Below are 56,348 nucleotides of genomic sequence, written 5' to 3' on the forward strand. Positions count from 1 at the left end.
TCCGCGACTTCCTGATCGACGCCGTCACCCGCACCGGCGGCCACCTCGGGCCCAACCTCGGGGTGGTGGAGCTGACCATCGCGCTGCACCGGGTCTTCGACTCACCGTACGACCGGATCGTCTTCGACACCGGCCACCAGAGCTACGTCCACAAACTGCTCACCGGCCGCCAGGACTTCAGCCGGCTGCGGATGCGCGGCGGGCTCTCCGGGTACCCCTCGCGGGGCGAGTCCGAGCACGACCTCGTCGAGAACTCGCACGCCTCCACCGCGCTCTCCTACGCCGACGGCCTGGCCAAGGCGGCCCGACTGCTCGGCCAGCACGACCGGCACACCGTCGCGGTGATCGGCGACGGCGCGCTCACCGGCGGACTCGCCTGGGAGGCGCTCAACAACATCGCCGAGGCGCGCGACCGGCCGCTGGTCATCGTCGTCAACGACAACGAGCGCTCCTACGCCAGGACCATCGGCGGCCTCGCCAACCACCTGGCCACCCTGCGCACCACCCAGGGCTACGAGCGCTTCCTCGCCCTCGGCAAGGAGGCCCTCCAGCGCACCCCGCTGGTCGGCCAGCCGATCTTCGACGCGCTGCACGGCGCCAAGAAGGGGTTCAAGGACGCCTTCGCCCCGCAGGGCATGTTCGAGGACCTCGGCCTCAAGTACCTCGGGCCGATCGACGGCCACGATCCGGGCGCGGTCGAACAGGCGCTGCGCCAGGCCCGCAACTTCGGCGGTCCGGTCATCGTGCACTGCCTGACCGTCAAGGGGCGCGGCTACCGGCCGGCCGAGCAGGACGAGGCCGACCGCTTCCACGCCGTCAACCCGATCGATCCGTACACCTGCCTGCCGGTCTCGCCCAGCGGCGGCGTCTCCTGGACCTCGGTGTTCGGGGACGAGCTGGTCGCCCTCGGGGCCGAACGCCCGGACCTGGTGGCGATCACCGCGGCCATGCTCCAACCGGTGGGCCTGGCCCCGTTCGCCAAGGCCTACCCGGAACGGACCTTCGACGTCGGGATCGCCGAGCAGCACGCCGTCACCAGCGCCGCGGGGCTGGCCACCGGCGGGCTGCACCCGGTGGTCGCGGTGTACGCGACCTTCCTCAACCGGGCCTTCGACCAGGTGCTGATGGACGTCGCCCTGCACCGGCTGGGCGTCACCTTCGTGCTCGACCGCGCCGGGGTGACCGGGCCGGACGGCGCCTCGCACAACGGCATGTGGGACCTGTCGATCCTCCAGGTCGTCCCAGGGCTGCGGCTCGCCGCACCGCGCGACGCCGAACAGCTGCGCGCCCAGCTGCGCGAGGCCGTCGAGGTGGGGGACGCCCCGACCGTGGTGCGCTTCCCGAAGGGCAACGTCGGACCCGCGGTGCCGGCCGTCGACCGGATCGGCGGGGTGGACGTGCTGCTGCGCACCGGGCCGGCGCCGGAGATCCTGCTGGTCGCGGTCGGCACCACCGCCCCCGCCTGCCTGGACGCGGCCCGGCTGCTGCTCGCCGAGGGCTTCACCGCGACCGTGGTCGACCCGCGCTGGGTCAAGCCGGTCGACCCGGCGCTGCCCGAACTGGCCGCCGCCCACCGGCTGGTGGTCACCGTCGAGGACAACGGCCGTACCGGAGGCGTCGGTTCGGCCGTCGCCCAGGCGCTGCGCGACGCCGACGTGGAGGTGCCGGTGCGGGTGCTCGGCCTTCCCCAGGAGTTCCTCGGCCACGCCTCGCGCGGGGAGATCCTGGAGGAGGCCGGGCTGACCGGGACCGGCGTGGCCGCCCAGAGCGCCGTCTTCGCCAAGAACCTGCTACCGACCCGAGGAGCGAACCCGCGCCATGCCGGCTGAACCAGACCGCCCCGCCTTCGACCTCGCCGCACTGATCGCCGAACGCGGCGGTGAGCGCTACGAGTTGCACGGCCGCTACCTCAACCCGCAGCTGCCGAGGATGCTGCACACCATCGGCTTCGACAAGTACTACGAGCGAGCCCGGGGCCAGTACTTCTACGACGCCGAGGGCAACGAGTACCTCGACATGCTGGCCGGCTTCGGCATCTTCGCGCTCGGCCGCCACCACCCGGTGGTGCGCTCGGCGATCCAGCAGGTGATGGACCTCGACCTGCCGGACCTGGTCCGCTTCGACTGCTCGCCGCTGCCCGGGCTGCTGGCCGAGCGGCTGCTGTCCCACGCGCCGGGACTGGACCGGGTGTTCTTCGGCAACAGCGGCACCGAGGCGGTGGAGACCGCGCTGAAGTTCGCCCGGTACGCCACCGGACGCCGAAGGATCCTCTACGCCGACCACGCCTTCCACGGGCTGACCACCGGCTCGCTCTCGGTCAACGGCGAGAGCGGGTTCCGCAAGGGCTTCGACCCGCTGCTGCCGGACACCGCCATCCCGCTCGGCGATCTCGGCGCTCTGGCCAAGGAGTTGAAGCGCGGCGACGTCGCGGGGCTGATCGTCGAGCCGATCCAGGGCAAGGGCGTCCAGGCGCCGCCGCCCGGCTGGCTGCGGGCCGCCCAGGCACTGCTGCACGAGCACCGGGCGCTGCTGATCTGCGACGAGGTGCAGACCGGCGTCGGCCGCACCGGCGAGTTCTTCGCCTACCAGCACGAGGACGGCGTGCTGCCCGACCTGGTCTGCGCGGCCAAGGCGCTGTCCGGCGGCTACGTGCCGGTCGGGGCGACGCTCGGCAAGAGCTGGATCTTCGAGAAGGTGTACTCCTCGATGGACCGGGTGCTGGTGCACTCGGCCAGCTTCGGGTCCAACGCCCAGGCCATGGCGGCCGGGCTGGCGACCCTGGAGGTGATGCGCGACGAGCAGGTGGTGGAGAACGCCCGCAAGGTGGGCGACCACTTCCGCGAACGGCTGGCCGCCCTGGTCGACAGGTACGAGCTGCTCGCCGAGGTGCGCGGGCGCGGGCTGATGATCGGGATCGAGTTCGGCCGGCCCAGGTCGCTCAAGCTGCGTACGGGCTGGACCGCGCTCCAGGCGGCGCGCAAGGGATTGTTCGCGCAGATGGTGGTCGTGCCGCTGCTGCAGCGGCACCGCATCCTGACGCAGGTGTCCGGGGACCACCTGGAAGTGATCAAGCTGATCCCGCCGCTGATCATCACCGAGCGCGATGTGGACCGGTTCGTGGACGCCTTCACCGACATCATGGACGAGGCCCACCGGGGGAGCGGACTGATGTGGGACTTCGGGCGGACGCTGGTCAAGCAGGCGGTCGGCGGCCGCTGAGGCCGGGGCCGGGGACGGCGCGGAGTGGGAAGTCGGCCGGGCCGACTTCCCACTCCGTGGGAGACACCGCGTCAGAGCTCGGTCCGGCGGCGCCGGACGACCACCACGAGATCGACGGCGGCGAACAGGGTGAGCAGGCCGCAGGCCACGGCGAAGCCGGTGAGGGTGCCCCGGCCGGGTGCGCCGTGGACGGGGGAGACGGCCGCCCAGACGGCGAAGCCCGCCGTCGCCAGCGCGAACAGCGGTGTGAAGGTGAGCGACAGCAGGTAGCGGAGCTTGAGGGCGCTGCGGGCGGTGGCCGGCTCGGTGCCGCTGCGCCACCGCCGCGGCGTGGTGGTGGGCATGCCGTTCACCTCCGGACCGCGCGGGTCGGGCTACGATTCCAGGGTACGTCCGAGGATGCGAGCCGGGGAGGGCACGATGTCGGGATCGGACGAGGCGGGGGCGGGTTCGGGCCCGGGTTCGGGTGCGGCGGGCCAGGACGGCGAGGGGTACGCGGGGCTGCGGATCGAGCGGGCCCGGGAGCTGGCCCGGCGGCACGGCTGGGCGACGGTCCGGGTGCTGGAGCCGGGGGACCTGATGACCATGGAGTACCGGCAGGGGCGGCTCAACCTCGCGGTGCGCGACGGGGTGGTCGAGCGCAGCTGGGAGGGGTAGGTCCGGCGCCCCGGTGCGGCTCGGGGGTGATGGGGCGGGGCTCGTCGGGGTCGGGCCGGCGGACATGGGCCGGTGGGGTTCGGGCTCGTTGCGGCGGGGGGTCAGTAGGGCAGGTGCCGGCGGGCGAAGCGCCGGTGGAGTCGCTGTTCGGCGGTGGCGACCAGGGGTTCCAGTAGCGGCAGGGAGAGCAGGACGAGCAGTCCGGCGGCCCAGCCGGCCAGGACGTCGGTGACCCAGTGGGTGCCCAGGTAGACCGTGGTCAGGCCGATCGAGCAGGCGGTCGCGGCGGCGATCAGCGCACCGGTGCGGCGCCAGCGGACCGCGAGATAGGCGAGCACGCCCCAGGTGACCACCGCGTTGGCGGTGTGGCCGGAGGGGAAGATGGTGCCGCCGGAGAAGAGCTCGGGTGAGCCGACGTACTGGGCGTAGTGCGGACCGAGCCGGCCGGTGACGATCTTGACCGCGCCGACGGTGACGTTGAGCAACAGCAGCGCGATGCCCATGACCAGCAGCGGACGCACCCGGCCGAGGCGGTGGGCTCGCCAGCCGAGCCAGAGGAAGGCGGCGATCGCGGAGGGGCCGCGCTGGCCGGCGACCACCCAGGTGTCGAGCAGCGGCTCCAGTCGGGGCCACCGCTCGTAGGGGCGCAGCAGCCGGACGGACCAGTCGAGGTCGACCAGCGCGGTGTTGAGCAGGACCCCGGCCAGTACGAGCAGGTAGCCGGCGAGGGTGACGGCGAGCAGGGCGGCCTGTCGTCGGCCCCTCGGCGGCCAGCCCGGCTCGCGGGCGGCGCCGACGATCGGGGCGGGGGTGTGCCCGGTGGCGGCGGCGCGTTCCCGGCGGCCGGTGTCGGGGGTGCGGCGCTCCGGCCCCTGGCGCGGAAAGGGAGCGGGGGTACTTCTGGATTGCACGGGGTGACCTTACCCAGCCGGACAGGGCTATTCCGGTGGTAATTGTCATTTTCCCGTGAAATCGACAATTGGGTCGATGAGGGGCGGTCCGTGGGGTGATTTCGGCGATTCCAGGATCGAAAACCAGTGTGGTCGTCGAATGATTCTGCAAATTGCCCGGTCAAGGCAAACGGAGTGGGAGACCGGTGCTCCCGGCTTCCCACTCCGTGGTAACCCTGTGTAGGTTCCGTGCTCAGTCGAGGGGGCCGCCCGCGACGTAGATCACCTGGCCGGAGACGAAGCCGGCGCCCTCGCTCGCGAGGAAGGAGATGGTGTGGGCGACGTCCTCAGGCACGCCGACCCGCTGGACCGGGATCTGCGAGGCCGCGGCCCGCTTGAAGTCTTCGAAGTCCATGCCGACCCGGGCGGCGGTGGCCGCTGTCATGTCCGTCGCGATGAAGCCGGGGGCGACCGCGTTGGCCGTGATGCCGAACTTGCCCAGCTCGATGGCCAAAGTCTTGGTGAAGCCCTGGAGCCCGGCCTTGGCGGTCGAGTAGTTGGCCTGGCCGCGGTTGCCCTGGGCCGAGGACGAGGACAGGTTGACGATGCGGCCGAAACCGGCGTCGACCATGTGCTTCTGCACCGCGCGGGTCATCAGGAAGGCGCCGCGGAGGTGAACGTTCATGACCGTGTCCCAGTCGGACTCGGACATCTTGAAGAGCAGGTTGTCGCGGAGCACGCCCGCGTTGTTCACCAGGACGACCGGTGCGCCGAGCTCGGCGGCCACCCGGTCGACGGCGGCCTGGACCTGCTCGGCGTCCGAGACGTCGGCGCCGACGGCCAGTGCCGTGCCGCCGGCGGCGGTGATCCGGTCGACCGTCTCCTTGCCGGCGGCCTCGTCCAGGTCCAGGACGGCGACCGCGTAGCCGTCGGCGGCCAGCCGGACGGCGGTGGCGGCGCCCAGGCCGCGGGCGGCACCGGTGACGACGGCGACCCTGGGGGCGGTGCTCTGCTCGGTCATGCGCGCTCTCGTCTCTCTCTGGGTTGCCTCCCGGGGAGAGCCCCCGGCGAGGGTGGCCACACCCTACCGGCGGGTAAGGGGGGCGGCCAGAGTGGTGAGACACCAGGTGACGGTGGGTAAGGACCGGCCGGTCGGCTTTCTGCTGAGAACGCGTTACTGCAAGGGCTTCGCAGCGCGTAAATATGCCAATGTTGCCGAACCTGCGTCTACTATCCGCCCCTGCCTGCCAGCAAGGGCCCGCCGTTTGTATAGTGTCCGCCAGCAGCCACCGGCTGCACGGCTGGAGCGCCCTCCCTCATAGCTGGACGCCCACTCGCCGTTACTGCCCCACCCGGGTGTCCCACACACACCGGGTGTGACATCGGGACGGATACATGGTGCTGGGGGAGATCCCGACAACCCGCGTGTCTGCGCGACTGCAGCAGTCGCCCGGACACCTCATTCGCGTGGCACAGCAGGTCCACACCCGCTTGTGGTCCGAACACGTCGGAGCCGATCTCACGGCTCCGCAGTTCGCCGTGCTGCTGGTCCTGGCCCTTGAACCGGGTGCGGACCAGCGGACGGTCGGTGAGCGGGCCTCGCTCGACAAGGCCACGATGGCGGAGATGGTCGCGCGGCTGGTCCGCCGCGGCCTGGTGCTGCGCAGGCGCGACCCGGCCGACGGCCGGCGCAAGCTGCTGGCGCTCTCGCAGAGCGGTGCCCAGGCGGTGCGCGAGGCCACCGGCGGCGTGGTCCGCGTGCAGCGCGTCCTGTTCGAGCCGCTCTCGGCGGAGGAACAGGTCGAGATAGTCCGGGTGATGGCCAAGATAGCCAGGCTGGAGCCCGCGGCGGTCGCCGTCATCGCCGACGCGCGGCCGATACTGGACGCCCAGCGGGCGATCGGCTACCTGATCAGGGTGAGCCAGCAGGTGCACACCAAGCTCTGGTCGGAGCACGTGGGCGCCGAGCTGACGGCTCCGCAGTACGCGGTGCTGGACGCGCTGGAGCTGGAACCGGGCGCCGACCAGCGCACGGTCGGCGAGCTGGCCTCGCTGGACAAGGCCACGATGGCCGAGATGGTCAGCCGACTGGTGCGCCGCGGTCTGGTGCAGCGCCGGCGCGACCCCTCGGACGGACGGCGCAACCTGCTCTCGCTCTCACCGGCGGGACAGGACCTGCTGCACCGCTCGGCCGCCGGGGTGGCCGAGGTCCAGCGGCTGCTGCTGGCTCCGCTGGAGGAGAGCGAGCACGAGGCCGGACTCGCCCTCATCGCGAAGGCGGCCAGACTCTAGGTCAAATCTTCGCCGCAGTAGCCAAAACGATTCGCCAAAACGCTGAGGGCCCATGGCCATGGGCTTTGGCGGATCGGCATGCCGAAGGCCGCCCGCTCCCCTGGGGTGCGGGCGGTCTTCGTGTGTCCTGCCGTCAGGCGGTTCGGGGGCTCGGGGGCCGGGCCCCCGAACCGGGCCTCAGTTCCAGTCGAACTCCTGCGGGTCCGGGCCGATCCGCTTGCCGGTGGCCACGGCGGCGATCGCCGTGAGGTCTTCGGTGTCCAGCTCGAAGCCGACGACGTCCAGGTTCTCGCGGATCCGGGACGGGGTGACCGACTTCGGGATCGCGATCACGCCGCTCTGGAGGTGCCAGCGCAGCACCACCTGGGCGACCGTGCGGCCGTGCTTCTCCGCGATCTCCAGCAGCGCGGGCTCGGCGAGCAGCTCCTTGCCCTGGCCCAGCGGGCTCCACGCCTCGGTGGCGATGCCGTGCTCGGCGTGGAAGGCGCGCAGCTCCGTCTGCGGGAAGTACGGGTGCAGCTCGACCTGGTTCAGGACCGGGGCGACGGAGGCCCCGTCCAGCAGGCGGGTCAGCTGCTCGGTGCCGAAGTTGGAGACGCCGATCGACTTGACCCGGCCCTCCTCCTTCAGCTGCTCGAAGGCCTTCCAGATGTTCAGGTAGCTGTCGCCGTGCATCGGGCGCGGCCAGTGGATCAGGTACAGGTCGAGGTAGTCGAGGCCGAGCTTGGCCAGCGAGGCGTCGAACTCGCGCCGCACCGCGTCGCGGCCCTGCTCGCCGGACCAGTCGCGGGTGCCCGAGTTCCACAGCTTGGTGGTGACGTAGAGGTCCGCGCGGGCCACGCCGCCGGCCAGCGCCTCGGCGATCGCCGCACCGGTGCCGGTCTCGTTCTCGTAGATGGCCGCGGTGTCGATGGAGCGGTAGCCCGCCTCGATCGCGGCGCGGACGGCCGGGGTGGCCTCGGCGTCCGGGACCTGCCACACGCCGAAGCCGAGCTGCGGGATCTGCGCGCCGTCGTTGAGCGTGACGGTGGGGATGGTGCTCACGGGAAGGGGTGCCCTCCTGATTGTCCTGTGGTTCCAGTGGGGGCAACTGGTGTCCCGGTGTGATTGTTCCCGCCGAACGGGCGAATCCCGGGTGAAGCTTTGCGGGGGTTTGCCCGGGGTGGCCGGCCGGCCGGGGGGCGGGACGGAGACCGCCCTGGTGAGGGACGTGCGGCGGGATGTGCGGGCAGCGTGGGGGGCCGGTGCGCAGGAGGCGTGCGGAGCCGGCGTGCGGAGGGCGTACGGGGGCGCGCGGATCCGGCGGGCCGGTCGGGCGGCGGGCCGCGGCGAAAAACCTGTTGCGTGGATCACGTGGAGCTTGGCAGGCTCGCGGCCATGACCTCCTGACTCCCGGGCCCTTCGTGCCCATCCCATCCCCGTCCGGTATCTCCCCCCCGGACGCGTCACCGAAGCCGCGCCGCCGCCGTGCTGACGCGCCGCGCGGCTTCCGCCCGTCGGCTCGGGCCGTCCCGCCGTCCTGCGCGTTCGGCTTCCGCCCGTGCTGTGCGCACCTCGTCGAGGCGCTCCGCGCGCCCTGCTCCCCGTCCTCCCGTAGCTCCCCCGTACCCCTGTGTGCCCGCGCTACCGCGCCCGCGCACCGCCCGTATCGGAGTGTCATGCTGCTCACCCCCCTGCCGCTGGCCGATCCCGGCCGTCCCGATCTCTCCTCACCCCTCGCCTTCCTGCGCTGGCTGCAGCGCAGCCAGCGGCGCGGGCAGCTGCTCGCCACCGTCTGGACGCTGATCGAGATGGGGTGCCAGGCCACCCTTCCGGTACCGCTCGGCTTCGGCGTGCAGGCCGCCGTGGACGGCGACGCCGGCGGGATCTGGCGGGCCGGCGGACTCCTGGTCCTGCTGGGCGCGGGGGCCGCGCTCGGCACCGTGCTGGCGCACCGGCAGGCAGTCTGGAACTGGATCCACGCGGCCACCCACGTACGGCAGTTGGTGGCCCGGCAGGCCTCGCACCTCGGGGCCGGGCTGTCCCGCCGGATCGCCACCGGCGAGGTCGTCGCGGTCGGCAGCGGGGACGTCGAACGGATCGGCTGGTACGTCGAACTGGTCGCCCGGGTCCGGTCCGCGGTGACGGTCTGGCTGGCCGTCAGCACGGCGGTGCTGCTGGTCGATCCGGTGCTCGGGACCGGGGTGCTGCTCGGCGTCCCGGTGCTGGCGGCCTCGGTCTGGCCGCTGATCGGGCCGTTCGAGCGGCGCTACGAGCAGCAGCGCACCCTCGGTGGCAAGGCCACCGAGCTGGCGGCCGACACGGTCGCGGGGCTGCGGGTGCTGCGTGGCATCGGCGGCGAGGAACTGTTCCTGGAGCGGTACCGCGCGGCCTCCCAGAAGGTCCGGGCGGCGGCCGTCCGTTCGGCCCGGATCTGGTCGTTGATGCAGGCGCAGCAGGTGCTGCTGCCCGGCCTGTTCGTGGTCGGGGTCACCTGGTACGGCGCCCGGCTGGTGGCCTCCGGCGAGCTCGCCGTCGGCACCCTGATCGCGGTGTACGGCGCGACGGCCTTCCTGGCCGCTCCGCTGCGCATCCTGGGCGAGGCGGCGCACGCCTGGAGCGTGGCCCGGGTCTCCGCCGGGCGGGCCGTGCGGGTGCTCTCGCTCACCCGGACCGCGGGCCCGGCCGAGGCCTCGCTGACCAGGCCGGACAAGGCGGACCTGCACGACCCGGCGAGCGGGCTGACGGCGCGGGCCGGCGAGCTGACCGCGGTGGTCTGCGGGGACCCGGACTTCGCCGGAGCGCTGGCCGAACGGCTCGGCGGCCACGTCCCGCTGGCCGAGGGCGAACGGGCGCAGGCCTCGGTGCGGCTCGGCGGCACGGAGCTGGACGCGGTGCCGTTGGCCGAGGCCAGGGCGGCGGTGCTGGTCCACGACAAGGAGCCGGTGCTGCTCTCCGGCACGCTGGCCGAGCTGTTCGACATCCCCTCCTCGGGGCGGGTCCCGGCCGCCGAGGCGCTGGCGGCGGCCCGCTCCGAGGACGTGCTGGAGGCCCTGGTGGACGGCTCGCCGGAGTGCGGGGGAGACCCGATGCGCGCCCGGATCACCGAGCGCGGACGCTCGCTCTCGGGCGGGCAGCGCCAGCGGCTCGCGCTGGCCCGGGCCCTGCTGGCGGACCCGCCGGTGCTGGTCCTGGACGAGCCCACCAGCGCGGTGGACGCCCACACCGAGTCGAGGATCGCCGCCGGGCTGCGGGACACCCGGGCGGGCCGCACCACCGTGGTGTTCGCGACCAGCCCGTTGCTGCTCGACCGGGCGGACCGGGTGGTGCTGCTGCGGGACGGCCGGGTGGCCGCCGCCGGGCGGCACCGCGAACTGATGCGGACCGAGCCGGCCTACCGGGCCGTGGTGACCCGCGACGAGGAAGCGGCCCGTCCGGTGGGTGGGGCCGTATGAGCTCCGCCGTCAACTTCCCTGCCACGCACGCGAGGAGAACGTCATGAAGCCTCCGGTCCAGGAGGAACGGGAACCGGCCGCCACCCTGCCGGTCGGCTCCCCGGCCGCCGTGCGCGAGTACCTGCTGCTGCTGGCGCGGCGGCACCGCGCCGGGTTCTCCGCGGTGGTGTCGCTGCACTCGACGGCCACGGTGGCCGGGCTGGTCGGCCCCTGGGTGCTGGGCCGCCTGGTCGAGTCGCTGGCCACCGGTACCGCCGGGTCCACCATCGCGGTGGCGGTCGCCTGGTACCTGCTGGCGCTGGTGGTGCAGGCGGCGTTCACCGGTTGGTCGCGGATGCGCGGGGCGGTGCTCGGCGAGCGGGTGCTGGCCGACCTGCGCGAGGACTTCCTGGTGCGCTCGGTGGCCCTGCCGACCGGCGTGCTGGAGCGGGCCGGCACCGGGGACCTGGTCTCCCGGGGCACCACCGACGTCGACCGGCTGGACAAGTCGGTGCGCGAGGCTGTCCCCGAACTCGCCGTCGCCGTGGTCTCGTTGCTGTTGGTGCTCGGTGCGCTGCTGGTCACCTCGCCGCTGCTCGCGCTGACCTCGCTGGTCGGGCTGCCGCTGCTGCTGATCAGCTCCCGCTGGTACTTCCGGCGCGCGCCGCAGTCCTACCGCAGCGAGTCGGCCGGGTACGCGGCGGTGAGCAACGTGCTGGCCGAGACGGTGGACGCCGGGCGGACGGTCGAGGCGCTGCGGCTGGGCGACCAGCGGGTCCGGCTGACCGACCGCAAGCTGCGCGAGTGGCTGGCCTGGGAGCGGTACACGCTGTGGCTGCGCTCGGTCTGGTTCCCGACCATCGACGCGGTCTACACCGCGGCGGTGCTCGCCACCATGGTGCTCGGCGGGCTGTTCACCGTCCAGGGCTGGATCAGCGTGGGCCAGTTGACCACCGGCGTGCTCTACGCGCAGATGCTGACCGGCCCGGTGGACCTGATCCTGCGCTGGTACGACGAGCTGCAGATCGGCCAGGCCTCGCTGGCCCGGCTGGTCGGCGTGCGCGAGGTGCCCGAGCACGAGGGCGACGAGTCCGCCCGGCCGGACGGCCGTCGGGTCGAGGCGAAGGACGTCCGGTTCGGCTACCGCGAGGGCGCCGACGTGCTGCACGGGATCAGCCTGGACGTCGCCCCGGGCAGCCGGGTCGCGCTGGTCGGGCCGTCCGGCGCGGGCAAGTCCACCCTCGGCCGGCTGCTGGCCGGGATCTACACCCCCGGCCGCGGCAGCGTGACCCTCGGCGGCGCGGCGCTGGCGCGGATGCCGGCCGAGCGGGTGCGCGCGGAGGTCGCCCTGGTGAACCAGGAGCACCACGTCTTCGTCGGCACCCTGCGGGACAACCTGCTGCTGGCCGCGCCCGACGCGGACGACACCGAGCTGCGGGCCGCGCTGGACGCGGTGGACGCCGGGGCCTGGGTGGACGCCCTGCCGGAGGGCCTGGACACCGAGGTCGGCTCCGGCGGCACCTCGCTGACACCGCCGCAGGCCCAGCAGCTGGCACTGGCCCGGCTGGTGCTGGCCGACCCGCACACCCTGGTGCTGGACGAGGCCACCTCGCTGCTGGACCCGCGGGCCGCCCGCCACCTGGAGCGCTCGCTCTCCCGGGTGCTGGAGGGCCGGACGGTCATCGCCATCGCCCACCGGCTGCACACCGCGCACGACGCGGACGTGATCGCGGTGGTCGAGGGCGGGCGGATCAGCGAGTACGGCAGCCACCCGGACCTGGTCGCGGCGGGCGGGCCGTACGCGGCGCTCTGGAGGTCCTGGCGGGACGAGCGGTAGCGGGCCGTCCGGGCAGCGGAGGTCTCAAACCCGTACGGGGTCCGATTGCCCCGTACGGGTTACTCCCTGGCCCGGAAGGGCGCGTAGCCGGGCAAATCGACCTTTCGGCCCGCAGACTGCTCCGGTGACCAAGATTTCAGACGGTTCGTCCCGTTCCTCGCGCGGTGAGATCGGCGGGATTCCCACGCGCTACATCGGGATCGGCGCCATCGTCGTCCTCGCCGTGTGGTTCCTGTTCGCCAACCTCGACAAGGTGAAGATCCAGTTCTGGGTCTTCACCGTCACCGCGCCGCTCTGGATCGCGCTGCTGGCCACGCTGATCGCGGGCGCCGTGCTGGGCTGGCTGCTGAAGGGACGGCGCGCCCGGTGACCACCGCCCCCGGGCCGGCCCCGACCGGCGCCTCGCCCTTCACCCCGCTGATCGAGATGCGCGGGGTCAACAAGCACTTCGGGGACCTGCACGTGCTGCGGGACATCGAGCTGACGGTGGGGCGCGGGGAGGTCGTCGTGGTCATCGGCCCGTCCGGCTCCGGCAAGTCCACCCTGTGCCGGGCGATCAACCGGCTGGAACCGATCGAGAACGGCAGCATCCTGATCGACGGCGAGCCGCTGCCCGCGGAGGGCAAGGGCCTGGCCAGGCTGCGCGCCGAGGTCGGCATGGTGTTCCAGTCCTTCAACCTGTTCGCGCACAAGACCGTGCTGCAGAACGTCTCGCTGGCGCAGATCAAGGTGCGCGGCCGGCCCAAGGCGGAGGCGGACGCCAAGTCCCGCGCGCTGCTGGAACGGGTGGGCCTGGCCGACCAGGCCGCCAAGTACCCGGCGCAGCTCTCCGGCGGGCAGCAGCAGCGGGTCGCGATCGCCCGAGCGCTGGCGATGGAACCCAAGGCGCTGCTGTTCGACGAGCCCACCTCGGCGCTCGACCCCGAGATGATCAACGAGGTGCTGGACGTCATGCGCCAGCTCGCGAGCGAGGGCATGACGATGGTCGTGGTCACCCACGAGATGGGGTTCGCCCGGGCCTCCGCGAACCGGGTGGTGTTCATGGCCGACGGCCGGATCGTCGAGGACCGCGCCCCGGAGGACTTCTTCGGCGCCCCGGAGAGCGATCGCGCCAAGGACTTCCTGTCCAAGATCCTGAAGCACTGAGGCGGCGCCGTGAACCACGAGACGACGTCCCCGGCGAGGCGCGTGACCACCGTGCCGGTGCCCGCGACTGCCGCGCCGGCGCCCGGGACCACCGCCACGACGACGGGGGCGCGGCCCGTCGTGCGGGCGGGGCGGCGACTGGTCGCCGCCGTCCTGCTGCTCACCGCGCTGGCGACGGGCTGCGGCAAGCCCGGTACCCCGCCGCCCAAGGGCCCGCAGCCCAGCGCCCTGCCCACCTACCAGGTGCAGGACGCCGCCGCGATCACCGGCTCGCCGACCCTGGACGCCGCCCGGGGCCGGGGCCACCTGGTGGTCGGAGCCAAGGAGGACCAGCCGTACCTGGGCCAGAAGAACCCGGCCACCGGCGAGTACTCCGGCTTCGACATCGAGATCGCCAGGATGGTGGGCGCCTCGCTGGGCTTCCCGCCGGACCGGATCCAGTTCCGGACCATCGCCTCGGCCAACCGCGAGACCGCCCTGCAGAACGGCCAGGTGGACTACTACGTCGGCACCTACACCATCAACGACAACCGGAAGAAGCTGGTCGGCTTCGCCGGCCCGTACTTCGTCGCCGGGCAGTCACTGCTGGTGCGCAAGAACAACACCACCATCCACGGCCCGGAGGACCTGAACGGCAGGAAGGTCTGCTCGGCGGCCGGCTCGACCCCGTACCAGCGCATCCAGTCGAAGTACCCGAAGGCCAAGCTGATCGGGTACGACACCTACTCGGCCTGCGTGGACAACCTGATCACCGACCAGGTCGACGCGGTGACCACGGACAACGCGATCCTGCTCGGCTTCGCGGCCAAGGCACCGGACGAGCTCAAGGTGGTCGGCCCGCTGTTCTCGACCGAGCCGTACGGGATCGGGGTGCCGAAGAACGACACCGTGCTGCGCGGTGCGATCGACGACGCGCTGGAGCACCACATCCGGAACGGCGACTGGCAGAGGGCCTTCGAGGCGACCCTCGGCCTCTCCGGGGAGCCGGCGCCGACCCCGCCGCAGATCGTCCGGTACTGAGAGGGCCGCGCCGTGAAAACGCTGACCGACAACTGGTCGACCTACTGGGACGGCTTCCTCGGCACGCTCTCGCTGTTCGCGGTGAGCGCCGTGCTCTCGCTGGTGCTGGGCGTGCTGATCGCGGGCTTCCGGGTGTCGCCGGTGAAGCCGCTGCGGGTGTTCGGCACGCTCTGGGTGACGGTGCTGCGCAACACGCCGCTGACCCTGCTGTTCTTCATCGTGGTGCTGGGCCTGCCCCGGTTCGACATCACCCTGCCCTTCTACACCTTCGCGGTGCTCGCGCTCGGCTGCTACACCTCGGCCTTCGTCTGCGAGTCGATGCGCTCGGGCATCAACACGGTGCCGACCGGGCAGGGCGAGGCGGCCCGCAGCCTCGGGATGAGCTTCGGGCAGACGATGGGCCTGGTGGTGCTGCCGCAGGCGTACCGCTCGGTGGTGGCGCCGCTCGGCAGCGTGATGATCGCGCTGGCGAAGAACACGGCGATCGCCGGGTCGTTCAGCGTCACCGAGCTGCTGGGCACCTACCGGACCATCAACGAACTGGGCTACAGCATCGTCTGGACCTTCGTCTGGATCGCCGTCGGCTACCTGATCATCACCCTGGCCATCAGCGCCGTCTTCAACCTGCTGGAACGACGAGTGGCGGTATCCCGATGACCGTTGAATCCTCGGCGCTGTACGACATCCCCGGCCCGAAGGCGCTCTCCCGGCACCGGCTGTACGGCGGGATCGCGCTGCTGCTGATCGCGGCGCTGATCGGCTGGGTGGTCTACATGCTGTTCCACACCCACCAGTTCACGTACGCCAAGTGGCAGCCCTTCGAGTACCGGGGCGTGCAGGACCTGCTGCTGCGCGGGCTCGGCAACACCCTGAGGGCCTTCGGCTGGGCGGTGCTGTTCGCGCTGCCCTTCGGCGCGCTGTTCGCGGCCGGGCGGCTCTCCGACCACCGGGTGGTGCGCTGGCTCGCCACGCTGGTGGTGGAGTTCTTCCGGGCCATGCCGCTGCTGGTGATGATCTTCTTCATCTTCGTCGCGCTCAAGGTGCAGCCGCTCTGGGCGCTGGTGGCCGGGCTGGTGTTCTACAACGGCTCGGTGCTGGCCGAGGTGTTCCGGGCCGGCGTGCTCGCGGTGCCCAAGGGGCAGCGGGAGGCGGCGTACGCGCTGGGCATGCGCAAGACCCAGGTGATGACGTACGTCCTGGTGCCGCAGGCCGTCCGGTCGATGCTGCCGGCGATCATCAGCCAGCTGGTGGTCGCGCTCAAGGACACCTCGCTGGGCTTCCTGATCACCTACGAGGAGTTCCTGCACGCGGGCAAGCTGATCGCCACCAACCTGGACTACGACCTCCCGTTCATCCCGGTGGTGATCGTGATCGCGCCGATCTACATCGGCATGTGTCTGCTGCTCTCCTGGCTCGCCCGCTTCGTGGAGAAGCGCAGCCGGCGCAGCCCGAGCGTGCGCGGCGGGGCGCCGGTGGCCGAGGCGGGGGTGTCGATGGGACTGCCGCCGTCGGTGCAGGGATGAGAAGGATGGTTCGAGGCTGAACCATAGGTGCGGGTGGGGTCGGGGTCGGTACCTCCAAATTCCTCTTATGATTCTCGGACGCCCGGCGAGGCCGACGCAGGGCTGTCGAGGGTGCACCGACGGGAGGGATCATGGAACCGGTGTTCGATTCGCGGCACATCAGGACGTTCCACGAGGTGGTCCGGGCCGGCTCCTACTCGGCCGCGGCCCGCGAGCTCGGCTACACCCAGCCCGCCATCACCCAGCAGATGAAGGCGCTCGAACGCACCGTCGGCGTCCCGCTCTTCACCCGGGCGGGGCGCGGACTGCGGCTCACCGAGGCGGGGGAGGCGCTCTCCCGGCACGCCGAGCTGATCCTCGGCAGCATGTCCGCCGCCCAGCAGCAGCTCGCCGCGCTCGCCCGGCTGCGCGCCGGACGGGTGCGGGTCTGCGCCTTCCCGAGCGCCAACGCCACCCTGATCCCCCAGGCGATGGCCCGGCTGCTGGCCGAGCACCCCGGTGTGCGGGTCGAGCTGCTGGAGGCCGAGCCGCCGGACTCCGTCCAGCGGCTGCTGCGCGGGGAGTGCGACATCGCGCTGGCCTTCCGGTACCCGGGCGGGGCCACCGAGGTGCCGGAGGGCCTCGACGAGATCCCGCTGATGGAGGACCTGCTCACGGTGCTGCTGCCGGTCGGGCACCCGCTCGGCCGCCGGCACGCCGTCCGGCTGGCCGACCTCGGCGGCGAACGCTGGATCGCCGGCTGTCCGCGCTGCCGGGCCAACCTGCTGCACGTCTGCGCGGAGGAGGGTTTCGCGCCGGACATCGTGTTCTCCACGGACGACAACCTCGCGGTGCAGTCGCTGGTCGCAGCCGGGGTCGGGATCGCGCTGATGCCGGCGCTGGTGCTCTCCTTCATGTGCCACCGCAAGGTCACCGGGCGGGCCGCCGAACCGCACCTGCGGCGGCAGGTGAGCGCGTACGTGCTGCGCGAGCACCGCCGGATCCCGGCCACCGGGCTGGTGCTGGACCACCTGCGGCAGGCGGCGGCGAGCCGGGTCGGGTGCTGACCGTCGGTCGCGGGCACTGACCGTCGACCGCTGAGGGCTGATCGCCGGTGCTGATGTATAAGCGTTAGTGGGGAGCTTGCTTAGGAACCCTCCTTGGACCTGATAGGTCGGTAGGTTCGAACCTGATGGCATGACACCCTCAGCCACGGTCGGCAGCGACCGGCTCACCGAGCGGATGACCGCGCTGATCAGTGAGATCCGCGCCGTCGTGGACCGCGGGCTCCCCCCGGAGCTCACCGCCTACCTGGTCGGCGAGCGCCTCGCCCCCTACCTGCACGCCGACCAGGACGGGCCCGACGCGCTGCTCGCGCCCGCCCATCGCGAGGGCGACCCGCAGCGCTACCGCCAGCACGTCCTGCACGCCGAGGAGGACGGCAGCTTCTCCGTCGTCGCCCTGGTCTGGCTGCCCGGGCAGCAGACCCCGATCCACGACCACGTCTCGTGGTGCGTGGCCGGCGTCCACCAGGGGCAGGAGAGCGAGACCCGCTACCGGCTGGTCTCCGACGGCTCCACCGCCCGGCTGGTCGAGACCGAGCACGTGGTCGGCCCGGCCGGCACCGTGGCCGCCTTCGCCCCTCCCGGCGACATCCACCTGGTGCGCAACTCCTGTAGCAGCACGGCGATCTCCATCCACGTCTACGGCGCGGACGTCTCGCGGCTCGGCACCAGCATCCGGCGGGTCTACCGGCTGCCCGCCGACCAGCAGCAGTGAGCGCGGCGTGGCACTGACCCTCCGGCACCGCGCCGCCCGTACCCGCTCCCTGCCCCCGATGCGCGGGGACGCCCCCGGGCTGCTGCTCGCGGCCCTCGGGGTGGCCGCCGCACTCGGCATCCACGAGCTGGTGCCGGCCGTGCCCGAACTCACCGCCGCCGTCGTGCTCGGCATGGTCGCGGCCCACCTGCCAGGGCTGCGCCCGGTGGTCCGCGGGGTCGCCCGGCCGGGACTGTCCACCGCCGGGAAGCGGCTGATGCGGCTCGGGATCGTGCTGCTCGGGCTCAAGCTCAGCCTGGACGACGTGCTCGGCCTCGGCTGGGCCACCGTCGCCATGGTGCTCGCGGTGGTCGCGGCCACCTTCGGGGGCACGCTCTGGCTGGGCCGGCGGCTCGGCCTGCCGGGGGACCAGCCGCTGCTGGTCGCCACCGGCTACTCGATCTGCGGGGCCTCGGCGATCGGCGCGGTCAGCCAGGCGGCGGGCAGCGAGGAGGAGGACGTCGCGGCCTCGGTGGCACTGGTCACCCTGTGCGGGACGCTGGCGATCGCCGTGCTGCCGCTGCTCCAGCAGCCGCTGGGGCTCGGGGAGCTGGAGTTCGGGCGCTGGGTCGGGGCGAGCGTGCACGACGTCGGGCAGGTGGTCGCCACCGCGCAGACCGGCGGGGCCGGGGCGCTGCGGGAGGCGGTGCTGGTCAAGCTGATGCGCGTGGTGCTGCTGGCGCCGCTGGTCGCGGGGGTGGCCGTGGCGGTGCGGCGGAACCTGCGGGCGGCGCGGACGGCGGCTTCGGCGGCGGGTCCGGTGGAGGATCCGACGGGGGCCGCGGACGCGGGTTCGGCGTCGGGCGGGGCGGGTTCGGCGTCGAGCGGGAAGACGGTGACGGCCGGCAGCCGTCCACCGATCGTGCCGCTGTTCGTGGCGGGGTTCCTCGCGATGATCGTCCTGCGGACCACCGGGGTGCTGCCCGAGCGGGTGCTCTCGCTGGCCGCGGAGGCCCAGGGACTGCTGCTGGCCGCGGCGCTGTTCGGCCTCGGCAGTGCGGTGCACCTGCCGACCATGGCCCGTACCGGCGGGCGGATCGCCCTGCTCGGGCTCGGATCCTGGGTGGTCGTCGCGGGCGTCTCGTACGCGGGGGTGCTGGTCACGACCTGACGGACCGGAAGGCGGACTCGGCTATTGTCGGGCGGGTGCCCGCCCGCCCGTACGGGGGCGGCCCCACAGTCGAGTTCGCCCGGTTCGCCCGGGTTCACCCGAGTCCGCCAAGGGGGACGGATGATCACCGCACTGCCCGAACGCGACGGCCAGGAGGCCGCCGTCACGCTCGACCGACGGGAGGGCCCGTACGGCGAGGTGGTGCTCCGGCAACGCGGTCGGGACTTCGAGATCATCGCCAACGGCTGCTTCCTGATGGACACCGCCGACGGGCGCTCGGAGCGGCTGCTGATCCAGGCGGCGCTGGACGAACTGGACCGTACGGGCGGCGGGGCCGCGCGGGACGGCCGGGTCGAGCGGCCGTCGGTGCTGATCGGGGGCCTGGGAGTCGGCTTCTCGCTGGCGTACGCGGCGGCCGAGCCGCGCTGGGGACGGATCGCCGTCGTCGAGCGGGAGACCGCGATCATCGACTGGCACCGGACCGGCCCGCTCGGCGCCTTCTCCGGCGGTGCGCTGGACGACGAGCGGGTCGAGGTGCTCCGCACCGACCTGCTGGAGTACCTCGCGGCGGCGGACGGCGAGCGCTACGACGCGCTCTGCCTGGACATCGACAACGGACCGGACTGGACCGTCACCGGGTCCAACGACGGGCTGTACGGCGCGGACGGGCTCGCGGTGCTGTGGCGCCGGTTGCGGCCGGGCGGAGTGCTGGCGGTGTGGAGTGCGCAGCCGTCGCCGGCCTTCGAGGAGGCGCTGCGGGCGGTGGGGTTCTCGGACGTGGTGACCCACGAGGTGCCGGTGGCCCGGGGGGTGCCGGACGTGGTGCACCTGGCCCGGCGGGCGGGCTGAGGGCGCGCCCGGATCGGGCTGATCGGGCCGGGTTCGACCGGATCGCGGTCGAACCCGGCTGCGGCGGCTGGTGATTGCTGCGAGGCGTATCAACGTCCCTCGGAACTTGGGCAGTTGAACGGTAGGTGGGCGGTGGGGTTGGTGGCCGGGAGCGGGACTCCCTCGGAGCGGATCGCGGCCGAGCTCCGACGGCGCATCGTGGCGGGGGAGTTGGCCCCGGGGGGGCGGGTGCCGTCCACCCGGCGGATCACCCGGGAGTGGGGCGTCGCGATGGCCACCGCGACCAAGGTGCTGAACCGGCTCCGGGACGAGGGGCTGGTACGGGCCGTGCCCGGGGTGGGCACGGTGGTGGCCGGGAAGCCGGCTCCGGCGGCCGGACGGTCCCGGGAGACCCAGCGGGTGTCGCCGCGGGCGTCGCAGCGGATGGCCGAGCGGATGCCGGAGCAGGGTCCGGAGCCTGCGTCGCGGCGGGAGGCGCGGCCGGAGGCGGAGTCGACCGGGGCGCGGCGGGTCCGGGCGGGCGGCGAGCGCGACCTCACCCGGGAGCGGATCGTGGCGACGGCTCTCCGGGTGGCCGACCAGGAGGGGCTGGCGGCGCTGTCGATGCGCCGGGTCGCGACCGATCTCGGCGTCGCGACGATGTCGCTCTACCGCCATGTGCCGGGCAAGGACGACCTGTTGCGCCTCATGATGGACGTGGCGTTCGGCGAGCAGCCACTGCCCGAGCCGCCGGCGTCGGACTGGCGGGAGGGGCTGGAGACGGTCGCGCGCGTGCAGTGGCGGATCTACCGGCGGCACCCGTGGCTGGCTTCCACGATGTCCTTCACCCGGCCGGTGCTGGCGCCGGACGCCGCGCTGCACACCGAGCGGTCGATCGCCGTTCTGGCGGGGCGGGGGCTGAGCTGGGAGGAGATGGCCCAGGCGTCCGTCGCCCTGGCGGCGTTCGTGTGCGGGCTGGCCGTCCACTTCGAGCGGGAGGCGCAGGCCGAGCAGGACAGCGGGTTGTCCGCGGAGGAGTGGATGGACCGGGTGGAGGGCGAGGACCACGAGCGGCTGATGGCGGATCCGGAGCGGTTCCCGATGTTCGACGCGATGAACCGGGGGCCGGAGATCGACCTGGGCCTGGAGGCGCTGTTCGAGTTCGGGATGGCGCGGATGCTGGACGGGATCGGCTTGCTGATCGAGCAGCGGGGCGGTGGGGGCGGCGGGCTGGCGCGGGGCTCGGCGAACAAGTGACAGGGGACGGCTGACAGCTGACAGGTAACAGATTTCAGATTTCGTTCGCTGAAATCTGAAATCTGTCAGCTGTCAGCCGTCACCTGCTCGCCGCGGCCCCGGCGCGCAGCAGCTCCGCGCCTCCGGCTCAGCCGAACGGGCGGCTCGTCGGCTCGGCCTCCGCCTCGTCCGCCGACTCCGGCTCGTCCGCCGGCAGGTCCGGCATGCCTTCCATGGAGAAGGGGTTGAAGTCCGGCGGCGGGACCATCACCGGGGTGCCCTTGCTCGGGGTCGGCTCCTCCGCGCCCCCCTGCTGCTCCGGACCCTGCGCCGCAGCTTCCGCCGCGACGGGCGGGGCCTGGGCCGGGATGGCGGGCGGGATCGAAGGTGGCGGCGGGACGGCCGGGCCCTGGGTGGGCAGGGTGGTGCCGAACGGGTCGGCCTTCTGCTCGGCCGTGACCGTGGTGCCGAACGGGTCGGCGACCGGAGCGGCCGAGGCGGGCTGAGGCGCCGGCGCGTCGCCCGACACGTCCGGGATGCCCTCCATGGAGAAGGGGTTGAAGTCCGGCGGCGGGACCATCACGGGGGTGCCCTTGGGGCCGTCCGCGGCATCCGGCGCCGCGTCGTCCCCACCGGCGGCCGGGACCTCGGCGACCGGCGCGAAGGGGTTGAAGTCCGCGGGCGGTATCCGTACCGGAGTGCCGCGCAGGTGCACCGGCACCTCCTCCGGATCCTCCTCGACGGCGGCCGGAGCCTGCGTCGGCGCGGGAGGCCCAGTCGGGGCCGGAGCGGGCGCCTGGTTCGGGACGGTGCTCGGCGGGGCGACCGGAACGGCGGCTGCGACAGCGCCCGGAGCCGGCACGCCGTCCCAGCCGAACTGGATGCTCTTCAGCAGTTCCGCGAACGCCTCCGTGTACAGCTCCCAGTCCTCCGGTCGCGCCGTGGAGAGCTGGACGCACAGCACCGTCCCGCCGTCCGGCAACGGTACGAAGGCCTGGACGGCCGAGGTGACCACCCAGCGCCGCTGCCCGTCGGCGGCCAGCGGTCCGGGAACCGGAACGGTCCGGCCCTCGACCAGCACGGCGGCCGGCCCGGCCGGCAGCAGGACGGTCCACACCTCGGCGTGCCGCCGGACGGTGGCCAGTTCGGTGGCGAGCGCGGTGATCGGCAGCGGGTGCCGGGCGAGCGAGACGACGAGGGCGGCGTCCGAGGCGCGGTCGTCCAGTTCCAGGGCGCAGACCCCGGCGTACACGACGCCCGCGTCGCGGATCAGGTCGGACAGGGTGGCGGAGATCACCGCGAAGTCGCGCCGCGGCTCCGGACCGGTGGCGCTGAACAGTTCCTCGGCGACCTCGGCCAGGTGCCGGGCCAGCTCCTCGGCGGCCGCCACGGTGGCCGGGGCGGCGCCGTCGCCCCGCTCCGCGCCCTCGGGCAGCGGGGGCACCGCACGGGCGGAGACGCCGGGCGGACCGCCGGGGGAGGTCAGCGAGTGGAAGCCCGGCGGTACGACCAGTCGGACCTCGGCGCCCGCGCCGGTGGGCAGTTCGACCGGCTGCCGGGTCTGCTGCCCGGCAGCCAGCGCGGCCAGCGCGGGGGCGAACGGCGGGCGCAGCTTGGCGTCGGCGAACTCGCCGGTGACCGGGAGCTGGAACAGCGCGGCCGAGGTGGTGCCGCGGTCGGCGATGGCACCGCGCACCGCGCCGCCGCCGTACCGGGTCTGGAGCGCGGTGACCACCCGGTCGGTGAGCCGCGCGCCGGTGCCCGGTCGGGCGGTGCCCGCGGTGGTCACCGTGCCGAGCCGGTCGAGTGCGGTGTGAACCGGCCCGTTGGGGGCCAGCGGCAGGCTGAACAGCGCCTCGGCGGAGGGGTGTCCGACCGTCCGCAGGGCGCTCAGCGAGGCCGCCGGGTGACGTGAGGTGTGCTCGTCGAAGAGGGCGTCGGTGAGGGTGCCGAGGGTCGCGCAGACCTGCTCCGCTGCCGCGAAGGGATTGGCCTCCACGCTGAACTGGACGTCCTGGGTCACCTGGTGAGCCCCCCGCTCTGCTCCGTCTGCCGTCGGTGGTTCGGGTGGGACCGGCCCGGCCGCGGCGGCGTGCCGTCAGATCCCGGCTCATTCCTATCAGAGGCCACCGTCCTCACCGAACCGCAGGATCACCCGATGATCACTCGGACGCCTGCCGCGGCGGTGACTTCGGCGGCGCTCGGACGACCGCCCGTCGACCGTCCCGTCGACCGCGCCGGTCACTCGGCGGCGGCCCCGGCAGCCTCGGCGGCCTGCGCGGCCCCGGCGGCCTGCGTGGCCCCGTCGTCAGGGCCGCCGGCGGCGAGCACGGTGACCGCCTCGACGATCCCCGGTACGGCGAACAGCCCCGCGAGGTCCCGCACCAGGCGTCCGGTCGGGCCGTCCGGGTGCTCGTCGGCCAGGAAGGAGGCCAGTTCGCCGGCGAGGGCCGGCTCACGGGCGGCGGTGAGGGTGAGCGCCGCGACGAACTCCTGCACCAGGTGCAGCTGGAGCTCCTCCAGCGGTACCGAGCGGTCCGCCAGCCACTCCAGCGAGGTGATCTCGGCGTTGGCGATCCAGGCCCGGACGGTCAGCCGCAGCCCGATGCTCGGCGCGGGGATCGCCAGGTGGGTCAGGATCTGCTCCTGGGCGGCCCGGCGCACCTCGTCGATCACCGCCGTGGTGTCCGCGCTGGCCGCCACCGAGCCGCCGCGCAGCAGTGCGGCGAAGCCCGGCCCGTGGCTCTGCACGAAGTCCAGGTAGCGGCCCATCACCCGGTGCAGCCGCTCCGAGAGCGGCCCCACCAGGGGCTCCTCGAACCGGGCCGACAGCTCCTGCCCGGCCCGCCGCAGCGACTCCTCGTACAGCGCCTGCTTGCCGGGGAAGTAGTGGTACACCAGCGGCCGGGAGGCTCCTGCGGCGGCGGCGATGTCGTCGATCGACACCTCCTCCGGCGGCCGCCGGCTGAACAGCTCCAGCGCCACGGCGATCAGTTGCTCCCGCCGCTCGTCCACGCTCAGCCGCCGCCGCGGCTTCTCGCCCGCCGCCCGGGCGGATGCGGAGGTCCGTGCTGCGCGGTCGGCCGTCGAAGGCGGCGTACGGGAGGCCATGCGCGCCACCCTAGTTCGTCGAGGGCCCTCCGGTGGAGCCAGGGGCCCGCCGTGGCCCGGGCCGCGGCGGGCCGCGAAGCCCGAGGTCGCGGACCCGGGGAGCGGTCCGCGGGACGGGCCCTACGCGGACCGGAAGTCCAGGTAGCGGCGGTAGGCCTCGACGCCGTCGGGGACGAAGGCGTCGCGGGTGAGCCGGTCGGCGAGTTCGGCGGGGGTGAGCCAGGCGTGCCAGGCGACCTCGGACTCCTGGGGGGAGACCGGGCCGTCCCACTCGGCCTCGTACAGGTCGCACCACCAGGAGAGCCGGTCCTGCTCGAAGAGGAACTTGAACAGGGGACGCGGGGCGATGCCGTGGACGCCGAGCTCCTCCTCGGCCTCGCGGACGGCGGCGTCGGGGTAGGTCTCGCCGGAGCCGACCACGCCGCCGACGAACATGTCGTACGCGCCGGGCGCGAACAGCTTGGTGTCGGTGCGGCGGTGGACGAAGATCCGCCCGGACGGGTCGCGGACCAGGACGAAGACGCAGCGGTGGGTGAGTCCGCGCCGGTACACCTCGCCGCGCAGGGCGGTCCCGATCACGCGGTCGTGCTCGTCGACGATGTCCAGCAGTTCCTCGGCAGGGTTGGTCATGGGGGACAGGTTAGGGTTTCGGGGCTTGATTCGAACGGATTCGATCGAAGAAGATCAACGGCGAACACGAGTGGCACGAGACGTAGCGGAACTGGTCGAGGACGGCGCGCAGTGGTGGAGATCTGGGGCGAGACGGCCGAAGGGTTCGAGCCCGTGCGGGCGGCCTTCGCGCGGAACTTCACCGACTACGGCGAACTCGGCGCGGCCTTCGCCCTGTACGTGCGCGGGCGTAAGGTGGTCGACCTCTGGGGCGGCGACGCCCGGCCGGAGGTCGGCGGCCGGCCGGCGCCCGCGGTGCCGTGGACGGCGGACACCGCGCAGGTGCTGCGCTCGGTCACCAAGGGCCTGACCGCGGCCACCGCGCTGCTGCTGGCGGAACGCGGCCTGCTCGACCTGGACGCCCCGGCGGCGTCCTACTGGCCGGAGTTCGCGGCGGCCGGCAAGGGCCGGGTGCCGGTGAGCTGGCTGCTCTCGCACCAGGCCGGGGTGCCCGCGCTGGACGTGCCGCTGCGGCTGGAGGACGTGCTCACCTGGGAGCGTGCGGCGGCCGCCGTCGCGGCCCAGGCTCCAGCCTGGGAACCCGGTACCGCGCACGGCTACCACCCGTACACCTTCGGCTGGTTGGTCGGCGAGGTGGTGCGGCGGGTGAGCGACCGGACGACAGGCCAGTACTTCGCCGAGGAGATCGCCCGGCCGCTCGGGCTGGACCTGTGGATCGGGCTGCCGGCCGGCGCCGCGCCCCGGGTCGGCAAGCTGGTCGACCTGCCGGCCCCGGAGGCCGCCAGGACCGGCCCGAGCGGACTGCGGCTGCGGCCCAAGCAGGCCGTCCGGGACGCCTACCAGGACCCGTCCTCGCTGACCGCCCGGTCCTTCGCCTCGGTGCGCCCCGGCGTGGACCTCAACGACCCGGCGGTGCAGGCCGCCGAGATCCCCGGCGCCGGCGGCATCGGCACCGCCCGGTCGCTGGCCCGGTTCTACGCGGCGCTGATCGGTGCGGCCGACCGCCCGGACGGCTCCGGCGCGCTGCTGCCGCCGCTGCTCGGCCCCGAGGTGCTGGCGCGCGCGGTCGGGCCGGTGGTGAGCGGGCCGGACCGGGTGCTGGTCGTCAGCTCCACCTTCGGCCTGGGCTTCTGGCGGCACGGCCCGACCGCGCCGATGGCCTCCCCGGCGAGCTTCGGCCACCCGGGCCGGGGCGGTTCGCTGGGCTTCGCCGACCCCGACCTCGGGCTGGGCTTCGGCTACGTCACCAACGGCATGCAGCCGGGCGTCACCGGGGACATCCGTTCGCGGAACCTGATCCGGGCGGTGCGGGGGTGCCTGGGGCTGGACCGGTAGCCCGGGCCCGGCCGGTTCCGAACGGCTGAGGCCCGGCCGGTCTCGAACGGCTGAGGCCTGGCCGGCCTCGAACGGCTCAGGCCTGGCCGGCCTCGAACGGCTCAGGCCTGGCCGGTCTCGAAGCGGCGGATCCTCCCGCCGTCGACGGTGAAGCGCCAGGCGGTGCGCATCGTGCCCCAGGTGTCGTTGGTGAACTCGGCGACCAGCCCGTGGCCGCCGTTCGACTCGGTCTGGACGGCGATCCGGCCGTTCGGGCCGAAGATCTCCCGGTCGACCCAGTCCGCCAGGTCGCGCTCGGACCCGTCGTCGGACATGGTCGCGTCCGGGGCGAGCAGCGCGAAGAAGGCCTCGCGGTCGCCCGCGTTGATCGCGGTGACGAAGGCGCGGACGGTCGGGTCGCTGAGTTTCGCGGGGGCGATGGTCACGCGGGGCTCCCGGTTGAGGAGAGGGTCGGGGAGTCCTGTCTACGGCTTTCGCGCGGGCCGTCCGGGCATGTCGGCGGCGCGTCGGGGAATTGGCCGCATTGATGTGCTTTGATCCCCGGAACAGGCGAATCGCCCCGGAGCCCGCCACGGGGAGTGGCGAGGAGCGGGAGGTCCTGGTGGGCCTCCCGCTCCGCTTCCAGCGCACGGAGCCGGGGACTGGTACCGGGCTCGGAGCAGTTGCCCCGGGAGTCCGCCCCGGAGCCGGGCCTAGAAGAAGCCGACCGCGTCGGGGGAGTAGCTGACCAGCAGGTTCTTGGTCTGCTGGTAGTGCTCCAGCAGCGACTTGTGGTTCTCCCGTCCGATGCCGGAGTTCTTGTAGCCGCCGAAGGCCGCGTGGGCCGGGTAGGCGTGGTAGCAGTTGGTCCAGACCCGGCCCGCCTGGATGGCGCGTCCGGCCCGGTGGGCGGTGTTCAGGTCGCGGGTCCAGACGCCCGCGCCGAGCCCGTACTGGGTGTCGTTGGCGAGGGCGACGGCCTGGTCGAAACCGTCGAAGCGGGTGACCGAGACGACCGGGCCGAAGATCTCCTCCTGGAAGACCCGCATCGAGTTGTCGCCTTCGAAGACCGTCGGCGTCACGTAGTACCCGCCGGCCAGCGCACCGCCGAGGTCGGCCCGCTCGCCGCCCACCAGGACCTTGGCGCCCTCGTCCCGGCCGATCTCGAAGTAGGAGAGGATCTTCTTCAGCTGCTCGACACTGGCCTGGGCGCCGACCTGCGTCTCGGTGTCCAGCGGGTCGCCCTGGCGCATCGCCCGCACCCGCTCCAGGCCGTCGGCGAGCAGCCGCTCGTAGACCGCGGAGTCGATCAGCGCGCGGCTGGGGCAGGTGCAGACCTCGCCCTGGTTGAGGGCGAACATCGCGAAGCCCTCGACGGCCTTGTCGTAGAAGGCGTCCGAGGCGGCGGCGACGTCCGCGAAGAAGAGGTTCGGGCTCTTGCCGCCGAGCTCCAGCGTGACCGGGATCAGGTTGTCCGCCGCCGCGCGGGCGATCAGTCGGCCGGTGGTGGTCTCGCCGGTGAAGGAGACCTTGCGGACCCGGGTGCTGGCGGCGAGCGGGGCGCCGGCCTCCTCGCCGAAGCCGGTGACGATGTTGACCACGCCGGGCGGCAGCAGGTCGGCGGTCAGCTCGGCGAGCAGCAGCACCGAGGCCGGGGTCTGCTCGGCGGGCTTGAGCACCACCGCGTTGCCGGCCGCGAGCGCCGGGGCGAGCTTCCAGACCGCCATCAGGATCGGGAAGTTCCACGGGATGATCTGGCCGACCACGCCCAGCGGCTCGTGGAAGTGGTACGCCACGGTGTCCTCGTCCAGCTGGGAGATGCCGCCCTCCTGGGCGCGCAGCGCACCGGCGAAGTAGCGCAGGTGGTCGACGGCGAGCGGGAGGTCGGCGGCGAGCGTCTCGCGCACCGGCTTGCCGTTCTCCCAGCTCTCCGCTACGGCCAGTTGCTCCAGGTTGGCCTCGATCCGGTCGGCGATCCGCAGCAGGACCTGCGCCCGCTCGGCGGCCGGGGTGCGACCCCAGGCGGGGGCGGCGGCGTGGGCCGCGTCCAGGGCGGCCTCGATGTCCTCGGCGGTGCCGCGGGCGACCTCGGTGAACACCTCGCCGGTGACCGGGGTCGGGTTGCCGAAGTACTCGCCGCGCACCGGGGGCGTCCATCCGCCGCCGATCCAGTGCTCGTACCGGGAGCGGTAGGCGACGATGCTGCCGGGGGTGCCGGGGGGCTGGTAGACCGTCATGCTCGGTGTCTCCTCGCTGCGTCGGGCGCCACCCGGTACGGCCGGGGCCACGGGCGGCGCGCCGGACCGCCCGGCCAGGGGGCGGTCCGGCGGGAGGGGTCGGACACGCAATCGGACCGGCGCCCGTGGGGGCGCCCGCCGCCGAGCACGATAGCCCTCGGGCGCCGGATGCGGCTACGGTCCGTACGCCGTCCCCGTACGGAGGGTGCCTTTCCCGCCGTTCCCGGGGCACGCCACCGGACGACCGGAGGGGCCGCCGCGGGTGCCCCGGTTCGGCCATCGCGGGTGCGCCTGCCGGATCACTGCGAGCGCGCCGGGCCGGATCACTGCGGGGCGCGGTCCGGCCGCGTCCCCGCGGCGTGCCGCCGCACGCCGCCGCGTGGCCGGGGCGACACTCTCGGGGCGCGCCACCGCGCGCCCGGGCGCGCGGCTCCGGACGCGCTCCGGTCAGACCGCGTGGTACCGGCCGGTGCGGGCTTCCCAGCTGAGGTAGCCGGCCAGCCAGGTGAGCAGCCCGTCCGCGTACCGCTCGGCGATCGTCCGTTCGATCCGGGAGAGGCCCAACTCGCGGTGCACGTCCGGGAGTCGGTCGCGCAGTTCGGCGCAGCGGTCGACCATCAGCTGGGCTTCGGCGATGACCGCCGCGCAGGCCTCCTCGGCCGAGCAGCGCCGCTCCCGCTGGACGATCATGACCAGGTTGTTCACGTCCCCGCGCGGTGCCTCCAGCGGGTAGGAGCGCACGTCGTTGCTGAGTGACGGTATGTCGGCGGCCAGCTGGCGGAGTTGGCGCAGCACCGGATGGTGCAGCACGGCGGCCGGGACCTCGAACTGGCCCAGGCGTTCGACCATGTCGAAGATGGTCTCCATCGCCGCGGTGCCCCGGCGGAGTTCCAGGTAGCCGTCCCGGTCCGGTGGCCGGGTGGAGATCCGCCCGGCCGCCTCGGCCGGGTGACTGGCGAAGTAGTACTCCCAGTTGTAGGCGGCGCGGGCCTGCCAGCGGGCCGGCATGCCCTGCACGCTGCGGTTCCACAGGTCGGCGAACGCGGTCTCGACCGCGGATCCCTGGTCGGGGCGGGCGCCGTGCAGGACGGCGATCAGGCGTTCGCAAATCGGGGCGACCTCGGTGGGGCAGCGGCCGAGCGGGCCGTCGAACTGGTCGTCGAAGAGGAAGTAGAACCCCATCAGGTCGGCGGCCAGGGCGAGTTCGTCCGGGCCGGCGTCCGGGTAGCCGAGCGCGGCGAGGTCCACCACCTCCCAGTGCGCGTAGCCGGGGTGGTCGGCGTCGGGCAGCAGCGGGTGGCGGATCAGCCAGTCCCTGTGCAGTGCGGTGGCGCGCGGTCCGTGCGGACTGCGGCGGTGCGGGAACGGAATCTGAAGTGAGGTGTCGTCAGACATCGGACTCCCGGTGCAGCGGAGGGTGGGGGCGCTTTTTGTTCGAGCACTTTCGGTGGGGGGAGTTGGCGCGGCGAGACGCGAACGGGGGCGGTGGTTTTCGCAAGATCATCTGCGCCTCGAAGGCCGTAGGGTATCTGATGTAATGATCGGACGTTAGGGATATAGGGCAATTGCCCGTGGCAGGCCCTCCAAACCCTCACCGTCCGCCCCAGCCTGCACGAATGCCCCACGGGGAGGCCCGAGCGGCGCTACCCTCGGCTCCACGCAGTGATGGAGCTGTGACGCGAGTGGGCGAGGCGGAGGCGCGACGGTGACCGAGCAGGAGAACGCAATTCGGGCGGGTTCTGGTTCCGTCCGCGACGGCGACGGCGCCGCGCCCCGGGTCCGGCTGCGCGACCGCGACGCCGAACTGCGCTCGGTGGAGGCCGCCGTGGACCGGCTCTGCCGCGGTTTCGCCGCCGGCGGCACCGAGATCGGCGACCTGCTCACCTTCTCCGGCCGCCCCGGCATCGGCAAGACCAGCCTGCTGCACGAGGTCCGGCGGCTCGCCAAGCTCCGCGACGGCGCCACCGTGCTCTTCGCCCGAGGCGGTGAACGGCAGTTCAAGGAGCCGTACCACGTCCTGCGCCAACTGCTCCAGCCCGTACTGAGCGACCTCCAGCCCGCGGTGTTCAGCCAGGTCATGGGCACCTGGGAGGAGGTCGTCGGACCGGCCATGGGCCTCAAGCAGCCCAAGGCCGGCGCCCGCCGCCTCGATCCGCAGGGCGTGCGCGACGGCCTCGACTACGTCATCACCCAGCTCGCACCCCGCCGCGCGCCGATGGTGATGATCGTCGACGACCTGCACTGGGCGGACGGGGAGTCACTCTCCTGGCTGACCAAGTTCGCCATCCGATCGAGTGAACTTCCCGTCCTGCTCGTCTTCGCCTTCCGCGAGGACGAGAACGACTGGCCCACCGAGACCCAGGAGTTCCGCCGGGACGTCCTGGACCTCAAGGGCCGCAAGCACGAACTCAACCGGCTCACCCTCAGCTCCGTCACCGACATGATCCGCGCCGAACTCGGCGACAAGGCCGAGGACGCCTTCTGCTACGAGTTCTGGAACGTCGTCAACGGCAACCCGTTCGAGGCCAACGCCCTGCTCGACCAGGTCCGCGACCAGGAGCTCGAACCGGTCGAGGAGAACTCCCGGCAACTGCGCGAACTCGCCGTCGACGCCACCGGGATGACCCTCAAGAGCTGGCTGGACCGGCTCGGCGCCAGCACCCTGCGGTTCGCCTGGGCCTGCGCGATGCTGGGCACCGACATCCGGGTCGACCTCGCCACCCGGATCTCCACCCAGAGCACCGAGGGCGCCCGCGACTCCATCAAGCAGCTGCGCAAGCAGCGCGTGCTGACCCAGACCCCCAACGGGAACCTGGAGTTCGTCCACCCGCTGATCGCCAGCTCCATCTACAACACCATGCCGGACGCCACCCGACTCGGCATGCACGGCATCGCCGCGGCCGAGATCGAGAACGCCGGACTCGGCCTGCTCGCCGCCTCCCGCCACCTGGTCGAGACCCACTCCGGCGAGGGCGACGACCGGATCGTCAAGAAGCTGCGCCGCGCCGCCGTCGAACACCAGCTGATCGGCGCCCCCGAAGCCGCCCAGCGCTGTCTGCACCGCGCGCTCAACGAGCCGCCCGCCGACGAGGTCAAGGCCGAGGTGCTGTACGAACTCGGCTGCTCCGCACTGCTCACCGACCCGGTCGCCACCGTCAACCAGCTCAAGCTGGCCCTCGACCCCGACGAGGTGCCGCTGCGCCCCGAACTGCGCGTGGACGCCACCTTCCGGCTCTCCGAGGTCCTCGCCCACAGCGGCGAGCTGGGCCAGGCGGCCGTGGTCTGCGAGGAGGAGGCCCGGCAGACCGCCGACCCGGCCGGGCGCCAGCGGCTCCAGGCCGCCTCGTTCATGTGGCACGCCTTCCGCAAGTCCGAGGAGGACGGCCCCGGCCGCTCCGCCCGGCTCGGCGAGATGTGCCGGAGCCTGCGCGGACGGGAGGCCGCCGACCGGGCCGTGCTCGCCATGCGCGCCTGGGACCTCACCCTGCGCGGCGCGCCCTCCGCCGACGCGCTCGCGCTCGCCGACGAGGTCCTGGACGGCGGCCGACTGCCCAAGGGCCTCGGCTGGACCGACACCACCTGGGGCTTCGAACTGCCCTCGATGCTCGGCCTGACGTACATCTACAACGACCGCATCGCCCAGGCCGAACGGCTGGCCGCGGACGCCATCATCCAGTTCGAGATCGCCGGTTGGAGCGGCGCCCACCGGGGCTTCGCCTACTTCCTGATGGGCCTGGCCCGGTTCCGCCGCGGCCTGCTCGCCGAGGCCGAGGACTTCCTGCGCCGGGCGTACCGCATCTCCGAGCGGATCGGGGAGAAGCTGCCGCTGGCCTGGGACGCGATCGGCGTCCTGGTCGACACCCTGATCGCCCGCGGCCGGGTCGACGAGGCCTGGAACCTGGCCAACGAGTTCGGCTTCCACCCGCCGTACCACTCGACGGCCATGGTGCTGCCGGACGCGGCCTCGCTGTACGGCAAGCTGCTGGTCGCCAAGGAGAAGTACGCGGGCGCGGCCGCCGCGCTCACCGAGGCCGGCGCCCAGCTGGAGGCCCGGGGCTGGCACAACACCGTCTGGGCGCCCTGGGCCGGCCACCTCGGCATCGCGATCGCGAGCGACGAGCCCGAGCGCGCCCGCGAATACGCCCAGCGGGCGGTCCGGGACGCCCGCGCCTTCGGTACCGCCTCGGCGATCGGCAGCGCGCTGCGCCTGCAGGCCCGGATCGAGGACGGCCAGGCGGCGGTCGAACTGCTGGAGGACGCCGTGGCGTACCTCGGGCAGTCCCCGGCCGGCTACGAGCACGCCGTCGCGCTGGTCGACCTCGGCGCCGCGCTGCGCCGGGTCGGACGTCTGGACGACGCCCAGGAGTACCTGTACCAGGGCATCGAGCTGGCCCAGCACTGTTCCGCGGAGGGGCTGGTCGACCGGGCCCGGCGGGAGCTGGCCAACTACGGCCTGCGGCCCAACCGGCTGGGACTGCGCGACTTCGGGGAGACCATCGACACGCTCAGCAGCGCGGAGTGGGACGTCGCCAAGCGGGCCGTGCAGGGCGTGCCGCCGCAGCGGATCGCCGACGAGCTCGGGGTGCCGATCGGCCTGGTCAACCGCCGGCTGGCGGCGGTCTACCGCAAGGCGGGCAGCGGGCCGGACGGCCTGGCCTCGGCGCTCGGGCTGCCGCAGCAGCAGCGGGACGCGGGCCCGCTGGAGGACCCGGAGGACTGAAGGGCCGGTCGCCGCCGGGCGCGGTGTCAGGTGCCGGGCGCAGGACGGTGCGCCGGTCGCCCTCCACGACCGCCCGGCGGTCGGCGGTCGGCGGTCGGGGAGGGCGACCGGGGGCGGAGGGCGGCGCGCAGGTTCGCAGAAGCGCCCCCGCTGCCACTGCCGTCGCTAGGCTGACGAACACGGGGCCGCCGCGGCGCCCCCTCGACGGACCCGGAACCGGGCGCCCGCGGTGCGACGCGGCCGCCAGTGAGGAGCAGGCCAATGGCGAGCGAGGCCACCAGCGTGCGGCACGAACCCCTGGAGCCCTCGGGCGCCGGTGCCGCGATCGAGCGCTGGACGCTCACGGCCGGTCCGTACGAGGCGAGCGTTCTCACCCTCGGCGCGACCCTGCACACCCTGAGCGCGCCGGACCGCTCCGGCCGCTCCGCCCAACTGCTGCTCGCCACCGACCGGTTGTCCGAGATCCTCGGTCCGGCCCGGCACTACGGCACGGTGGTGGGCCGGTACGCCAACCGGATCGACCGCTCGTCGGTCACCCTCGACGGCGTGGAGCACCAGCTCGCCCCGACCGGCGGCGGCATGACCATCCACGGCGGCCCGGACGGCTTCGCGCACCGGATGTGGACGGCCGAGCCGGTCGACGGCGGGGTACGGCTGGCGCTGCACAGCCCGGACGGGGACCAGGGCTTCCCGGGCGCGCTGGACGTCACCGTCACCTACACCCTGGACGCCTCCGGCGAGCTGGTGATCGCCTACCGCGCCGTCACCAGCAGGCCGACCGTCGTCAACCTGACCAACCACGCGTACTTCAACCTCGCGGGTGAGGGCAGCGGCGACGTCCTCGGCCACCTGCTCACCCTGGACGCCGACGCGTACACCCCGGCCGACGAGCGGCAGATCCCGTACGGGCGGACCGAGCCGGTGGCCGGGACGCCGTTCGACTTCACGGTGCCCACCCCGATCGGCAAGTCGGTGCACGACGAGCACCCCCAGCTGGCCGGGCCCGGCGGCTACGACCACAACTGGGTGCTGCGGGCCCGGCCGGCGGACGGCGGCCCGGCGCGGGCCGCGCTGCTGGAGGACCCGGTCAGCGGCCGCACCCTGGAGGTGCTGACCACCGAGCCGGGCATCCAGGTCTACACGGCGAACAAGTTCCAGGGCGCGGTCACCGGCGCGAGCGGCGTCCCGTACGGGCCGTTCGCCGGGATCGCGCTGGAGACCCAGCACTTCCCGGACTCCCCGCACCACCCGGCGTTCCCCAGCACGGAGCTGCGTCCGGGGGAGGAGTTCCGCTCGACGACGGTGCTCCGGCTGGGGAGCAACTAGAACTTGACCAGGTCCCGGCGCATGCAGAGCCGGGGCCAGCGGTCCAGGCCGTGCTCGGCCTCCTTGCGGCGGATCTCGCGCAGGCCAGGGGTGAGCTCGTCCCCGGCCAGCGGGCGGAAGCCGCAGCGGGCGTAGTAGGGGGCGTTCCAGGGGACGTCTGCGAAGGTGGTGAGGGTGAGCGCGGGGGCGTCGGTGGTGTCGGCGAGGTGCTCGATCAGCGCCCGGCCGATGCCCCGGCGGGCGTGGTCGGGGTGCACGGAGACCTGCTCGATGTGCAGCGCGCCGTCCACCGGCTCGGCCAGCAGGTAGGCGGCGACGCTCCCGTCGGGGGCCTCGGCGAGCAGGGCGACGCCCCGCTCCAGGTAGTGCGCCAGCTCCTCCGGGGCCGGGGGCTCGTCCTCGGCGATCTCCGGCATGCCGATCTCGGCGAAGGGCGCGCCGGCGGCCCGCTCCAGCTCGGCGAGCAGTGGAAGTTCGTCCCTGGTGACGGCTCTGATTCGCATGCGTCCAGTCTGCTGCAGACCGCTTTCGGCCACGCACGGTGGTTCCGTCGGCCGGCTCGTGGAGGGGTGAATCGGGCGAACCGGGGCAATCGGTACGGCTGTCAACTACCGTGCAGCAACGTCCAGGACACGTGGGCGTAACGATCGCCGTTTCTTGCAGAAACTTTCTGCAAGGACTTTCCGTCCGTCTTGCGCCGCTGTTAACTTCCTTCCCGAGCCCGACGGCAGCAACGGTGCGGTCGGCACGAGGCAGCCATTATGCGCCTGCCTCCGAACATCTCGGGCACCCCCACCCTCCCAAGGAGTTCTCATGCGGCGTGGCATCGCGGCCTCTGCCCTCGTTGTGGCCCTCGCGGTCTCGATGGCTGCCTGTAGCAGCAGCGGCTCCAGCTCCGACGGCAAGGCCGACGGGCCGGTCACCCTCACGTACTGGGACACCTCGAACGCCACCAACGAGGCGCCGAACTACCAGGAGCTCGTCAAGAAGTTCGAGGCGGCCAACCCGAACGTCAAGGTCGACTTCGTCAACGTGCCGTTCGACCAGGCGCAGAACAAGCTCCAGACCGCCATGGGGGCCAAGGGCGCTCCGGACGTGTTCCGCTCCGAGGTCGGCTGGACCGCCGCCTTCGCCAAGGCCGGCTACCTGGAGCCGCTGGACGGCACCCCGGCCGTCGCCGACACCTCCGCCTTCCAGCCGAGCCTGATCCAGCAGGCCAAGTACGAGGGCAAGCTGTACGGCGTGCCGCTGGTGACCGACACCCTCGGCCTGCTCTACAACAAGGAGCTGTTCACCAAGGCCGGCATCACCGAGGCGCCGAAGACCTGGGACGAGCTGAAGGCCGACGCCGCCGCCGTCAAGGAGAAGGCCGGCGCGGACGGCTTCTGGCTGAAGGCCGCGGACGGCTACTACGCGATGCCGTTCCTGTTCGGCGAGGGCACCGACACCGTCGACGCCGCCGGCAAGAAGATCACCATCGCCTCGCCGGAGGCCGTCAAGGCCGTCGAGACCTACAAGTCGATGTTCACCGCGCCCGGCACCGTCAAGGCCGACGTCACCACCGACGCCTACGCGCACATGATGGACGCCTTCAACAGCGGCAAGGTCGCGGCGATCATCCAGGGCCCCTGGGAGATCACCAACATCTACAAGGGCTCCGCCTTCGCCGACAAGAACAACCTCGGCATCGCGGCCGTCCCGAGCGGCTCCGCCGGCAAGGGCGGCGCCCCCACCGGCGGCCACAACATCTCGGTCTACGCCGGCGCGGACAAGGCCCACAAGGCCGCCGCCGAGAAGTTCGCGGCCTTCATGACCTCGGCCGAGAGCCAGGCGTTCATCGCGCAGAAGAACTCCACCCTGCCCACCCGCTCCGACGCCTTCACCGCCGACGTCAAGGCCGACCCGGGCATCGCCGGCTTCCAGGCCGTGCTGAGCAGCGCCAGGCCGCGTCCCGAACTGCCCGAGTACAGCTCGCTGTTCGCCTCGCTCGGCACCAACCTGGGCAAGGCCGTCCAGGGCGCGAGCACCCAGGACGCGCTGAACACCGTCTCCACCGACTACGCCAAGCTCCTGCCGGGCTTCGCCAAGTAGTCCCTGTGCCCGGCCCGCCGACCGACGGATGACGGCGGACGAGCAGCAGCAGCGCTGCCCGTCGCCGCCTGTCACCCGTCGCCCCGGTGGGCCGGGCCGTCGGCTCCCCCCGAGAATTCCCCCCGAGAAGGTGTGAACGATGTCAGTCGCCGTGCAGGGCGCCACCGGCAAGGGCAGCCGGGAGCGCGAGCAGCGTCCGGGCCTGCTGGAACGCGTCAAGCGCTCCTACGCCAAGCACTGGTACGCCTACGCGATGATCGCCCCGGTCGTGCTGGTGCTCGGCGCGCTGGTGATCTACCCGCTCGTCGAGGGCCTCTGGCTCACCCTCACCGACGCCAACAGCCTCAACGTGGCCCGCAAGATCGGCGTCAACGAGATCCCGGCGAGCTACGAGTTCGTCGGCTTCCACAACTACGCCGACATCCTGTGGGGCCCCGGCTCGTACGACCGCTTCTGGTCGCACTTCGTCTGGACCATCGCCTGGACGGCCGTCTGCGTCTTCCTGCACTACACCCTCGGCCTCGGCCTCGCCCTGCTGCTCAACCAGAAGCTCCGCGGCCGCGCCGCCTACCGGATGCTGCTCATCCTGCCCTGGGCCGTACCGACCTTCGTCACGGTGTTCTCCTGGCGCCTGATGCTCGCCGACGGCGGCGTCGTCAACAGCGCCCTCTCCCTCCTGCACCTGCCCGAACCGGGCTGGCTCACCGACCCGTGGGCGCAGAAGGCGGCCGCGGTCATGGTGAACACCTGGGCCGGCGTGCCGTTCATGATGATCTCGCTGCTCGGCGGCCTCCAGTCGATCCCGGCCGAGCTGTACGAGGCCGCCGAGATGGACGGCGCCTCCGCCTGGCAGCGCTTCCGGTACGTCACCCTGCCCGGGCTGCGCTCCGTCTCCTCCACCGTCGTGCTGCTCGGCGTGATCTGGACGTTCAACCAGTTCAACGTGATCTTCCTGCTGTTCGGCTCCGGCGCCCCCGACGCTCAGCTGCTGGTCACCTGGGCGTACCGGCTCGGCTTCGGCCAGATCCCCCGGGACTACGCGCAGTCCGCCGCCTACGGCGTGATCCTGCTGTCCATCCTGATCGTCTTCACCGCCTTCTACCGGCGCTGGCTCGCCCGCAACGAGCAGGCCAACGGCTGAGGCCCCGGACCCAGTTGACCCACGAAGGCAGGTAACCCCGATGAGCACCACCACCGAACTCCCGGCCCGCGCGACGGCGCCGGCCCCGGCCGCCCGGCCCGCCACGGTCCGCCGCCGCGGCGAGCGCAGCCCGCTGGCCCGGGCGCTGTCCCACGGCACCCTGATCCTGGCCGGCCTGATCGCGCTGTTCCCGGTCGCGTGGATCCTGTTCGTCTCGCTCGGCCCGGACAAGACCGACTACCTCCACCCCGGGCAGATCCTCGACAAGCTCACGCTGTCGAACTACCAGCACGTGCTGTCCGACACCGACTTCTTCACCTGGTTCGGCAACGCCCTGCTGGTTTCCGGCGTCACCACCGTGTTCGGCGTGCTGGTCGCCGCCACCACCGGCTACGCCGTCTCCCGGATGAAGTTCCCCGGGCACAAGCCGCTGATGTGGTCGCTGCTGGTCACCCAGATGTTCCCGATCGCGGTGCTGATCGTGCCGATGTACACGATGCTCTCCGAACTCGGCCTGCTGGACAGCTACGTGGGCCTGATCCTGGTCTACTCGACCACCACGGTGCCGTACTGCGCCTGGCTGCTGAAGGGCTACTTCGACACCATCCCGGTGGAGATCGACGAGGCCGGCCGGGTCGACGGGCTCTCCCCGTTCGGCACCTTCTGGCGGCTGGTGCTGCCGCTCGCCCGCCCGGGCCTGGCGGTGGCCGCCTTCTACTCCTTCCTCACCTACTGGGCCGAGGTGCCGTTCGCCTCCACCTTCATGCTCAGCTCCGACAAGTACACGCTGGCGGTAGGACTCCAGACCTTCGTCAGCGAGCACGACGCCCAGTGGAACCTGATGGCCGCGACCGCCGTGCTGATCGCGATCCCGTCCGCGGCCTTCTTCTACCTGGTGCAGCGCCACCTGGTGACCGGCCTGACCGCCGGTGCCTCCAAGTCGTAGCGCGCCACCACGTCGTCCCGCGCCTCCACGTCCCGGCGCCGTCCGCTCTCCTCTAGTCCCCAAGGGATACCGTCCATGACCCAGAACCTGGCCGACACCTCCCGGCCTGCCGCCGACACCGCTCACGAGGCGAACGTCAGCGCGTCCAGAGGCTGGTGGCGGGACGCGGTCATCTACCAGGTGTACCCGCGCAGCTTCGCCGACTCCAACGGCGACGGCATGGGCGACCTGCCCGGCATCCGCAGCCGCCTGCCCTACCTGCGCGACCTCGGCGTGGACGCGGTCTGGCTCTCGCCGTTCTACGCCTCGCCGCAGGCGGACGCCGGCTACGACGTCGCCGACTACCGCGCGGTGGACCCGATGTTCGGCACCCTGCTGGACGCGGACGCGCTCATCCGGGACGCCCACGACCTGGGCCTGCGGATCATCGTCGACCTCGTGCCCAACCACTCCTCGGACCAGCACGAGTGGTTCCAGCGCGCGCTGCGCGAGGGCCCCGGCTCCCCGCTGCGCGAGCGCTACCACTTCCGCCCCGGCAAGGGCGAGCAGGGCGAACTGCCGCCCAACGACTGGGAGTCCATCTTCGGCGGCCCGGCCTGGACCCGCACCGAGAACCCGGACGGCACCCCCGGCGACTGGTACCTGCACCTGTTCGCCCCGGAGCAGCCCGACTTCAACTGGGAGAGCCCGGCCGTCGCCGACGAGTTCCGCTCGATCCTGCGGTTCTGGCTCGACATGGGCGTGGACGGCTTCCGCATCGACGTCGCCCACGGCCTGGTCAAGGCTCCCGGCCTGCCCGACCTCGGCGGCGCCGACCAGCTCAAGCTGCTCGGCAACGACGTCATGCCGTTCTTCGACCAGGACGGCGTGCACGAGATCTACCGCAGCTGGCGCAAGATCCTCGACGAGTACCCGGGGCAGCGGATCGGCGTCGCCGAGGCCTGGACCCCGACCGTCCAGCGCACCGCCAACTACGTCCGCCCCGACGAGCTGCACCAGGCCTTCAACTTCCAGTACCTGGGCACCGATTGGGACGCCGCCGCGCTGCGCGAGGTGATCGACCTCTCGCTCGACTCGATGCGCCCGGTCGACGCCCCCACCACCTGGGTGCTGTCCAACCACGACGTCACCCGACACGCCACCCGGTTCGCCAACGAGCCCGGCCTCGGCACCCAGATCCGCACCCCCGGCGACCGCGAACTCGGCCTGCGCCGCGCCCGCGCCGCCACCCTGCTGATGCTCGCGCTGCCCGGCTCCGCGTACGTCTACCAGGGCGAGGAGCTCGGCCTGCCGGACGTCACCGACCTGCCGGACGAGGTCCGCCAGGACCCGTCCTTCTTCCGCCAGGCCGGCCAGGACGGCTACCGCGACGGCTGCCGCGTCCCGATCCCGTGGTCCGGCACCGAGGCCCCGTACGGCTTCGGCCCGGTCGCCGGCGGGCCGTCCTGGCTGCCGCAGCCGGCCGAGTGGGCCGGGCTCAGCATCGAGGCGCAGACCGGCGACCCGACGTCCACCCTGGAGCTCTACCGCAGCGCGCTGGCCGTCCGCCGGGCGCAGCCCGACCTCGGCGCCGGCACCGGGGTCGAGTGGCTGGACAGCCCCGAGGGCACCCTGGCGTTCCGCCGCGGCGCCTTCGTCTGCACCGTGAACACCACAGGCGAGCCGGTGCGGATCGCCGCCCCGGGCACGCTGCTGCTGGCCTCGACCGACCTCGTGGTGGACGGCGGCGAGACGGTGCTCGCTCCGGACACCACCGGCTGGTGGGCGGTCTGACGTGGTTGGAATAGGCTCTGGGACCGTGACTACGGCGCGACTCTCAGACATCGCGGCGCAGGCGGGGGTCAGCGAAGCCACCGTCTCCCGCGTGCTCAACGGCAAGGCGAACGTTTCCGCCGCCACCCGGCAGACCGTGCTGGCGGCGCTCGACGTGCTCGGATACGAGCGGCCGACCCGCCTTCGCCAGCGCAGCGCCGGGCTGATCGGTCTGATCACGCCGGAGCTGAGCAACCCGATCTTCCCGGCGCTGGCCCAGGTGATCGAGCAGGTGCTCAGCCGGCACGGCTTCACGCCGGTGCTGTGCACCCAGACCCCGGGCGGGTCCACCGAGGACGAACTGGTGGAGATGCTGGTCGACCGGGGCGTGGCGGGCATCGTCTTCGTCTCCGGGCTGCACGCCGACACCACCGCGGACCACGACCGCTACGCCCGGCTGGCCGGGCGCGGGGTGCCGTTCGTGCTGATCAACGGCTACAGCGAGAAGATCGACGCGCCGTTCATCTCGCCGGACGACCGCTCCGCGATGTGGATGGCGGTCCAGCACCTGGCGGAACTCGGGCACGAGCGGATCGGGCTGGCCGTCGGTCAGCGCCGGTACGTGCCGGTGCTGCGCAAGATCGAGGGCTTCACGGCCGCGATGTGCGAGGTGCTCGGACGCACCCGGGAGGAGGCCGAGAACCTCGTCCACCACACGCTGTTCAGCGTGGAGGGCGGGCACGCGGCGGCCGGCGCGCTGCTCGACAAGGGCTGCACGGCGATCGTCTGCGGGAGCGACATGATGGCGCTCGGGGCGATCCGGGCGGTGCGGCAGCGCGGGCTGTCGGTGCCGCAGGACGTGTCGGTGGTCGGCTTCGACGACTCGCCGCTGATCGCCTTCACCGAGCCGCCGTTGACCACGATCCGGCAGCCGGTCGAGGCGATGGCCACGGCGGCGGTGGACGCGCTGCTGGAGGAGGTCGGCGGGAACGCCGTCCAGCGCGGCGAGTTCATGTTCCAGCCGGAGCTGGTGATGCGCGGGTCCACCGGGGCCTGCGCGCGCTGAGCCCCGGCCGTCACGGCCGACGCAGGGGCCCCGGAGGGCGGTTGCTCTCCGGGGCCCCTCGGCGTGCGCGCGGTCGGCCACCCTGGGGTCGGGGGCGGTCGGCCGGCGGGGGGCGGGCGGTCCGGTTGCCGGCGGCCGTCGGGTGGTCAGCCCTCTTGGCCGGTCGGACGGTCGGCGGTGAGCCGGTGTCCGTCGGCGGCCTCGCCGGTGCGGGTCTCGGTACGGCGGCCGCGGGCCAGGTAGTCGCGCAGGATCAGCTCGACGGCGTCCTGTGGGTTCTTGGTGCCGGAGAGCATCATCGCGTCGATCGCGAGGTTCGCGTCGAGGGTGACGGTGACCTGGGCCATGTGACTCCTCCTCGGGTGCAGAGCAGCAGCATGCCCGCTGCGAGGAGGTGTCCACCACGGAATACGGCGGATCTGCGGAACGGGAGCAGGGCGGCCGGCCCGTCCGGGAACGCCGGAACCCCCGAGGAGAGCGACCAGACTCTCCCCGGGGTGGCGGGTGGTCAGCGTTCGAATGGCGACTGACAGCTGACAGATGATGAAATCTGTTATCTGTTATCTGTTATCTGTCAGCCGTCGGCTGTCGGCTGTCGGCCGTTCGCCGTCCTCAGACCCGGCCGGCGAAGTCCGGGGCCCAGTTGGCGATGGTCTGCTCGCGGACGCCCGAGCTGGGGTTGGCGGCCTCGACGTACTTGCCGTTGCCGACGTAGATCGCGACGTGGTAGACGCCGGAGTCCTTGCCGTTGTTGGACCAGAACAGCAGGTCGCCCGGCTGGAGGCTGTCCAGCGAGACGTGGGTGCTGGCGGCGGCCTGGTCGGCGGCGACGCGCGGGACGGAGATGCCCGCGGCGCGCAGCGCGGCCTGGGTCAGGCCGGAGCAGTCCCAGCCGCCGTTGCCGGTGCCGCCGTAGACGTACGCCTGACCGACCTTCGACTCGGCGAAGGAGACCGCGGCGGCCATGCTGCCGGTGGCGGCCGGAGCCGGAGCCGGAGCCGGCGTCTGGGCCTGGGGCTGCGGAGCGGGCTTGGCGGCCGGCTTGGCGGCCGGGGCCTGGGACTGCGCGGTCGGCTGGGCGTTCACGGCGCCGCCGTTCGCGGACTGGCCGGACTTCTGCGAGCGGTCGAACCAGGTGAAGTCCGCGCCGGACTTGTCGGCGGACGAGCCGTCGAAGGACAGGTGCTGGCCCGGGTAGATGGTGTCCGGGCCGTCGGTCAGGGTGCCGCGGTTGAGCTCGTACAGCCGCTCCCAGCCGCCCTGCACGTTGTGCCGGTCGGCGATCGAGGACAGCCAGTCGCCCTCGACCACGGTGTAGTCGCCGCCCTGGGCCTGCTGCTGGCGCTTCTGGGCCCAGTCGCCGCGGCTGCCGGAGGCGGCGGAGTCACCGGCCGCCTGAGCGTCCTGAGCGGGCGCGGCGGGCTTGGCGGCCGGGGCCTGCGCGGGCTTGGCGGCGGGCTTCGCGGCCGGAGCGGCCGGCTTGGCGCTCTGGGCCGGCGCGGCGGTGGTCGAGCCGGCGGTGGAGCCCGCCGAGGTGTCGACGGCGGCCGGGGTGCCGCCCTTGGTCAGGCCGGCCTTGACAGAGCAGACCGGCCAGGCGCCGGGGCCCTGCGAGGCGAGGACCTTCTCGGCGACGGCGATCTGCTGGTCCTTGGTGGCCAGGTCGGCGCGCGCCGCGAAGGCGGTGCCGCCGAAGGCGGACCAGGTGCTGGAGGTGAACTGGAGGCCGCCGTAGAAGCCGTTGCCGGTGTTGATGCTCCAGTTGCCGCCGCTCTCGCACTGGGCGACCTTGTCCCAGGTGGCGACGGTGGCGGCGGAGGCGGTGCCCGAGGTGAGGCAGGGGACGGTGAGGCCGACGCCCGCGACGCCGAGGGCGGCGATCACGCGACGGGTGCGGCTGGACAGGCTGGTGCCGTTGGTGGGCAGCATGAAGACGCGGTCCTCTCCCACGCCTGCGAGGTGAGCTGTCGGATTCGGGCTGGAGTTGCCCGGCCGCGCGGTGAGCGCGGCTTCACCCCTAGCCCTGGACCGTTCCGAAGAGTGGTCCGGGGCGACTTACCTGTGGTTCCCCCGCTCCTGCCGTGGTGCGTTTTCGCGCTGCCAGGACATCCGACGGCAGGACTCGGCGTTGCGGATGAACCGGGTTCGTGTGGTCACGAACGGGGAGCACGTTAATCAGACTTAAGTTCAAACCGCAAATGCCTGTGATGCACATCACGGTTTAGTGGGAACTGCCAGAATTGCGGCCGAGCATGATCGTAAATGATCGTTTTCAAGCAATGCTGTTGCGGAAAGCGACAACTGGCTTCGCCTCAGAAGTGACGTGACGGGGCGTCGAATTGCGGAACAGTGTGCTCCGGAGAGTGGGGGAGCGGCCTCGATTCACGTGCTCGGGGCCGCGCTCCCTATTTCCCTTCAAATGACGCCAGAACGGACATTCCACTTCATTGCCGTTCGACTCCCCGTACGGGACGGGTCGGCCGTGGCCAGCCATGGAAGGCGCCAATCCCCATGGGCCCGACAGGGCGGGGGTCGATGCCGGCGGGCAATGCAAGTGGGGCCGATGCGAAGGGCCCGGAACGCGAACCGTTCCGGGCCCTTCTGCGCGCGCGAACCGGCGCGCGGTGTCGACTACTGCCCGAGGGATCCCTCGGCGGCCGCGTGGGCGCCGCGAACGCCCTCCAGGGCCCCCTCGGCCTCGGCGGCGGCCGCGGCCTCCGCCTCGGCCCGCGCCAGGTCCTCCGCGGACGGCATGGGCAGTGCGGCCAGGTAGGTGGAGGCGATCAGCTGGCCGACCGACGGGTAGGCGCCCAGCGGCGCGGCCGACGGGCAGCCGGTCTCCTCGGCGGCGGTGGCGAGCAGCTCGGAGTCCGCCTCCGGGCCGATCACCAGCGGGGCCAGCGCCGGGCGCTGCGAGCCGGTGTCCCTGAGGTGGTTGACGGCCGCGGCCACCGAGCCGGGCACGTCGAGCGCCGCGGCGACGACCGGCACGGCCAGTCGGGCGGCGAGCAGCACACCGGTGATGCCGGCCGCGGCGGCCGCGTCCTCGCCGCCGACGGTGGTCAGCACCACGCCGTCGGCGGCGGTCGCGATGGCGAACAGCCGGGCGCGGTCGGCCCGGGCCAGTCCGGCCTCGGACAGCCGGACGTGTACGGCCTCGGCCAGCAGCGGGTGCGGGCCCAGCGGGTCGGTGACGGGGGCGCCGTACTCGGCGGCGAGCGCGTGAAGCTCGCTCAGGAAGGTGTGCGGGCCGGGCACCAGCGGCACCAGGACGGGCATCGGCAGCCCGGCCTCGGCGGCCAGGGCCAGCAGCTCGGCCACCGTGCGGTCCTCGCTGCCCGCGACCTCGGCGCCGTTCCCGGGGAGGTAGCCGACCGTGGTCTGCACGCCGTTCTGCTCGGTGCGGACGATCGAGAGCAGTTCCTCGACGACCGAGCGGGACTCGGGCCCGGCGGTCGCGGGCACGGCGAGCACCAGGGCCGGGGCGCCGGCCGGGATCTCGGGGCGCTCGGGACGACGGTGGCGCCCCCGCGCACGGGAGCCTGGAGTGCGGACGGGCAGTGGCGCGCCCGGAATGGCTGCGGTGCTCATGCCGGAGATCGTAGGACATCCGCCCGTCGGGCTTGCAGTCGGCTGCCGGACAGGATTCGCGCGGTCGCGGTGCGGACCCCGCGCGGACCGGGTGCGTCTCCGGCGCCGGTCCGGGCGCTTTGCCTACAATCCGGACATTCTTCACCCAACCCCCGCGCGGTCGCGGGTGGTTGCCACGACGCGATCCGCGGGGGCGGCCGTTGCACCTGGGGCACGTGAGATGTCTCACAGCATGGGGATGGTTTGACGGAGGGTCACGAGGGTGCGACTCCCGGCGTTCGAAGATCAACATTCAGCGGGGGGGTGCTCACGGCCGGTTATCACGAGCCCGGTGAATCATCGGCTATGTCCGTTTACGTACCGTCAGGAGAAGGCCCGTGAAGAGTTGGCGGATGCGGGTAAAAGGCCTGGTGCACCTGCAACGTCCCGTGCTGATGCACGTGCACTGCAGCTATCATCGCGTCAAGTGAGGCGTTGTGCCGGACCGGTACGGGGCCGGCCCGTTCGTTTCGACGGTGCCGGGGGCGCCGCGCTGGACGACAACTCCGGAGCTCTTCGGGAGATTTCTATGCACGACTCGCAGGACACGCACGGCTCGTACGACACCTACAACGGGATGGCCGCGGCCGATCTCCAGGGGGTGGTCTGGCAGAAGAGCCGGCACAGCAACTCCCAGGGCAACTGCGTCGAGTTCGCGGCCCTGCCGGGCGGCGACGTGGCGATGCGCAACTCGCGGTTCCCGGACGGTCCGGCCCTCATCTACACCCGGGCCGAGATCGCGGCCCTGCTGCTGGGGGCGAAGGACGGGGAGTTCGACCACCTGGCGGTCTGACCGACCGCCGTGCTCCATCATCGGGGGGCCGTCGTGGGTGCCGACACCACGACGGCCTTTGTCTTTCCCTGTTCCGGATGCCACTGCTCCGGGAATCGTCGCTCCGGGAATCGTCGTTCCCGAAACCGCTGCCCCGGATTTCGCTGTCCCGGATGTCGCTCCACCGGGCGAGCACGTCCCGGAAGCCGCCGGCGGCTCCGTGGCGCCGGAGATCCGCGGCGGGGCCTGGCGGAAGGGCCCGGAATGTGGTCCTCCCGGGACTTCCTCGACCGGCCACACGCCGTCCGGCGCAGGGTCCGTCCGGCGCGGGGTCCGTCCTGGGGGCGGGGTTCGCCCTGGGCGCGGCGTCCGTCCTGGACGCGGAGCCCCTCCTAGGCCGAGCGCCGATGCCGTCCGCCGACGTCGACGGGGCCGTCCAGCGGTGAGCGGCCGCCGAGTTCGGGGTGTCCGTCCAGCGGGGAGCCGCCGACCTTCTCCGCCTCGAACATCGCCCAGACCACCTTGCCGCTGCCCAGCGGGTGCCAGCCCCAGGAGCAGCTGAACGACTCCACCAGGTGCAGTCCGCGACCCGACTCGGCGACGAAGTCGGCCTCCCGGGCGATCGGTCCGGTGCTGCTCGGATCGCTCACCGCGCAGACCACCTGGGGTGCGCGGTGCACCAGGCTTATTCGGATCGGAAGCCGGCCGCCCGCGGTCGGCTGTGCGGGAAAGTCGTACTCGCCCTGGATGCCGCCCGGTTGATCGGGCCGTGCGCCGACCGCGTGCCGGAGGGCGTTGGTCACGAGTTCCGAGGCCACCAGTGCGACGTCGTCGAACAGCTCCGTCAGGTTCCAGCGCTGGAGCGTGCTCCGAGCGAAGTCGCGCGCGGTTCTGACGGCTTCGAAGCGAGGAGCGAGCGTACAGGTGACCACATGGGGGTCAACCGCCAAAGCCGTACCGGTGCTCATGAAGAGCTCCTCCCATAAGGGGGCGGACACGGCTGGACCCGCCGGGGTCATGCCGGTCACCTCCGACTCGCTCGGCCGCTCGGCCGCCCCCTCGACCAGGCGCCCGCGCACTCGGACGCCCGATGACGCGGGGGACGCCGTCGGGTCGGTGCACGGAGTCGCGCGTGGGGTCGACGCGGAGCCCGCGGGATTGCCAGGGATGTGCAGGTGCACGTGCACCATGGTGGTGTGCGCTCACTGCAGATGCAAGAGTCGATTCACGTGCAGTCGCACTATTGGCATATGCAAGCGCCGAATGCACGTGCATCCTGGTGCACGGAGTGCGGAACTGATAGGAACATCCGTCAGTATCGGCACCGTGAGCGCTCAACTGATGGCAGACTGTGCGCTGTTTGCCCTAGGTGGAGGTTTCGACCGCATGACCACAGTTCAGCCGGGCGGCGGCTCGATGGTCCGCCGGATCCTCCTCGGCTCGCAGCTTCGCCGCCTGCGCGAGGCGCGCGGCATCACCCGCGAGGACGCGGGCTACGCGATCCGGGCCTCCGAGTCCAAGATCAGCCGCATGGAGCTCGGCCGCGTCAGCTTCAAGGAGCGCGACGTCGCCGACCTGCTCAGTCTGTACGGCGTGGACGACGGCATCGAGCGGGAAGCCCTGCTCGGACTCGTCCGCGAGGCCAACAAGTCCGGCTGGTGGCACAGCTTCAACGACGTGCTGCCGGGCTGGTTCCAGACCTACGTCGGCCTGGAGGAGGCCGCCCAGCTGATCCGCACCTACGAGGTGCAGTTCATCCCCGGACTGCTGCAGTCCGAGGAGTACGCACGGGCGGTTTTCGGCCAAAGCCGGCCGGTCATCAGCGAGGAGGAGGTCGAGCGGCGGGTCAGCCTCCGGCTGCGGCGCCAGAAGCTGCTGACCGAGGGCGCCAGCCCGCGCCTGTGGGCGGTCATCGACGAGGCGGCGCTGCGCCGGCCGGTCGGCGGGCCCAAGGTGATGCGCGGTCAGGTGCAGTACCTGATCGACGTCGCCGAGCAGGCCAACGTGGTGATCCAGGTGATGCCGTTCCGGTTCGGCGCCCACGCGGGCGAGTCCGGGGCGTTCACGATCCTGCGCTTCCCGGAGCAGGACCTCGCGGACGTGGTCTACCTGGAGCAGCTCACCAGCGCGCTCTACCTGGACAAGCGCGACGACGTCGACGCCTACATCCAGGTCATGGAGCGGCTCTGCGTGGACAGCCTCACGCCGGAGCGCACGATAGACCTGCTCGCCTCGATCCTGAAGGAACGCTGAGCCGCTGCCGCCCGGGGCCTGTGAGCCCCCTCACTCGCGAGGCCCCCGGTAGCAGCCCGCCAGGCCGCCCACCCGCCGTCAGCCGCGGGCCGGCGGCCGTTCGCGTTCCGGCGGGGTCGGGTGCGGCGGGCGGCCCAGCTCCCAGGCCAGTTCGTAGCGGCGGAAGAGGTCGGCCCGGATCGGTGCCAGCGGGATCTCGGCACCCGGCAGCAGCACTCCGATGCAGCCGCCCATCAGCGCACTGCGCAGCACCGCGTGCTCGGCGACCGGGTCGGGCGCGCCCCAGTCCCGCAGCAGTCCCTGGAGGATGGCGCCGAGCTGCTGCTGCTCCGGGTCCTGGACGAAGGCGCCGGTGTCCGGGTCGAGGATCAGCGCCAGGTGGGAGCGCATCACCCGGGGGTGGTCCAGCGCAAGGCCGAGCACGGTGTCGATCGCCCGGGCCAGCCGGGCGTCGGGGGAGGAGCCGGGTGCCAGTTCCGCCAGCGCGCCGGCCAGCGCCTGGTGCATCATCCGGTGCGTCGCGGACTGCATCAGCAGCCGTTTGCCGTCGAAGTAGTACGAGAGCAGCCCGCGGGCGAGCCCGGCCCGCTCGGCGATGTCGGTCAGCGTGGTTCCCGCGTAACCGCGCTGGTCGACCAGTTCGACGGTGGCCCGCATGATGCGCCGACGGGAGCGTTGCCGCATCTCCTCATTGACCGAATCCCCGCGGGGTGCCATCGTGTCTGCTCCGAACGTTCGTTGGCTCCGAGCCAATATACTTGTGGAGCCGACAGCCGCACCGGAGAACCGCGCCCCGACGACGGGCGCGGCCGGGCGGCCGCCATTGAAGACGGCCGGCTCCACCGACACGGGGGTTTGGTGGAGCCGGCGCCATGGTCCGACGGCCCGGGGTCGGCCCTTCGGCGGCCCGCTCTGCGCGGTCGGCCGTCCGACGGGCCCGGCGGTCACTGCTTGGTCAGGACCTCCGTCCTGGCCGCGGTCGATCCGACCGACGTGTAGTCGTAGTCCGGTACGGGTGCGGGAGTCGCCTTGCGGCGCCGGTCCACCAGGGCGCCCGCCGCCGCGACCGCCAGGCCGACCAGGGCGACCACCGTGACGAACAGCAGGGCCGGCCGGTAGCCGTCCAGCTGGGCCTGTGGGCTGTCGCCGCCCGCGCTGCCGGCCGTGATCATCGCGGTCGCTCCGGCCAGCACCACCGCGGTGCCGACCTGGATGGCGGTGTTCACCAGGCCCGAGGCCAGGCCCTGCTCCTCGTCGGCCACGCCGTCGGTGGCGGCGATGTTCACCGACGGGAAGGCGAACGCGAAGCCCACGCCGAGCAGCAGCATCGAGGGCAGCACCAGGCCCGGGTACGAGCTGTGCTCGTCCAGCCGCAGGAACAGCGCGAAGGCGGCGACCAGTGAGAGCAGACCGATCGGCAGCAGCCGTCCGGTGCCGAAGCGGTCGACGATCGGGCCCATGAAGGGTGCCGAGAGCGCGATGAGGGCCGCGGCCGGGAGCAGCCCGAGGGCCATCTCCAGGGCCGACCAGCCGAGCAGGTGCTGGAGGTAGAGGGTGACCACGAACTGGAACCCGCCGTACGCGCCGGTCATCGCGAAGGCGACCACGTTGGCCCGGGCGACGGAGCCGTTGCGGAAGATGCCGAGCCGGACCAGCGGGTGCGCGGTACGGCTCTCCACCCGTACGAAGGCGGCGGCCAGCACGGCGACGACGAGCAGCGAGCCGAGGGTGCGCGGGCTCAGCCAGCCGGCGCCCTGGGCCTCGGTGACGGTGAAGACCAGCAGCAGCACGGTCGCGGTGCCGGTGATCGCGCCCAGCACGTCGTAGCCGCCCTTGGCGGGCTCCTCGACCGGGCGGGGGAGCAGCCGGACGGCGAAGGCCAGGGCGAGCAGCGCGACCGGGACGGGCATCAGGAAGGTCCAGCGCCAGCCGACCGAGGTGAGCAGGCCGCTGAGCACCAGGCCGAGCGAGAAGCCGCTGGCGCCGCAGGTGGTGTAGATGGACAGCGCGCGGTTGCGGGCCGGGCCCTCCGCGAAGGTCGTGGTGATGATCGACAGGCCGGCCGGGGCGGTGAAGGCGGCGCTGACGCCCTTGAGGAAGCGGGCCGCGATCAGCAGGCCGCCGTCGTCGACCAGGCCGCCGACCAGCGAGGCGGCGGCGAAGACGCCCAGGGCCACCAGGAACACCCGGCGGCGGCCGAGCAGGTCGGCGGCGCGTCCGCCGAGCAGCAGCAGGCCGCCGTAGCCGAGCACGTAGCCGGAGACCACCCACTGCAGGGTGGAGGTGGACAGGTGCAGGTCGGAGCCGATGGACGGAAGGGCGACGCCCACCATGGAGACGTCCAGGGCGTCCAGGAACATGGCGGCGCAGAGCACGATCAGGGTGCCCCAGAGGCGGGGAGTCCAGTGCGGTCCGCTGGTTGACGGGGCATCGGGTGACGTGACGGTCGCGGTGGTCATGGGGAGGACAGTACATGCACGTGCATCCAATGCAAGTGAATTAGATGTGAACGCAATAATTGCTGATGCACGTGCTAGGGTGGCGGCGTGGCTGAACTCGACTCCCCGGCGGAGGCAGGTCTCGTCGCGCAGTGGCGCGAGCTGCTGGCGCGGCATGCCGCCACGGCCTGCCTGCTCGACCGCGAGCTGGGCGAGCGGTACGGGCTGGGAATGAGCGAGTTCGAGGTGCTGGAGCGCCTCGTCGAGGAGTGCGGCGGCGGCGGGCACGCGGTGCGGGTGAGCGAGCTGGCCCACACCGTGCACCTGAGCCAGAGCGCGCTCTCCCGGCTGATCGCCCGCCTGGAGAAGGCCGGACTGGTCACCCGGGCGATGTGTGAGAGCGATCGGCGGGGCGTCCTGCTCACCCTCACCGAGGCCGGCCGGGAGCGCTACGAGCAGGCCAGGCCGCTCCACCGCGAGGTGCTGGACCTGACCCTCGGCGACGGTCTGGGCCCGGTCGGCGGGCCACCCTCCTCGGGCTGACGGTCCGTCAGCAGGTCGGCGGTGGTGCTGGGTTGCCTCAGCGCAGCGGTGCGGGGTTGCCTCAGAACAGTGTCCGCAGCCCCGGTGCGGCGGCCAGCAGGACGACCACGGCGGGCGTGGCGAGTGCCGCGACGGTGAGCCGCAGCCGGTGCGGGACGGAGAGCCGCGGACGGCCCGCGAGCAGCCGGTCCACCCGCTTCGGCGACTGCGCCAGGCCGGGCGGACAGGAGCCGAACACCCCGCGGTCCAGGTTGAGTTCGGCCAGTGCGAGGGCGGTGGTGTGCCGGCCGTGTCGACGGGCGGCCCGGTCGTCGGCGGCCAGTTCGACCAGCTCCGCCACCTGGTCCCGGAAGGCGCTGAACACGCCGACCCCGGGGAAGCCGGAGGCGAGCGCCTGGGCGAACTGCTGGAGCCAGTGGTGCCGGGCCCGGACATGGCCGCGCTCATGGCTCAGCACGGCGGCCAGCTCCCGGTCGGTCAGCTGCTGGAGGGCGCCGGTGGTGACCACCAGCCGGGAGTCCGGCCCGGGCAGCGACCACGCCTCGGGGCGGACGTTCTCCAGTACCACCAGGCGCTCCCGGCGGGCCCGGGCCGTCTCGATCGTGCCCGGCAACTCCGGGGCGCGGCTGGCCAGTTGGGCGTGGCGCCGACTGCGCAGTGCCTTGGCCGTACGGACCTCCCGGGTGAGTGCCAGCACCGTCTGCACCCCGCCCGCGGCCAGCACCGCGGCGCACAGCCGGCCCCAGCCCTCGGCGCCCTGGAGGCCGTACGCCGCCTCCACGCCGTGCGGTGCGCCGGCGAACACCATCGCGCGCAGCTCCGGCAGGGCGGCGGAGGCCGCCAGGAGGAGTCCCAGCGCGCAGCAGAGCAGCACGGCCACCACCAGGCACTGCCACACCAGCAGCGCCAGCACTGGTTCGCGCTCCGCCCAGCGGGCCCGGGCCAGCAGCCGGGGCGCGACGGTCGAGAGCAGCAGTCCGAGCAGCAGCAGGACGATCAGGGCAGGCATCGATGGGCTCCCCGAGTACGCACGGAACGCGACAACGCGCTCCCTGCCAACCTATGTGCTGGCGAGGCGCGGTGGAACGGCTTTCGGCCGGCCAGTGACCAACGCCACGCCCGGGCAGGCGCCTTGGGGTGCCGACGAACGCCTTGCGGGTGCCGAGCGGGGGGCCCTGGTCGTCACATGGTCAGGAGCATGGCGAACATGCCGATGCCCATGGTGAGCCGGCAGGCCTGCGGCAGCCCGGCGGTGCCGATCGCGAGGGGGCCCGCCGGGGTGCGCAGCAGCCGGCTGCCGGTCCAGAGGGTGTACCCGCCGAAGTAGAGGAGGAGCGCCCCGGTCAGCGCCGGAAGGCCCAGGGCGGCGGCCCGGTGGTGCTGGTGGCCGGAGGCGGTCGCCATCGCGACCGCCATGTACGTCATGGCGAGCGCGCCGACGGCGTGGTGCAGCCGGTGGGTCCGCCCGGCCGGGGCGTGGGCGGCGGCGAGCAGGAAGCCGGCGGCGGGGAGGCCGAACAGGGCGGCCCAGACGGTGGGCGGAACGGCGGCTCCGGTGACGGCCATCGCGGCCATCCCCAGCCCCATCAGCGCCTCGGCGGCGTCGGACTCGCGGGTGAGCGGTCCGTGCGTGCCGCCCGGGGCGCAGGGGGAGTGGCGCAGCCGGACCAGGCAGGAGGTGCCGGCGCCGGCGGCGAGGAGGGCGAGGAGCCAGTTGACCAGGACGGGTCCGTGCTGCAACGGCGGCCTCCCGGGGCGGTGGGCGCCGGGGAGGCGAACAGGCGACGACGGACAGATGGCGACGAACAGCGGACAGCTGACAGATGATGAAATCTGTCGGCTGTCATCTGTCATCTGTCATCCGTCGGTTGTCGTCTGTTCGCCGCCCCCGCGCGCGGCGACGGACGTCCGCTCCACGATCACCGCACCCCGCCGGGCGCGGCCAGGCGCGTACAGGGGCGCACAGTGGTGCCGGGCGTCGCGAACGCCCCATCCGCACGCCTCGGCCGGATGTACCCGGCCGCCCGCCCCGGCCGCATGGACCCGGCCGTACCCCCCCGGCCGAACGCCCGGCCGAGGGAGCCTCACCGCCCGCCGTCGGCGGAGGGCCGGGCTCAGCCCTGGAGCCGTCCGGAGGCGACCACCCGGCTGAGGAACCGCCGGGTCCGCTCCTCCTGCGGATCGCCGAACACCTGCTCCGGCGGCCCCTGTTCGAGCACCACCCCGCCGTCCAGGAAGCAGACCTGGTCGGCGACCTCGCGGGCGAACCCCATCTCGTGCGTGGAGAGGACCATCGTCATCCCCTGCTCCTTGAGGTCCCGCACCACCGACAGCACCTCGCCGACCAGCACCGGGTCGAGGGCCGCGGTGATCTCGTCCAGGAGCAGCAGCCGCGGCCCGGTGGCCAGCGCGCGCACGATGGCGACCCGCTGCTGCTGTCCGCCGGAGAGCCGGTCCGGGTACTCCTTAGCCTTGGCCGCCAGCCCGAGCCGGTCGAGCAGCTCCAGCGCCCGGGCCTCCGCCTCGCCCCGCGCGACCCGGTGCACCCGGCGCGGCGCGAGCGTGATGTTCTCCAGCACCGTCAGATGCGGGAACAGGTTGTACGACTGGAACACCACGCCGATCCGGCGCCGCACGGCGTCCTCGTCCGCGCGCGGATCGGTGATCTCCTTGCCGTCCAGGAAGATCGCCCCGTCGTCGATCCCCTCCAGCAGGTTGACGCAGCGCATCAGCGTGGACTTGCCGGAGCCGGAGGCCCCGATCAGCGCCGTCACCGAGTGCTCGGCCACGGCGAGGTCCACGTCACGCAGCACCACGTGGCCGCCGAAGGTCTTGCGCACCGACTCCAGCCGGAGCACCTCGTTCGAGGTCACACCGCACCTCCCTGGAGCTGGCGGCGGTTCATCCGGGTGGTCAGCCAGTCGGCGAACCGGGTCAGTGGAATGGTCAGCACGATGAACACCAGTCCCGCCACCAGGTACGGCGTGAAGTTGAAGGACCGGGCCGCGATGATCTTCGCCGCGTACACCGCGTCGATCGCGCCGCCGATCGAGACCAGCCCGGTGTCCTTCTGGAGGCTCACCAGGTTGTTGAGCAGCGGCGGCACCACCCGGCGGACGGCCTGCGGCAGCACCACGTAGCGCATCGCCTGCGCGTTGGTCAGGCCCAGCGACCGGGCCGCGGCCCGCTGGCTCGGGTGCACCGACTCGATGCCGGAGCGGAACACCTCCGACACGTACGCCGAGTACGTCAGCACCAGGGCCGCCCCGCCCAGCAGCAGCGGATCGGTGGTCACCCCGGTCAGCCGCAGCGCGGGCACCCCGGTGATCATCACCAGCAGGCAGATGATCATCGGCAGCCCGAGGAAGAAGTCCACGTACGCGGTGGCCAGCAGCCGCACCGGCAGGAAGACCGGTCCGCGCAACGTCCGGAGCACCGCCAGCAGCAGTCCGAACACCAGGATCAGCGCCCCGCAGCCGAGCATCAGCTCCAGGTTCAGCCGCAGCCCCTTCAGCACCTCGGGCAGCGCCTGCCGGGCGTAGTCGAGGTTGAAGAAGGTCCGTCGGGTCACCTCCCAGCCCGGGGAGTTGACGACCAGCAGGTAGAGCACGGCGGCCGTCGCCAGGGTGGACCCGGTGGCGATCAGCGCCGAGCGCCGGGCCCGGGCCCGCCGGTAGGCCTCGTGCGCCAGCCGCCGCTCGGACGGGCGGTAGTCGTCCTCCGCCGCCGGCGCACCGGTCGGCGAAGCCGCCGCCCCGGACCGCGGTGCCGGCGTCCCGGCACCCGTGCCAGGACCCCCGGTCCGCGCGCCCGGCGTCCCGCTCCGGTCACCCTGAGCCTTGGCGAGCTCCACCGGACCCGCACCCTGCGACGCCTCCCCGCTCAGTTCGGGGCCCAGGTCGGCGCTCACTTCAGCACCGGTGCCGAGACGGCGTCGGAGAGCCACTGCTTCTCCAGCTTCGCCAGCGTGCCGTCGGCGCGCAGCGCGTCCACCGCCTGCGAGACGCAGCCGGTCAGCTTGGAGCCCTTGTCCAGCACCAGTCCGAACTGCTCGGCCTTCGCCGTCGCCTCGAACTGGCCGACCACCTGGGCCTCCGGCACCTCGGCGCCGGTGATGTAGAAGGCGGTCGGCAGGTCCACCACCAGGGCCTCGATCTGGCCGTTCTTCAGCGCGGCCTTGGCCAGGTCGTTGGAGTCGAAGACGGCCGGCTGGGTGGTCGGCTTGATGGTGCCGGTGATGGTGTCCAGGCTCGTGGTGCCGACCTGCGCACCGAGCTTGGTGCCCTTGAGGTCGGCGATGCTCCTGGCGCCGGCCGCCTTGGAGTTCTTCAGCGCGATGACGGTCTGGCGCACGTCGTAGTAGCCGGAGGAGAAGTCCACCGCCTGCTTGCGCTCGTCGCTGACGGACACCTGGTTGATGTCGAAGTCGAAGTCCTTGGCGCCCGGCGCGGTCGCCTTGTTGAACGGCGCGACCACCCAGCCGACCTTCTCCTTGGGGTAGCCGAGCTTCTCGGCGACGGCGTAGGCCACGGCGGACTCGAAGCCCTTGCCGTTCTCCGGCTTGTCCTCGGAGAACCAGGGGTCGTACGCCGGCTTGTCCGTGCCGACGGTCAGCGTGCCGGCGGTGCGCGTGGCCAGGGCCCCCGGCGCGCAGCCCGCCGCCGACCCGGCCGCGCCCGGGGCGCCGGAGGCGGCGTCGGACGTCGAGTCCTGCGGCGCGCAGGCGGTGAGCACGGCCGCGGCGGCGACCAGCGCGGCGACGGGCAGTACGGCGGACGGCTTGCGGAGGGTCATGACGGGGCTCCAGGGAAGGACCGGCGGGACGGTGGAACGAGAAGGAGGGGTACGGGAGGCCGCGAGGGGCGGCCCGCGTCCCGGCGGGTCACTTCCCCCCGGTGGCGGCGCCGGAACACACGCGGCATGGTCGGCGTACGGGGCCGCGTCCGCGGTGCCCCCCGAGTCGGATCGGCGGCAGCCGGGTCGGCGGCGGACCGGTCAACAACAGCGGCGACAGCGGCAGCGGAGGCCGCGCGCGCGACAGCGACGGCGACGGCGCACCTGCCGACGGGAGGGCACCCGGAACGGGCTGTCGTGGCGTACGGCCACCGTGATCACCGCCGGGAGCATGCGGGGAGGTTCGCATCAGGACGGCGCATCTGTCCAGAACATCCAGATCAGTGTCCACATGTCGGACAACCCGTCTCCCGCCGAAGGTTTAGGCGTCGGAGGGGCGGTACGCCGGAGCTTTGCCGGTCCTTGCCCTCTTGAACGGGAGAACCTTTCGTACTTATGGTGTTCCCGTTGAAATAACTCCTGTCGAAGTGAGTCCCCGATGCAGAATCTTTCGCCAAGGCTCGCTGTGGCGGCCGACGCCCCGGTCTCGACCCTCGCCGGCCACCCGGCCTGGCT

50 protein-coding genes and 1 riboswitch (2 of these 51 only partly in view) are annotated in these 56,348 nt (G+C 72.8%); of the genes, 28 read left to right on the top strand and 22 right to left on the bottom strand.

The features are described from left to right. On the top strand, nt 1-1,829 hold the 3' portion of the coding sequence (dxs, locus tag ACZ5GH_RS30050; protein WP_464335843.1) for a 1-deoxy-D-xylulose-5-phosphate synthase. It extends 82 nt beyond the left edge of the window; only the last 1,829 of its 1,911 coding nucleotides appear in the window; its start codon lies off the left edge, out of view; it ends in the stop codon at nt 1,827-1,829. Beyond that, on the top strand, nt 1,819-3,219 hold the full coding sequence (locus tag ACZ5GH_RS30055; protein ID WP_464335844.1) for an aspartate aminotransferase family protein: 1,401 nt from the start codon (nt 1,819-1,821) through the stop codon (nt 3,217-3,219). Before dxs ends, ACZ5GH_RS30055 begins: the two co-directional genes overlap by 11 nt. 71 nt (nt 3,220-3,290) lie before the next feature. Here the strand turns inward: ACZ5GH_RS30055 and ACZ5GH_RS30060 are convergent, their stop codons facing one another. Further along, complete coding sequence (locus ACZ5GH_RS30060) at nt 3,291-3,563, bottom strand: DUF6343 family protein (RefSeq protein ID WP_464335845.1); 273 nt, start codon at nt 3,561-3,563, stop codon at nt 3,291-3,293. Between the two features lie 76 nt (nt 3,564-3,639). On the opposite strand from ACZ5GH_RS30060, the gene ACZ5GH_RS30065 reads away from it, so the two are divergent. Continuing rightward, nucleotides 3,640-3,876: an I78 family peptidase inhibitor gene (locus tag ACZ5GH_RS30065; protein ID WP_464335846.1), complete on the top strand. Its 237-nt coding sequence runs from the start codon at nt 3,640-3,642 to the stop codon at nt 3,874-3,876. Nucleotides 3,877-3,977: 101 nt separating this feature from the next. On the opposite strand, the gene ACZ5GH_RS30070 is transcribed toward ACZ5GH_RS30065, so the two are convergent. Together ACZ5GH_RS30070 and fabG are read right to left on the bottom strand one after the other, a co-directional pair. Beyond that, nucleotides 3,978-4,787, bottom strand: coding sequence for a phosphatase PAP2 family protein (locus ACZ5GH_RS30070; RefSeq protein WP_387756654.1), 810 nt, complete (start codon nt 4,785-4,787; stop codon nt 3,978-3,980). A gap of 232 nt (nt 4,788-5,019) precedes the next feature. Beyond that, nucleotides 5,020-5,787: a 3-oxoacyl-ACP reductase FabG gene (gene fabG / locus ACZ5GH_RS30075; protein ID WP_387756653.1), complete on the bottom strand. Its 768-nt coding sequence runs from the start codon at nt 5,785-5,787 to the stop codon at nt 5,020-5,022. Between the two features lie 446 nt (nt 5,788-6,233). Here fabG and ACZ5GH_RS30080 point away from each other — a divergent pair, with 446 nt between their 5' ends. Further along, nucleotides 6,234-7,058 carry a MarR family winged helix-turn-helix transcriptional regulator gene (locus ACZ5GH_RS30080; protein ID WP_387756652.1) on the top strand — a complete coding sequence of 275 codons (825 nt, stop codon included), beginning with the start codon at nt 6,234-6,236 and terminating at the stop codon, nt 7,056-7,058. A 177-nt stretch (nt 7,059-7,235) separates the two neighbouring features. On the opposite strand, the gene ACZ5GH_RS30085 is transcribed toward ACZ5GH_RS30080, so the two are convergent. Further along, a complete protein-coding gene (locus ACZ5GH_RS30085) occupies nt 7,236-8,102 on the bottom strand; it encodes an aldo/keto reductase (protein WP_464335847.1) in 867 nt (288 codons plus the stop codon). Nucleotides 8,103-8,716: 614 nt separating this feature from the next. On the opposite strand from ACZ5GH_RS30085, the gene ACZ5GH_RS30090 reads away from it, so the two are divergent. The 12 genes from ACZ5GH_RS30090 to ACZ5GH_RS30145 all read left to right on the top strand — a co-directional run bounded on the left by ACZ5GH_RS30090 (nt 8,717) and on the right by ACZ5GH_RS30145 (nt 20,990). Then, on the top strand, nt 8,717-10,492 hold the full coding sequence (locus tag ACZ5GH_RS30090) for an ABC transporter transmembrane domain-containing protein (protein WP_464335848.1): 1,776 nt from the start codon (nt 8,717-8,719) through the stop codon (nt 10,490-10,492). A gap of 43 nt (nt 10,493-10,535) precedes the next feature. Then, nucleotides 10,536-12,308: an ABC transporter ATP-binding protein gene (locus ACZ5GH_RS30095; RefSeq protein WP_464335849.1), complete on the top strand. Its 1,773-nt coding sequence runs from the start codon at nt 10,536-10,538 to the stop codon at nt 12,306-12,308. Between the two features lie 124 nt (nt 12,309-12,432). Beyond that, nucleotides 12,433-12,678 (top strand): LapA family protein, encoded by a 246-nt coding sequence (locus ACZ5GH_RS30100; RefSeq protein ID WP_387756648.1) that lies wholly within the window; start codon nt 12,433-12,435, stop codon nt 12,676-12,678. A gap of 56 nt (nt 12,679-12,734) precedes the next feature. Next, nucleotides 12,735-13,454, top strand: coding sequence for an amino acid ABC transporter ATP-binding protein (locus tag ACZ5GH_RS30105; RefSeq protein ID WP_387756819.1), 720 nt, complete (start codon nt 12,735-12,737; stop codon nt 13,452-13,454). 120 nt (nt 13,455-13,574) lie between these two features. After that, on the top strand, nt 13,575-14,474 hold the full coding sequence (locus tag ACZ5GH_RS30110; RefSeq protein WP_464336895.1) for a glutamate ABC transporter substrate-binding protein: 900 nt from the start codon (nt 13,575-13,577) through the stop codon (nt 14,472-14,474). A 12-nt stretch (nt 14,475-14,486) separates the two neighbouring features. Continuing rightward, nucleotides 14,487-15,131, top strand: coding sequence for an amino acid ABC transporter permease (locus ACZ5GH_RS30115; RefSeq protein ID WP_387756647.1), 645 nt, complete (start codon nt 14,487-14,489; stop codon nt 15,129-15,131). Then, a complete protein-coding gene (locus ACZ5GH_RS30120) occupies nt 15,128-15,997 on the top strand; it encodes an amino acid ABC transporter permease (protein WP_464335850.1) in 870 nt (289 codons plus the stop codon). Before ACZ5GH_RS30115 ends, ACZ5GH_RS30120 begins: the two co-directional genes overlap by 4 nt. 140 nt (nt 15,998-16,137) lie before the next feature. Then, nucleotides 16,138-17,043: a LysR family transcriptional regulator gene (locus ACZ5GH_RS30125; protein ID WP_355254602.1), complete on the top strand. Its 906-nt coding sequence runs from the start codon at nt 16,138-16,140 to the stop codon at nt 17,041-17,043. Nucleotides 17,044-17,173: 130 nt separating this feature from the next. Further along, nucleotides 17,174-17,755 (top strand): cysteine dioxygenase family protein, encoded by a 582-nt coding sequence (locus tag ACZ5GH_RS30130; protein WP_387756645.1) that lies wholly within the window; start codon nt 17,174-17,176, stop codon nt 17,753-17,755. Between the two features lie 58 nt (nt 17,756-17,813). Further along, nucleotides 17,814-18,905, top strand: coding sequence for a YeiH family protein (locus ACZ5GH_RS30135; protein ID WP_387756817.1), 1,092 nt, complete (start codon nt 17,814-17,816; stop codon nt 18,903-18,905). Between the two features lie 120 nt (nt 18,906-19,025). Beyond that, nucleotides 19,026-19,754 (top strand): spermidine synthase family protein, encoded by a 729-nt coding sequence (locus tag ACZ5GH_RS30140; RefSeq protein WP_464335851.1) that lies wholly within the window; start codon nt 19,026-19,028, stop codon nt 19,752-19,754. Between the two features lie 114 nt (nt 19,755-19,868). Beyond that, the gene (locus ACZ5GH_RS30145; RefSeq protein ID WP_464335852.1) at nt 19,869-20,990 is read left to right on the top strand and encodes a TetR/AcrR family transcriptional regulator; all 1,122 of its coding nucleotides are present in this window, start codon (nt 19,869-19,871) and stop codon (nt 20,988-20,990) included. A 127-nt stretch (nt 20,991-21,117) separates the two neighbouring features. Here ACZ5GH_RS30145 and ACZ5GH_RS30150 read toward each other — a convergent pair whose 3' ends face one another. The 3 genes from ACZ5GH_RS30150 to ACZ5GH_RS30160 form a co-directional block, all read right to left on the bottom strand. Then, nucleotides 21,118-22,992: a hypothetical protein gene (locus ACZ5GH_RS30150; protein ID WP_464335853.1), complete on the bottom strand. Its 1,875-nt coding sequence runs from the start codon at nt 22,990-22,992 to the stop codon at nt 21,118-21,120. Between the two features lie 218 nt (nt 22,993-23,210). Beyond that, nucleotides 23,211-24,080, bottom strand: coding sequence for a TetR/AcrR family transcriptional regulator (locus tag ACZ5GH_RS30155; protein WP_464335854.1), 870 nt, complete (start codon nt 24,078-24,080; stop codon nt 23,211-23,213). 120 nt (nt 24,081-24,200) lie between these two features. Continuing rightward, a complete protein-coding gene (locus ACZ5GH_RS30160) occupies nt 24,201-24,710 on the bottom strand; it encodes an NUDIX hydrolase (RefSeq protein ID WP_387756640.1) in 510 nt (169 codons plus the stop codon). Between the two features lie 111 nt (nt 24,711-24,821). Here ACZ5GH_RS30160 and ACZ5GH_RS30165 point away from each other — a divergent pair, with 111 nt between their 5' ends. Then, entirely contained in the window at nt 24,822-26,045 is a 1,224-nt protein-coding gene (locus ACZ5GH_RS30165; protein ID WP_464335855.1) for a serine hydrolase domain-containing protein, read from the top strand. 101 nt (nt 26,046-26,146) lie between these two features. Here ACZ5GH_RS30165 and ACZ5GH_RS30170 read toward each other — a convergent pair whose 3' ends face one another. The 3 genes from ACZ5GH_RS30170 to ACZ5GH_RS30180 form a co-directional block, all read right to left on the bottom strand. After that, entirely contained in the window at nt 26,147-26,470 is a 324-nt protein-coding gene (locus tag ACZ5GH_RS30170; RefSeq protein WP_464335856.1) for a nuclear transport factor 2 family protein, read from the bottom strand. A 267-nt stretch (nt 26,471-26,737) separates the two neighbouring features. Then, nucleotides 26,738-28,261 carry an acetaldehyde dehydrogenase ExaC gene (gene exaC / locus ACZ5GH_RS30175; RefSeq protein WP_387756637.1) on the bottom strand — a complete coding sequence of 508 codons (1,524 nt, stop codon included), beginning with the start codon at nt 28,259-28,261 and terminating at the stop codon, nt 26,738-26,740. A gap of 447 nt (nt 28,262-28,708) precedes the next feature. After that, a complete protein-coding gene (locus ACZ5GH_RS30180; RefSeq protein ID WP_387756636.1) occupies nt 28,709-29,656 on the bottom strand; it encodes a terpene synthase family protein in 948 nt (315 codons plus the stop codon). Nucleotides 29,657-29,966: 310 nt separating this feature from the next. Between ACZ5GH_RS30180 and ACZ5GH_RS30185 the strand changes: the two genes are divergently transcribed. Both ACZ5GH_RS30185 and ACZ5GH_RS30190 read left to right on the top strand, forming a co-directional pair. Further along, entirely contained in the window at nt 29,967-32,981 is a 3,015-nt protein-coding gene (locus ACZ5GH_RS30185) for an ATP-binding protein (protein WP_387756635.1), read from the top strand. A 261-nt stretch (nt 32,982-33,242) separates the two neighbouring features. Further along, nucleotides 33,243-34,307 carry an aldose epimerase family protein gene (locus ACZ5GH_RS30190; protein ID WP_464335857.1) on the top strand — a complete coding sequence of 355 codons (1,065 nt, stop codon included), beginning with the start codon at nt 33,243-33,245 and terminating at the stop codon, nt 34,305-34,307. On the opposite strand, the gene ACZ5GH_RS30195 is transcribed toward ACZ5GH_RS30190, so the two are convergent. Continuing rightward, entirely contained in the window at nt 34,304-34,810 is a 507-nt protein-coding gene (locus ACZ5GH_RS30195) for a GNAT family N-acetyltransferase (protein ID WP_387756633.1), read from the bottom strand. The genes ACZ5GH_RS30190 and ACZ5GH_RS30195 overlap by 4 nt on opposite strands. A gap of 310 nt (nt 34,811-35,120) precedes the next feature. On the opposite strand from ACZ5GH_RS30195, the gene ACZ5GH_RS30200 reads away from it, so the two are divergent. The 5 genes from ACZ5GH_RS30200 (at nt 35,121) to ACZ5GH_RS30220 (ending at nt 41,303) form a co-directional block, all read left to right on the top strand. After that, the gene (locus ACZ5GH_RS30200; RefSeq protein WP_464335858.1) at nt 35,121-36,398 is read left to right on the top strand and encodes an extracellular solute-binding protein; all 1,278 of its coding nucleotides are present in this window, start codon (nt 35,121-35,123) and stop codon (nt 36,396-36,398) included. Between the two features lie 139 nt (nt 36,399-36,537). Beyond that, a complete protein-coding gene (locus tag ACZ5GH_RS30205) occupies nt 36,538-37,539 on the top strand; it encodes a carbohydrate ABC transporter permease (protein ID WP_464335859.1) in 1,002 nt (333 codons plus the stop codon). Nucleotides 37,540-37,579: 40 nt separating this feature from the next. Then, on the top strand, nt 37,580-38,485 hold the full coding sequence (locus ACZ5GH_RS30210) for a sugar ABC transporter permease (RefSeq protein WP_464335860.1): 906 nt from the start codon (nt 37,580-37,582) through the stop codon (nt 38,483-38,485). 75 nt (nt 38,486-38,560) lie between these two features. After that, a complete protein-coding gene (locus ACZ5GH_RS30215) occupies nt 38,561-40,258 on the top strand; it encodes a glycoside hydrolase family 13 protein (protein ID WP_464335861.1) in 1,698 nt (565 codons plus the stop codon). Nucleotides 40,259-40,283: 25 nt separating this feature from the next. Further along, nucleotides 40,284-41,303, top strand: coding sequence for a LacI family DNA-binding transcriptional regulator (locus ACZ5GH_RS30220; RefSeq protein WP_387756628.1), 1,020 nt, complete (start codon nt 40,284-40,286; stop codon nt 41,301-41,303). Nucleotides 41,304-41,449: 146 nt separating this feature from the next. Here ACZ5GH_RS30220 and ACZ5GH_RS30225 read toward each other — a convergent pair whose 3' ends face one another. The 3 genes from ACZ5GH_RS30225 to ACZ5GH_RS30235 form a co-directional block, all read right to left on the bottom strand. After that, nucleotides 41,450-41,650, bottom strand: coding sequence for a hypothetical protein (locus ACZ5GH_RS30225; RefSeq protein ID WP_387756627.1), 201 nt, complete (start codon nt 41,648-41,650; stop codon nt 41,450-41,452). Between the two features lie 265 nt (nt 41,651-41,915). Continuing rightward, nucleotides 41,916-43,253: a transglycosylase family protein gene (locus ACZ5GH_RS30230; protein ID WP_464335862.1), complete on the bottom strand. Its 1,338-nt coding sequence runs from the start codon at nt 43,251-43,253 to the stop codon at nt 41,916-41,918. Further along, nucleotides 43,240-43,410, bottom strand: a riboswitch (cyclic di-AMP (ydaO/yuaA leader). Its footprint overlaps the gene before it by 14 nt. 524 nt (nt 43,411-43,934) lie before the next feature. Beyond that, nucleotides 43,935-44,894: a sirohydrochlorin chelatase family protein gene (locus tag ACZ5GH_RS30235; RefSeq protein ID WP_464335863.1), complete on the bottom strand. Its 960-nt coding sequence runs from the start codon at nt 44,892-44,894 to the stop codon at nt 43,935-43,937. A gap of 568 nt (nt 44,895-45,462) precedes the next feature. On the opposite strand from ACZ5GH_RS30235, the gene ACZ5GH_RS30240 reads away from it, so the two are divergent. Then, nucleotides 45,463-45,726 carry a DUF397 domain-containing protein gene (locus ACZ5GH_RS30240; RefSeq protein WP_097235176.1) on the top strand — a complete coding sequence of 88 codons (264 nt, stop codon included), beginning with the start codon at nt 45,463-45,465 and terminating at the stop codon, nt 45,724-45,726. A gap of 371 nt (nt 45,727-46,097) precedes the next feature. Here the strand turns inward: ACZ5GH_RS30240 and ACZ5GH_RS30245 are convergent, their stop codons facing one another. Then, entirely contained in the window at nt 46,098-46,673 is a 576-nt protein-coding gene (locus ACZ5GH_RS30245) for an ATP-binding protein (RefSeq protein ID WP_387756624.1), read from the bottom strand. A gap of 418 nt (nt 46,674-47,091) precedes the next feature. Here ACZ5GH_RS30245 and ACZ5GH_RS30250 point away from each other — a divergent pair, with 418 nt between their 5' ends. After that, on the top strand, nt 47,092-47,958 hold the full coding sequence (locus tag ACZ5GH_RS30250; RefSeq protein WP_350524265.1) for a helix-turn-helix domain-containing protein: 867 nt from the start codon (nt 47,092-47,094) through the stop codon (nt 47,956-47,958). A 78-nt stretch (nt 47,959-48,036) separates the two neighbouring features. Here the strand turns inward: ACZ5GH_RS30250 and ACZ5GH_RS30255 are convergent, their stop codons facing one another. Then, nucleotides 48,037-48,642 carry a TetR/AcrR family transcriptional regulator gene (locus ACZ5GH_RS30255; RefSeq protein ID WP_387756623.1) on the bottom strand — a complete coding sequence of 202 codons (606 nt, stop codon included), beginning with the start codon at nt 48,640-48,642 and terminating at the stop codon, nt 48,037-48,039. A 260-nt stretch (nt 48,643-48,902) separates the two neighbouring features. Then, entirely contained in the window at nt 48,903-50,417 is a 1,515-nt protein-coding gene (locus ACZ5GH_RS30260; RefSeq protein ID WP_464335864.1) for an MFS transporter, read from the bottom strand. Nucleotides 50,418-50,504: 87 nt separating this feature from the next. On the opposite strand from ACZ5GH_RS30260, the gene ACZ5GH_RS30265 reads away from it, so the two are divergent. Continuing rightward, nucleotides 50,505-50,939: a MarR family winged helix-turn-helix transcriptional regulator gene (locus ACZ5GH_RS30265; protein WP_464335865.1), complete on the top strand. Its 435-nt coding sequence runs from the start codon at nt 50,505-50,507 to the stop codon at nt 50,937-50,939. 61 nt (nt 50,940-51,000) lie between these two features. On the opposite strand, the gene ACZ5GH_RS30270 is transcribed toward ACZ5GH_RS30265, so the two are convergent. From ACZ5GH_RS30270 to ACZ5GH_RS30290, 5 genes are all read right to left on the bottom strand, one after another. After that, nucleotides 51,001-51,948 carry a M56 family metallopeptidase gene (locus ACZ5GH_RS30270; RefSeq protein ID WP_464335866.1) on the bottom strand — a complete coding sequence of 316 codons (948 nt, stop codon included), beginning with the start codon at nt 51,946-51,948 and terminating at the stop codon, nt 51,001-51,003. A gap of 173 nt (nt 51,949-52,121) precedes the next feature. Next, nucleotides 52,122-52,679 (bottom strand): DUF5134 domain-containing protein, encoded by a 558-nt coding sequence (locus tag ACZ5GH_RS30275; RefSeq protein ID WP_387756619.1) that lies wholly within the window; start codon nt 52,677-52,679, stop codon nt 52,122-52,124. Between the two features lie 374 nt (nt 52,680-53,053). Beyond that, complete coding sequence (locus tag ACZ5GH_RS30280) at nt 53,054-53,812, bottom strand: amino acid ABC transporter ATP-binding protein (protein ID WP_464335867.1); 759 nt, start codon at nt 53,810-53,812, stop codon at nt 53,054-53,056. Next, complete coding sequence (locus ACZ5GH_RS30285; protein ID WP_464336896.1) at nt 53,809-54,630, bottom strand: amino acid ABC transporter permease; 822 nt, start codon at nt 54,628-54,630, stop codon at nt 53,809-53,811. Before ACZ5GH_RS30285 ends, ACZ5GH_RS30280 begins: the two co-directional genes overlap by 4 nt. 215 nt (nt 54,631-54,845) lie before the next feature. After that, complete coding sequence (locus ACZ5GH_RS30290; protein ID WP_387756617.1) at nt 54,846-55,733, bottom strand: ABC transporter substrate-binding protein; 888 nt, start codon at nt 55,731-55,733, stop codon at nt 54,846-54,848. A gap of 538 nt (nt 55,734-56,271) precedes the next feature. Here ACZ5GH_RS30290 and ACZ5GH_RS30295 point away from each other — a divergent pair. After that, a protein-coding gene (locus tag ACZ5GH_RS30295) for a DUF6421 family protein (RefSeq protein ID WP_387756616.1) crosses the window boundary here: on the top strand, nt 56,272-56,348 show its start. The gene runs 1,324 nt beyond the window's last position; the window shows 77 of its 1,401 coding nt (coding positions 1-77); the start codon lies at nt 56,272-56,274; its stop codon lies off the right edge, out of view.

The sequence above is a fragment of the Kitasatospora sp. Xyl93 genome, assembly GCF_055383135.1.

Coding starts and splice junctions, on each gene's coding strand:
- ACZ5GH_RS30190 (WP_464335857.1), top strand. CDS start 33,243: ATGGCGAGCGAGGCCACCAGCGTGCGGCACGAACCCCTGGAGCCCTCG.
- ACZ5GH_RS30255 (WP_387756623.1), bottom strand. CDS start 48,642: ATGCGGCAACGCTCCCGTCGGCGCATCATGCGGGCCACCGTCGAACTG.
- ACZ5GH_RS30245 (WP_387756624.1), bottom strand. CDS start 46,673: ATGAGCACCGGTACGGCTTTGGCGGTTGACCCCCATGTGGTCACCTGT.
- ACZ5GH_RS30055 (WP_464335844.1), top strand. CDS start 1,819: ATGCCGGCTGAACCAGACCGCCCCGCCTTCGACCTCGCCGCACTGATC.
- ACZ5GH_RS30155 (WP_464335854.1), bottom strand. CDS start 24,080: ATGGCCTCCCGTACGCCGCCTTCGACGGCCGACCGCGCAGCACGGACC.
- ACZ5GH_RS30290 (WP_387756617.1), bottom strand. CDS start 55,733: ATGACCCTCCGCAAGCCGTCCGCCGTACTGCCCGTCGCCGCGCTGGTC.
- ACZ5GH_RS30225 (WP_387756627.1), bottom strand. CDS start 41,650: ATGGCCCAGGTCACCGTCACCCTCGACGCGAACCTCGCGATCGACGCG.
- fabG (WP_387756653.1), bottom strand. CDS start 5,787: ATGACCGAGCAGAGCACCGCCCCCAGGGTCGCCGTCGTCACCGGTGCC.
- ACZ5GH_RS30065 (WP_464335846.1), top strand. CDS start 3,640: ATGTCGGGATCGGACGAGGCGGGGGCGGGTTCGGGCCCGGGTTCGGGT.
- ACZ5GH_RS30270 (WP_464335866.1), bottom strand. CDS start 51,948: ATGCCTGCCCTGATCGTCCTGCTGCTGCTCGGACTGCTGCTCTCGACC.
- ACZ5GH_RS30215 (WP_464335861.1), top strand. CDS start 38,561: ATGACCCAGAACCTGGCCGACACCTCCCGGCCTGCCGCCGACACCGCT.
- ACZ5GH_RS30095 (WP_464335849.1), top strand. CDS start 10,536: ATGAAGCCTCCGGTCCAGGAGGAACGGGAACCGGCCGCCACCCTGCCG.
- ACZ5GH_RS30105 (WP_387756819.1), top strand. CDS start 12,735: ATGCGCGGGGTCAACAAGCACTTCGGGGACCTGCACGTGCTGCGGGAC.
- ACZ5GH_RS30210 (WP_464335860.1), top strand. CDS start 37,580: ATGAGCACCACCACCGAACTCCCGGCCCGCGCGACGGCGCCGGCCCCG.
- ACZ5GH_RS30060 (WP_464335845.1), bottom strand. CDS start 3,563: ATGCCCACCACCACGCCGCGGCGGTGGCGCAGCGGCACCGAGCCGGCC.
- ACZ5GH_RS30160 (WP_387756640.1), bottom strand. CDS start 24,710: ATGACCAACCCTGCCGAGGAACTGCTGGACATCGTCGACGAGCACGAC.
- ACZ5GH_RS30180 (WP_387756636.1), bottom strand. CDS start 29,656: ATGTCTGACGACACCTCACTTCAGATTCCGTTCCCGCACCGCCGCAGT.
- ACZ5GH_RS30135 (WP_387756817.1), top strand. CDS start 17,814: ATGCGCGGGGACGCCCCCGGGCTGCTGCTCGCGGCCCTCGGGGTGGCC.
- ACZ5GH_RS30250 (WP_350524265.1), top strand. CDS start 47,092: ATGACCACAGTTCAGCCGGGCGGCGGCTCGATGGTCCGCCGGATCCTC.
- ACZ5GH_RS30140 (WP_464335851.1), top strand. CDS start 19,026: ATGATCACCGCACTGCCCGAACGCGACGGCCAGGAGGCCGCCGTCACG.
- ACZ5GH_RS30200 (WP_464335858.1), top strand. CDS start 35,121: ATGCGGCGTGGCATCGCGGCCTCTGCCCTCGTTGTGGCCCTCGCGGTC.
- ACZ5GH_RS30090 (WP_464335848.1), top strand. CDS start 8,717: ATGCTGCTCACCCCCCTGCCGCTGGCCGATCCCGGCCGTCCCGATCTC.
- ACZ5GH_RS30205 (WP_464335859.1), top strand. CDS start 36,538: ATGTCAGTCGCCGTGCAGGGCGCCACCGGCAAGGGCAGCCGGGAGCGC.
- ACZ5GH_RS30130 (WP_387756645.1), top strand. CDS start 17,174: ATGACACCCTCAGCCACGGTCGGCAGCGACCGGCTCACCGAGCGGATG.
- ACZ5GH_RS30120 (WP_464335850.1), top strand. CDS start 15,128: ATGACCGTTGAATCCTCGGCGCTGTACGACATCCCCGGCCCGAAGGCG.
- ACZ5GH_RS30260 (WP_464335864.1), bottom strand. CDS start 50,417: ATGACCACCGCGACCGTCACGTCACCCGATGCCCCGTCAACCAGCGGA.
- ACZ5GH_RS30195 (WP_387756633.1), bottom strand. CDS start 34,810: ATGCGAATCAGAGCCGTCACCAGGGACGAACTTCCACTGCTCGCCGAG.
- ACZ5GH_RS30235 (WP_464335863.1), bottom strand. CDS start 44,894: ATGAGCACCGCAGCCATTCCGGGCGCGCCACTGCCCGTCCGCACTCCA.
- exaC (WP_387756637.1), bottom strand. CDS start 28,261: ATGACGGTCTACCAGCCCCCCGGCACCCCCGGCAGCATCGTCGCCTAC.
- ACZ5GH_RS30240 (WP_097235176.1), top strand. CDS start 45,463: ATGCACGACTCGCAGGACACGCACGGCTCGTACGACACCTACAACGGG.